Annotated in this window: 56 protein-coding genes (2 of these 56 only partly in view); 29 read left to right on the top strand and 27 right to left on the bottom strand. The window is 62.0% G+C overall.

Going from position 1 to position 55,698, the window contains the following annotated elements; all coding sequences use genetic code 11:
• Positions 1-1,525, top strand: partial view of a hybrid sensor histidine kinase/response regulator gene (locus BCY88_RS37785; protein ID WP_259461652.1) — the 3' portion only. 266 nt of this gene lie to the left of the window's left edge; 1,525 of the gene's 1,791 nt are visible here — the last part of the coding sequence; its start codon lies beyond the left edge, outside the window; its stop codon occupies positions 1,523-1,525.
• Positions 1,526-1,603: 78 nt separating this feature from the next.
• Here BCY88_RS37785 and aspA read toward each other — a convergent pair whose 3' ends face one another.
• The 4 genes from aspA to BCY88_RS37765 form a co-directional block, all read right to left on the bottom strand.
• A complete protein-coding gene (gene aspA / locus BCY88_RS37780; RefSeq protein WP_120349169.1) occupies positions 1,604-3,022 on the bottom strand; it encodes an aspartate ammonia-lyase in 1,419 nt (472 codons plus the stop codon).
• A gap of 94 nt (positions 3,023-3,116) precedes the next feature.
• Positions 3,117-4,586, bottom strand: coding sequence for a cysteate racemase (gene cuyB / locus BCY88_RS37775; protein ID WP_120349168.1), 1,470 nt, complete (start codon positions 4,584-4,586; stop codon positions 3,117-3,119).
• Positions 4,583-5,872, bottom strand: coding sequence for a dicarboxylate/amino acid:cation symporter (locus BCY88_RS37770; RefSeq protein WP_120349167.1), 1,290 nt, complete (start codon positions 5,870-5,872; stop codon positions 4,583-4,585). Before BCY88_RS37770 ends, cuyB begins: the two co-directional genes overlap by 4 nt.
• Positions 5,873-6,049: 177 nt before the next feature.
• Positions 6,050-6,961, bottom strand: a complete 912-nt coding sequence (locus tag BCY88_RS37765; protein WP_120349166.1) for a LysR substrate-binding domain-containing protein — start codon at positions 6,959-6,961, stop codon at positions 6,050-6,052.
• A gap of 189 nt (positions 6,962-7,150) precedes the next feature.
• Between BCY88_RS37765 and BCY88_RS37760 the strand changes: the two genes are divergently transcribed.
• Together BCY88_RS37760 and BCY88_RS37755 are read left to right on the top strand one after the other, a co-directional pair.
• Positions 7,151-7,771: a rhomboid family intramembrane serine protease gene (locus BCY88_RS37760; protein ID WP_120349165.1), complete on the top strand. Its 621-nt coding sequence runs from the start codon at positions 7,151-7,153 to the stop codon at positions 7,769-7,771.
• Between the two features lie 160 nt (positions 7,772-7,931).
• On the top strand, positions 7,932-8,630 hold the full coding sequence (locus BCY88_RS37755; protein WP_120349164.1) for an SDR family NAD(P)-dependent oxidoreductase: 699 nt from the start codon (positions 7,932-7,934) through the stop codon (positions 8,628-8,630).
• A 9-nt stretch (positions 8,631-8,639) separates the two neighbouring features.
• On the opposite strand, the gene BCY88_RS37750 is transcribed toward BCY88_RS37755, so the two are convergent.
• A complete protein-coding gene (locus BCY88_RS37750; RefSeq protein WP_120349163.1) occupies positions 8,640-10,601 on the bottom strand; it encodes a carboxypeptidase-like regulatory domain-containing protein in 1,962 nt (653 codons plus the stop codon).
• A 255-nt stretch (positions 10,602-10,856) separates the two neighbouring features.
• Positions 10,857-11,012 (bottom strand): glycine zipper 2TM domain-containing protein, encoded by a 156-nt coding sequence (locus BCY88_RS37745; RefSeq protein ID WP_259461665.1) that lies wholly within the window; start codon positions 11,010-11,012, stop codon positions 10,857-10,859.
• Positions 11,013-11,276: 264 nt separating this feature from the next.
• Between BCY88_RS37745 and BCY88_RS37740 the strand changes: the two genes are divergently transcribed.
• From BCY88_RS37740 to BCY88_RS37720, 5 genes are all read left to right on the top strand, one after another.
• On the top strand, positions 11,277-11,624 hold the full coding sequence (locus BCY88_RS37740) for a YciI family protein (protein WP_120349161.1): 348 nt from the start codon (positions 11,277-11,279) through the stop codon (positions 11,622-11,624).
• A gap of 179 nt (positions 11,625-11,803) precedes the next feature.
• The gene (locus BCY88_RS37735; RefSeq protein WP_120349269.1) at positions 11,804-12,217 is read left to right on the top strand and encodes a YciI family protein; all 414 of its coding nucleotides are present in this window, start codon (positions 11,804-11,806) and stop codon (positions 12,215-12,217) included.
• Positions 12,218-12,295: 78 nt separating this feature from the next.
• Complete coding sequence (locus BCY88_RS37730) at positions 12,296-12,823, top strand: SRPBCC family protein (protein WP_120349160.1); 528 nt, start codon at positions 12,296-12,298, stop codon at positions 12,821-12,823.
• 64 nt (positions 12,824-12,887) lie between these two features.
• Complete coding sequence (locus BCY88_RS37725; protein ID WP_120349268.1) at positions 12,888-13,295, top strand: VOC family protein; 408 nt, start codon at positions 12,888-12,890, stop codon at positions 13,293-13,295.
• A 4-nt stretch (positions 13,296-13,299) separates the two neighbouring features.
• Entirely contained in the window at positions 13,300-14,577 is a 1,278-nt protein-coding gene (locus tag BCY88_RS37720; RefSeq protein ID WP_120349159.1) for an RNA polymerase sigma factor, read from the top strand.
• A gap of 158 nt (positions 14,578-14,735) precedes the next feature.
• Here the strand turns inward: BCY88_RS37720 and BCY88_RS37710 are convergent, their stop codons facing one another.
• The 5 genes from BCY88_RS37710 to BCY88_RS37690 all read right to left on the bottom strand — a co-directional run bounded on the left by BCY88_RS37710 (position 14,736) and on the right by BCY88_RS37690 (position 18,769).
• Complete coding sequence (locus BCY88_RS37710) at positions 14,736-15,314, bottom strand: DUF4337 domain-containing protein (RefSeq protein ID WP_120349158.1); 579 nt, start codon at positions 15,312-15,314, stop codon at positions 14,736-14,738.
• Positions 15,315-15,497: 183 nt separating this feature from the next.
• Positions 15,498-15,674, bottom strand: a complete 177-nt coding sequence (locus tag BCY88_RS37705; protein WP_120349157.1) for a DUF1427 family protein — start codon at positions 15,672-15,674, stop codon at positions 15,498-15,500.
• Between the two features lie 55 nt (positions 15,675-15,729).
• Positions 15,730-16,695, bottom strand: a complete 966-nt coding sequence (locus BCY88_RS37700) for a quinone oxidoreductase family protein (protein ID WP_120349156.1) — start codon at positions 16,693-16,695, stop codon at positions 15,730-15,732.
• A gap of 169 nt (positions 16,696-16,864) precedes the next feature.
• On the bottom strand, positions 16,865-17,704 hold the full coding sequence (locus BCY88_RS37695) for an AraC family transcriptional regulator (protein ID WP_120349155.1): 840 nt from the start codon (positions 17,702-17,704) through the stop codon (positions 16,865-16,867).
• A 117-nt stretch (positions 17,705-17,821) separates the two neighbouring features.
• Entirely contained in the window at positions 17,822-18,769 is a 948-nt protein-coding gene (locus tag BCY88_RS37690; protein ID WP_120349267.1) for an AEC family transporter, read from the bottom strand.
• A gap of 127 nt (positions 18,770-18,896) precedes the next feature.
• Here BCY88_RS37690 and BCY88_RS37685 point away from each other — a divergent pair, with 127 nt between their 5' ends.
• Together BCY88_RS37685 and BCY88_RS37680 are read left to right on the top strand one after the other, a co-directional pair.
• Positions 18,897-19,763, top strand: coding sequence for a LysR family transcriptional regulator (locus BCY88_RS37685; protein WP_120349154.1), 867 nt, complete (start codon positions 18,897-18,899; stop codon positions 19,761-19,763).
• A 206-nt stretch (positions 19,764-19,969) separates the two neighbouring features.
• On the top strand, positions 19,970-20,506 hold the full coding sequence (locus BCY88_RS37680; RefSeq protein ID WP_120349153.1) for a GNAT family N-acetyltransferase: 537 nt from the start codon (positions 19,970-19,972) through the stop codon (positions 20,504-20,506).
• A gap of 21 nt (positions 20,507-20,527) precedes the next feature.
• Here BCY88_RS37680 and BCY88_RS37675 read toward each other — a convergent pair whose 3' ends face one another.
• Positions 20,528-21,265, bottom strand: coding sequence for a GNAT family N-acetyltransferase (locus BCY88_RS37675; RefSeq protein WP_120349152.1), 738 nt, complete (start codon positions 21,263-21,265; stop codon positions 20,528-20,530).
• Between the two features lie 107 nt (positions 21,266-21,372).
• Between BCY88_RS37675 and pdxR the strand changes: the two genes are divergently transcribed.
• Complete coding sequence (gene pdxR, locus BCY88_RS37670) at positions 21,373-22,932, top strand: MocR-like pyridoxine biosynthesis transcription factor PdxR (RefSeq protein WP_120349151.1); 1,560 nt, start codon at positions 21,373-21,375, stop codon at positions 22,930-22,932.
• 224 nt (positions 22,933-23,156) lie between these two features.
• A complete protein-coding gene (locus tag BCY88_RS37665) occupies positions 23,157-23,489 on the top strand; it encodes a hypothetical protein (RefSeq protein WP_120349266.1) in 333 nt (110 codons plus the stop codon).
• Positions 23,490-23,690: 201 nt separating this feature from the next.
• Here the strand turns inward: BCY88_RS37665 and BCY88_RS37660 are convergent, their stop codons facing one another.
• Positions 23,691-24,497: an aminoglycoside phosphotransferase family protein gene (locus tag BCY88_RS37660; protein WP_120349150.1), complete on the bottom strand. Its 807-nt coding sequence runs from the start codon at positions 24,495-24,497 to the stop codon at positions 23,691-23,693.
• A 6-nt stretch (positions 24,498-24,503) separates the two neighbouring features.
• Positions 24,504-25,160, bottom strand: a complete 657-nt coding sequence (locus tag BCY88_RS37655) for an aspartate/glutamate racemase family protein (RefSeq protein WP_120349149.1) — start codon at positions 25,158-25,160, stop codon at positions 24,504-24,506.
• Positions 25,161-25,348: 188 nt separating this feature from the next.
• Between BCY88_RS37655 and BCY88_RS37650 the strand changes: the two genes are divergently transcribed.
• Positions 25,349-25,933 (top strand): flavin reductase family protein, encoded by a 585-nt coding sequence (locus BCY88_RS37650; protein ID WP_120349148.1) that lies wholly within the window; start codon positions 25,349-25,351, stop codon positions 25,931-25,933.
• Positions 25,934-25,966: 33 nt separating this feature from the next.
• On the opposite strand, the gene BCY88_RS37645 is transcribed toward BCY88_RS37650, so the two are convergent.
• The 3 genes from BCY88_RS37645 to punR form a co-directional block, all read right to left on the bottom strand.
• On the bottom strand, positions 25,967-26,293 hold the full coding sequence (locus BCY88_RS37645; protein ID WP_120349147.1) for a low molecular weight protein tyrosine phosphatase family protein: 327 nt from the start codon (positions 26,291-26,293) through the stop codon (positions 25,967-25,969).
• A gap of 43 nt (positions 26,294-26,336) precedes the next feature.
• Positions 26,337-26,822, bottom strand: a complete 486-nt coding sequence (locus BCY88_RS37640) for a GNAT family N-acetyltransferase (protein ID WP_120349146.1) — start codon at positions 26,820-26,822, stop codon at positions 26,337-26,339.
• 117 nt (positions 26,823-26,939) lie between these two features.
• Entirely contained in the window at positions 26,940-27,842 is a 903-nt protein-coding gene (punR, locus tag BCY88_RS37635; RefSeq protein WP_120349145.1) for a DNA-binding transcriptional activator PunR, read from the bottom strand.
• Between the two features lie 202 nt (positions 27,843-28,044).
• Between punR and BCY88_RS37630 the strand changes: the two genes are divergently transcribed.
• The 6 genes from BCY88_RS37630 to thrS all read left to right on the top strand — a co-directional run bounded on the left by BCY88_RS37630 (position 28,045) and on the right by thrS (position 33,893).
• Positions 28,045-28,485 carry a DMT family transporter gene (locus tag BCY88_RS37630; RefSeq protein WP_120349144.1) on the top strand — a complete coding sequence of 147 codons (441 nt, stop codon included), beginning with the start codon at positions 28,045-28,047 and terminating at the stop codon, positions 28,483-28,485.
• A 201-nt stretch (positions 28,486-28,686) separates the two neighbouring features.
• A complete protein-coding gene (locus BCY88_RS37625; protein ID WP_120349143.1) occupies positions 28,687-29,316 on the top strand; it encodes a phosphoribosyltransferase family protein in 630 nt (209 codons plus the stop codon).
• A gap of 1 nt (position 29,317) precedes the next feature.
• Complete coding sequence (guaA, locus tag BCY88_RS37620) at positions 29,318-30,862, top strand: glutamine-hydrolyzing GMP synthase (RefSeq protein WP_120349142.1); 1,545 nt, start codon at positions 29,318-29,320, stop codon at positions 30,860-30,862.
• 98 nt (positions 30,863-30,960) lie between these two features.
• Positions 30,961-31,452 carry a putative molybdenum carrier protein gene (locus tag BCY88_RS37615; RefSeq protein WP_120349141.1) on the top strand — a complete coding sequence of 164 codons (492 nt, stop codon included), beginning with the start codon at positions 30,961-30,963 and terminating at the stop codon, positions 31,450-31,452.
• Between the two features lie 5 nt (positions 31,453-31,457).
• A complete protein-coding gene (locus BCY88_RS37610) occupies positions 31,458-32,402 on the top strand; it encodes a DMT family transporter (protein ID WP_120349140.1) in 945 nt (314 codons plus the stop codon).
• A gap of 246 nt (positions 32,403-32,648) precedes the next feature.
• Entirely contained in the window at positions 32,649-33,893 is a 1,245-nt protein-coding gene (thrS, locus tag BCY88_RS37605) for a threonine--tRNA ligase (protein WP_120349139.1), read from the top strand.
• Positions 33,894-33,944: 51 nt separating this feature from the next.
• On the opposite strand, the gene BCY88_RS37600 is transcribed toward thrS, so the two are convergent.
• The 3 genes from BCY88_RS37600 to BCY88_RS37590 all read right to left on the bottom strand — a co-directional run bounded on the left by BCY88_RS37600 (position 33,945) and on the right by BCY88_RS37590 (position 37,743).
• Positions 33,945-34,745, bottom strand: a complete 801-nt coding sequence (locus BCY88_RS37600) for an SDR family NAD(P)-dependent oxidoreductase (protein WP_259461651.1) — start codon at positions 34,743-34,745, stop codon at positions 33,945-33,947.
• Between the two features lie 91 nt (positions 34,746-34,836).
• Positions 34,837-36,717: a TRAP transporter large permease gene (locus BCY88_RS37595; RefSeq protein WP_120349138.1), complete on the bottom strand. Its 1,881-nt coding sequence runs from the start codon at positions 36,715-36,717 to the stop codon at positions 34,837-34,839.
• Between the two features lie 6 nt (positions 36,718-36,723).
• A complete protein-coding gene (locus BCY88_RS37590) occupies positions 36,724-37,743 on the bottom strand; it encodes a TRAP transporter substrate-binding protein (protein WP_120349137.1) in 1,020 nt (339 codons plus the stop codon).
• Between the two features lie 399 nt (positions 37,744-38,142).
• Between BCY88_RS37590 and BCY88_RS37585 the strand changes: the two genes are divergently transcribed.
• Positions 38,143-39,309 carry an acetyl-CoA acetyltransferase gene (locus BCY88_RS37585; protein WP_183081548.1) on the top strand — a complete coding sequence of 389 codons (1,167 nt, stop codon included), beginning with the start codon at positions 38,143-38,145 and terminating at the stop codon, positions 39,307-39,309.
• A gap of 67 nt (positions 39,310-39,376) precedes the next feature.
• The gene (locus BCY88_RS37580) at positions 39,377-40,975 is read left to right on the top strand and encodes an acyl-CoA synthetase (RefSeq protein ID WP_120349136.1); all 1,599 of its coding nucleotides are present in this window, start codon (positions 39,377-39,379) and stop codon (positions 40,973-40,975) included.
• 73 nt (positions 40,976-41,048) lie between these two features.
• Here the strand turns inward: BCY88_RS37580 and BCY88_RS37575 are convergent, their stop codons facing one another.
• Complete coding sequence (locus BCY88_RS37575; RefSeq protein ID WP_183081547.1) at positions 41,049-41,843, bottom strand: AraC family transcriptional regulator; 795 nt, start codon at positions 41,841-41,843, stop codon at positions 41,049-41,051.
• Between the two features lie 163 nt (positions 41,844-42,006).
• Here BCY88_RS37575 and BCY88_RS37570 point away from each other — a divergent pair, with 163 nt between their 5' ends.
• A complete protein-coding gene (locus BCY88_RS37570) occupies positions 42,007-42,912 on the top strand; it encodes a DMT family transporter (protein ID WP_120349135.1) in 906 nt (301 codons plus the stop codon).
• 74 nt (positions 42,913-42,986) lie between these two features.
• Here the strand turns inward: BCY88_RS37570 and BCY88_RS37565 are convergent, their stop codons facing one another.
• On the bottom strand, positions 42,987-44,129 hold the full coding sequence (locus BCY88_RS37565; RefSeq protein ID WP_120349134.1) for a sigma-54-dependent Fis family transcriptional regulator: 1,143 nt from the start codon (positions 44,127-44,129) through the stop codon (positions 42,987-42,989).
• A gap of 202 nt (positions 44,130-44,331) precedes the next feature.
• Between BCY88_RS37565 and BCY88_RS37560 the strand changes: the two genes are divergently transcribed.
• The 7 genes from BCY88_RS37560 (at position 44,332) to cyoD (ending at position 50,526) form a co-directional block, all read left to right on the top strand.
• On the top strand, positions 44,332-45,231 hold the full coding sequence (locus tag BCY88_RS37560) for a LysR family transcriptional regulator (protein ID WP_120349133.1): 900 nt from the start codon (positions 44,332-44,334) through the stop codon (positions 45,229-45,231).
• Positions 45,232-45,409: 178 nt separating this feature from the next.
• The gene (locus tag BCY88_RS37555; RefSeq protein ID WP_120349132.1) at positions 45,410-45,943 is read left to right on the top strand and encodes a PCC domain-containing protein; all 534 of its coding nucleotides are present in this window, start codon (positions 45,410-45,412) and stop codon (positions 45,941-45,943) included.
• Positions 45,940-46,386 (top strand): PPC domain-containing DNA-binding protein, encoded by a 447-nt coding sequence (locus BCY88_RS37550; RefSeq protein WP_120349131.1) that lies wholly within the window; start codon positions 45,940-45,942, stop codon positions 46,384-46,386. Before BCY88_RS37555 ends, BCY88_RS37550 begins: the two co-directional genes overlap by 4 nt.
• Positions 46,387-46,681: 295 nt before the next feature.
• Entirely contained in the window at positions 46,682-47,575 is an 894-nt protein-coding gene (gene cyoA, locus BCY88_RS37545) for a ubiquinol oxidase subunit II (protein ID WP_120349130.1), read from the top strand.
• Between the two features lie 3 nt (positions 47,576-47,578).
• Entirely contained in the window at positions 47,579-49,588 is a 2,010-nt protein-coding gene (gene cyoB / locus BCY88_RS37540; protein WP_120349129.1) for a cytochrome o ubiquinol oxidase subunit I, read from the top strand.
• Positions 49,588-50,196: a cytochrome o ubiquinol oxidase subunit III gene (gene cyoC, locus BCY88_RS37535; RefSeq protein ID WP_120349128.1), complete on the top strand. Its 609-nt coding sequence runs from the start codon at positions 49,588-49,590 to the stop codon at positions 50,194-50,196. The genes cyoB and cyoC overlap by 1 nt, the downstream gene beginning before the upstream one ends.
• Complete coding sequence (gene cyoD / locus BCY88_RS37530) at positions 50,197-50,526, top strand: cytochrome o ubiquinol oxidase subunit IV (RefSeq protein ID WP_120349127.1); 330 nt, start codon at positions 50,197-50,199, stop codon at positions 50,524-50,526. It abuts the gene before it with no gap.
• Positions 50,527-50,608: 82 nt separating this feature from the next.
• On the opposite strand, the gene BCY88_RS37525 is transcribed toward cyoD, so the two are convergent.
• The 5 genes from BCY88_RS37525 to BCY88_RS37505 form a co-directional block, all read right to left on the bottom strand.
• On the bottom strand, positions 50,609-51,340 hold the full coding sequence (locus BCY88_RS37525) for a maleate cis-trans isomerase family protein (protein WP_120349126.1): 732 nt from the start codon (positions 51,338-51,340) through the stop codon (positions 50,609-50,611).
• Between the two features lie 37 nt (positions 51,341-51,377).
• On the bottom strand, positions 51,378-52,757 hold the full coding sequence (locus BCY88_RS37520; RefSeq protein WP_404935765.1) for an isoxanthopterin deaminase: 1,380 nt from the start codon (positions 52,755-52,757) through the stop codon (positions 51,378-51,380).
• Between the two features lie 101 nt (positions 52,758-52,858).
• Entirely contained in the window at positions 52,859-54,208 is a 1,350-nt protein-coding gene (locus tag BCY88_RS37515) for a nucleobase:cation symporter-2 family protein (protein ID WP_120349124.1), read from the bottom strand.
• Positions 54,209-54,363: 155 nt separating this feature from the next.
• On the bottom strand, positions 54,364-55,473 hold the full coding sequence (locus BCY88_RS37510; protein ID WP_120349123.1) for a CobW family GTP-binding protein: 1,110 nt from the start codon (positions 55,471-55,473) through the stop codon (positions 54,364-54,366).
• Positions 55,474-55,537: 64 nt separating this feature from the next.
• Positions 55,538-55,698, bottom strand: the final stretch of a protein-coding gene (locus BCY88_RS37505) for a UbiX family flavin prenyltransferase (RefSeq protein WP_120349122.1). It continues 454 nt past the right edge of the window; only the last 161 of its 615 coding nucleotides appear in the window; its start codon lies off the right edge, out of view; the stop codon is at positions 55,538-55,540.

The raw sequence follows: 55,698 nt of genomic DNA, 5'->3' as shown, positions 1-55,698 counted from the left end.
TATCAGTCTCGTCGAAGGGCCTGAAGGCAATCAGGTTTTTCGGTGGTTCGCCGTTGCTGGATTTTGTGCTGCCCTGCGCGGCAAAACCACTAAGTGGGATGAGTGTCCATGCGGCGTCACACTGGAATCGGGTGGCCCGCAACTTTTCATCAATCCGCAGGACCGTTTTTCTTGCCTGCGGTTTCCGGGCGTGAATGTGCCTGAAGGCATTGTCGTTCCGATTCCGGCTGACAACGGAGCGCTAGGTGCAATCTGGGTGATGTCGCATGCGGAGGATTGCAGATTCGATCCCGAGGACGTCAGACTGCTCTCGAATCTCGCCGTTTTTGCGGGCTCCGGCCTGACCATTGTCAACGCGCGCGACAGCGGTGAAGAGAGTGACCGGCGGCACAACGAGTTCATCGCAATGCTCAGTCACGAGCTGCGAAATCCGATGACACCGATCGATGGCGCGATCAGTGCAGCAAAACGGCTTTGTGCGGAAGACGAACGAGCTGTCGAAGTGCTGACTGTCGCGCAACGCCAGATGAGGCATCTGCGCACGCTGGTCGATGACCTGCTCGACGCCGCCCGTCTGAAGCATGGCAAGCTCGCGATCAAGCACAGCGACACCTCACTCAGCGAGATTGTGTTCGATGCCGTGACAGCCATCAGGCATCACATCCTGTCGCGCAGGCATACGCTCAACATCACGGGGCTGGACGAGCCGGTCTACGTGCGCGCCGACCACGTCCGCTTGAGCCAGGTGCTGGGTAACCTCCTTTCGAACGCGGCAAAATATACGCCGGTCGGAGGCACGATCGAGCTCGACGTGCGCGTCGAGGCAAACGGCTCGAGCGAAGAATCGGCCGGCCTGGTTACGATTGAGGTCTCGGACAACGGCATGGGAATCGATAGCGCGGTTCAGCCCCATGTCTTTGATCTGTTCGCGCAGTCCGCCCACGGTCAGGCGCGTTCCGAGGGTGGATTGGGAATCGGGCTCGCCGTGGCGAAGCGGATGGTCGAGTTGCACTGCGGAACCATCTCCCTCAGGAGTGAAGGGGCAGGCAAAGGGACGGTTGTGACGCTCCGCTTACCGATACTCCGGATGGCAGCGGATACAGACGGTGCAGCCCGCAAGGTGCCTGGCGCGACACCCGCGCCCGCGCGTCTGCTGCTGGTCGACGACAATCAGGACGTGCTCCGGGCGCTGAGCACCTTGCTCGAACTCGAGGGTCACGAGGTCACAACGTCGGACAATGGGCGCGATGCTGTACGGCTGATGTCTGAGAAGCATCCTGAGGTTGCAATCGTCGACGTAGGGATGCCGGATATGGACGGCTTCGAGGTGGCGCGAACGGTTCGCCTGAATCGCCGACTCGACGACATGATGCTCGTAGCGCTTACGGGCTATGCGTCCGAATCCGACAAGTCGAGGGCACTGGCGGCCGGCTTCGATTTCCATCTGACCAAGCCGCTTTCGCTCGATAAGCTGCAGTACATCCTGGCGAATCGTGCCAACGGCACGCTGCGGGGCATCGTCTAAGATCGGTGAGCGCCTGGGCGTTTGTGGGTACTCAGGCCCGCGGACCGGAGCGAACCATCCGCCCCGGTCGTCCAACCTTCAATCAGCCGGCGCGATTTTTCTAGGCTGGGTCAGCATCGCGGGCTGCAGGATCTCGTCGAGTTGGGTCTGACTCAGCAGCCCTTTGCTAATCACGATTTCCGCCACGCTTCGACCGGATACGAGCGCCTCCTGTGCAACCTCCGTCGCGTGCGTATACCCAATGTATGGGTTAAGCGCGGTCACGATACCAATCGAGTTTTCGACGATTGACCGCAGCCGGTCCCGATTGGCGGTGATGCCGTCGACGCATCTGGACGCCAGCGTCAAACATCCTGCCCGCAGATGGGCCACGCTCTTGAAGAGACTATGCGCGATGATGGGCTCGAACGCGTTGAGTTGAAGCTGCCCGGCCTCGGCGGCAAAGCTGACGGTCACGTCATTGCCGATGACCTCGAACGCTATCTGATTGACCACTTCAGGAATGACCGGGTTGACCTTGCCCGGCATGATGCTGGAGCCAGCCTGAACCGGTGGCAGGTTGATTTCCCCAAGACCTGCGCGAGGGCCGCTTGAAAGGAGCCGAAGGTCATTGCACGTCTTGGAAAGTTTCACGGCAACACGCTTCAACACACCAGACAACTGCACAAATGACCCGACATCCTGTGTCGCTTCGACCAGGTTGGGTGACGTTGTCAACGCAATACCCGTGACGTTGCTCAGGTGGCGGCATACGAGTGGTGCATACTCGGGATGCGTGTTGATGCCCGTTCCAATGGCCGTTGCGCCCAGGTTGATCTCACAGATCAACTTCGACGCTTCTCTGAGGCGCTCTTCGTCTTCACCGAGCATGACAGCGAACGTGCTGAACTCCTGTCCCAACGTCATGGGAACGGCATCCTGCAGTTGAGTCCGCCCCATCTTCAGGTCGTCCTTGAACTCCTCGGCCTTGCGTTCGAACGACGCCCGGAGCACGGCCATTGCGTCGACCAGTTGCACGATTCCCGCGTACGTCGCGATTTTCAATGCAGTCGGGTAGACATCATTGGTGCTTTGTCCGAGGTTGACGTCCTCGTTGGGATGAAGGATGTGGTACTCGCCGCGTTCGTGCCCGAGGTGCTCGAGCGCAAGATTGGCGATGACCTCGTTCGCGTTCATGTTGGTCGAGGTGCCGGCGCCGCCCTGAATCACGTCAACCACAAAGTGATCGTGGGCGACACCGGAACGGACCTGCTTGCAGGCCTGCACGATCGCCGACATCTTGAGCTCGCTGAGCAGCCCGAGGTCGTAATTCGCTAGCGCAGCCGCTTCTTTAACGTTCGCAAGCGCGTTGATGAGATTCGGATAAACCGAGATCGGAATGCCCGTGATGGGAAAATTCTCGAGCGCGCGCAGCGTGTGGACGCCATAGTAGGCTGCCGCGGGTACGGCGAGGTCGCCGAGAAGGTCGTGTTCGATGCGTTCGATGGCCGTGAGCATAACGATCCTTGATAGGTAAAAAACCTGGACGAAGTGCAACACCCGACGCCTCTGTATACCACGGGCCGGGGGAAAGAATGATTCGATCGATCGCCTATGGGCGCTGCGATTCCGATGCTGCAGTGGCGTATGCGACGCACTGCCGGGCCAGTACCTCTGTAGGGTCCACCAGGCGGACCGATCTGCCATTCGTACCGACGAATTCCGTCTGCGGAAGCAGTAGCGGCAACTCGGTGCAACCCAGGATGACAACTTCCACGCCTTGGGCAATGAGTCCATCAATCGCAGCAGCGATATCGGACTGACACTGCCCGGTCGTGAACCCGGCTTTCACGCCTTCCTTGCCGTAAATTGCATCCATTACGCGCGCCTGCAACGCGGGTCCCGGAACGACCTGCTGCAACCCTTGCGAGGTGAGCGCCTTTTCGTAGACGCCACTTTCGACCGTTCCCGAAGTTGCCAGCACACCGACTGAATGCAGCGAGGGAAAGGTTTCGCGAAGGTAGCCGACGGTGACCGTCAGCATGTTCACGATCGGTATGCTGAGATACGGCTGGATGCGCTCGACAAACGCATGAGCGGTGTTGCATGGGATCGCGATGATGTCCGCGTCGCCGGCCTCGAGCTTCTTGCATGTCGCGTAAAGGGAGATGGTCGGGTCAGGTCCATCGCCAAGCAGGCTTTCCGTGCGGTCCGGAATCTGCGGGTTCTGTTCGACCAGCAACTTGATGTGGTCCTGGTCGCGTTTGGCCGGCGTGTTCCTGACGATCTTGTGGATGAAATCCACGGTTGCCGCGGGCCCAACTCCGCCGACCACGCCGACCTTGAACAGTGTTTCGGGCGAAGAGTACTGACCGGATACGACGTACTGCGCATACGCCAGATTCGAATCGATCAGCGGCACAGGCAATGGCCCCAGCTCCTGCGCGACTAGAGCGATCTCGGTCAGCCCCGGGACGATGAGGTTGACGCCCTGGGCGATGAGGTCCTCACACGCCTCGCGCAAAAGCTCGACGGGCCGGCCATTCAGATTTCCGCTCTTGATGCCCTCCGGCCCATAGACGGCCTGGGTGACGAGGTCGAGGTTGTTTCGCACGGTGGGATAAACAATCTCAAACTCAGGCGCCGGGAAATACTTTTCGAACAATTCTTTTCGGCGTGTGTAGTCGGACGCGAGGATGCCGATTCGACGCACGGCAGGAAACTTCCGCCGGACATGGCTGCGAACAGCCTCGACCATGTCGACGATTTGCAGCGGTGAGTTCGCCTTCAGTTCATCGATAAACGTGTGGCTGAGGAAGCAGGGCAGCACAACCGTCGTGACGCCTTGCTTCTCGAAGCGGCTAATCAGGTCGAAGATATAGAGCTTTCGTTGTGTCGTGGCCTCAGTGCCGGCTCCCGAACTCCCGAAAGGGTGCTGTTCGAATACGACGTCGAAGTGCTCAGCGTCGCTGGTCGCGGGCGTCGATTTGACGAGCTTGAAGAATACGTCCGCGCTGGCCAGCGGCCCCAACCCACCCACCACGCCGAACTTGCGCATGTTCCTTTCCTTCACTTCCTTCATTCCGTCTCACCTTGCAGTTGGACGAAAACAGCGTCGCCGGCATGCTTTACCTGTTTGGCTGAGCGCTTCGCTTCCCACTTCGCGATGACGGCCGTCGCGATGCTGTTGCCGATCACGTTGGTGGCGGTTCGTCCCATGTCGAGGACCTGGTCGATGGCGAGAATGAGCACGACGCCGGATGGCGGCAGATGGAACATCGGCGCGACGGCAGCAACCACGACCACCGAGCCTCGGGCGACGCCTGCCATGCCCTTGCTGCTCACCATGAGCACGAGCAGCATCATGATCTGGGTGCCTAGCGGCATATCGATACCGAAGGCCTGAGCGATGAAGATCGCAGCGAACGCCTGGTACATCATCGAGCCGTCCAGATTGAATGCGTATCCGAGCGGCAAGGTGAAGCCAACCACCTTTTTGTCGACTCCGAACTCTTCGAGCTTTTCAGTCAGACGAGGGTAAGCCGCCTCGCTGCTCGCCGTCGAAAACGCGAGCATGGCAGGTTCACGAATCGCCTTTAACAGCGTCCAGATCTGCTTGCCCAGGAAGCAATAGCCAACGGCGACGAGCAGCGTCCAAAGCAACACCAGGCCGACATAGAAACTGCCGATGAGCTTGCCGTAAGTGGTCAATACATCCAGGCCGTGGACGGTGATGGCCGCAGCGAGCGCGCCGAAGACGCCGATCGGCGCGAGACGCATCACGTAGTCGGTCAGCTTCAGCATGGCAGGCACGAGGGCATCGACGCCTGCGATCAACGGCGCCACGCGCGAGTCGGTCTTGATGACGCTCAGCACGACGCCAAACAGCACCGAGAAGACCAGAATCTGAAGAATGTCATTGCGGGCCATGGCATCCATGATGCTGGTCGGAAACGCATGCGTGACGAAGTCCTTGAAGTTCAAGCCTGCGGTATTCAGACCTGTGGAGACATCGGCGCTGGTCTGCACCATATGGAGCCCGGCCCCCGGTTGAAACAGGTTCGCGAGGACCAGACCGAGGGCGAGCGACAGCAGTGACGCGCACACGAACCACCCCACCGACCTGAAGCCGATGCGGCGCACGTCGCTCGTTCCCGCCATGCCCGCAAGGCCGGAAACCAGCGTTGCGAAAACCAGTGGCGCGATAATCATCTTCACGAGACGAAGAAAAATATCGGTGATGATTGAAAAGTATCCGGCGATGGTTTTCGCTTCAGCGGCATCCGCGACAGACCGGTGGCAGATGTAGCCGACAATGACGCCGAGCACCATGCCGACAAAAATATAGAGTGTGAGGCGATTCTTCATTTGAACCCGTCCTGGGAGGGCGTACGGTGCTCGACTGCACACCGGGCGCATGCTTGGCGAAAACTCGCTGAGTCAGCAGGTTTTTGTGGTTGGACGGATATTAAGGAACATCAAAAAGATGTCGATGCTAGTACTGCATGTGGTTATGCGAGTTTCGCATAACCCGTGAAAACCCTATCAGGAGGGTTGTGAGGCGGCGCGAATATGTCCCCAGAGCGTCTCCAGAAACTCGCTGCGATTTGAGGCGTCACGGTACACGCGCAGTTCGACTTCGAGATGCCATTCGGCGCGCCCAGCGGCGACCAGTTCGCCCGATTCGAGTTCGGTATCGATGGAGCTTTTTGGCAGCCACGCCACGCCTTCCCCTTCCATGACGAGTTTCTTCAGTACCTCCGCCATGTCCGACTCGTAGTGAAGCTGCAGCGCCGGGGCAGCCGTTGCTTTTCCAAGAAGCAACGCGAGGCAGCGGCCAAAATAGCTGGTTTCCGTATAGGAGATGAGCGGCAGCGGACGGTTCGCCGTGCCCGGCAACCGGAACGCGGGCGCCGAGCGTTCATTGGGTCTGCAGACCGGCATGAACGTATCGACGCCTACGGTCAGATGCTGATATCGCGCGGGGTCGAGATGCAGCGGCAACTCAGGATGGTGATACGCAAACATCAGTTCGCAGTTCCCGTTGACGAGCATCAGAATCGAATCGTGCACGTTCGTCGGAATGACCCGGGCGCGCACCTCGCCAAAATGCGCGGTGAGCGCCTTCAGCCATGCGGGCAGAAAGCTCAGCGCGATGGTGTGGCCGGCTGCAATCTGCAGGCCCTTGCCGGCCATCCGTTGCTCGGTGCGGATGATCGCTCGCGTGTCGAAGAGCTTCTCGAGAATATCTTCGGCTGCCTCCTGGAACAGCCGTCCAGCGGGCGTCAGTGTCGGGGGAAAGTTGCTCCGGTCGATGAGGTCGGCGCCCACCCACTGCTCAAGCGACTGGATTCGCCGGCTAAAGCCGGACTGCGTGACGTTCCGGAATTCTGCTGCCCGTGAAAAGCTTTGATATCGTGCAAGCGCGATGAAGTCTTCAATCCACTTGATTTCCATATCGGGTCCTGTGACATGCCGCAGCGCCTGCGAGACCGGGAGATTCTACGCTGGGGCGCCGTCTTGCAGCCCGAGAGCCTGGATTGCCCACGGGCTTCGTCGCGAATGCGGCCAAGGTTTGTTTCGTTCGTATGTGGCTCGCCGACGTAGTTATCGATAACCCACCGACACCACACCCTGGAGAGTCGAATGTCGCAACCCGGCGTTTCAACCGCCTCACCGCGCGCCACAGGTTCTTTCGTCGACCGGATCAAGGATCGGGTCGTGTTGCTCGCCCTCTTTGTCGGCTCGATGTGGGCGACGTTCTTCCTGTCGGTCGCGATGCCGTTCCTGCATCTGAACCGTCATGGCGTTGTTCCGCGCACACTGGGCGGCCTGCAGGGCATCCTGTTCGCCCCCTGGCTGCACGCCGGACTCTGGCACATCACGGCTAACACAGGCGGACTGGTGGTGCTCGGCTGGCTCACCATGTGGCCGCGCATCGCGAACTTCTGGCAGGCGACCGTCGGCGCCATGCTCGGCGCAGGATTGTGTGCGTGGTTACTCGGTGCGCCGTATTCGGTGCACATCGGCGCGAGTGGCGTGGTGTTCGGATACGCCGGATATCTCGTCGCACGTGGCTTCTATACACGCGGCATCCTCTCGATTCTGGTCGCACTATTCGTCGCCAGCAGCTACGGATTGAGCATGCTGTATGGCCTGCTGCCCAACTATCCGGGCGTATCGTGGCAAAGCCATCTCGGTGGTGCGATTGGCGGCATCGTTGCCGCGCGTATGTTCGCCGTGCCGCGGTCGCGGACGGTGCCCTGAACTCCCTTGAAATGCAGCCGATATTTGCCAGGACCGCGTCTTGAGGTGAGCGCTGAAGAATACCGGTCAACCGACTACAATCAGCGAGGTACACAGCGCGAACAGGGACGAGCAGACAACATGCGCCGCTGTGCCAGTTCCTGCTGAATCCGGAGGCATCATGAATCGAACCGAGACGGCTCTGATTGTGGGCGCGGGAAAGGGCTTGAGTGCCTCTCTCGCACGGCTGTTTGCAGCAGAGGGTATGCAGGTCGCGCTCGCAGCCCGCGATACCAGCAAGCTGAAGGACCTTGTCGACGAGACCGGCGCGCTCGCCTTGAGTTGCGACGCAAGTCGGCCGGACGATGTCAAAGTACTCTTTGACAGCGTAGAAGACTCGTTCGGGGTGCCTGACCTCGTGGTCTATAACGCGAGTGGCCGCTATCGCGCCCCGGTCGAAGACATCGAGGCTGAGAAACTCGAGGATGCGCTTAAAGTGACCGCGGTCGGTGGCTTTCTTGTAGCCCAGGCCGCCGCCATTCGAATGCTCGCACAAGGCAGCGGCACCATCCTCCTGACCGGCGCTACTGCAAGTGTGAAAGGGCTACCGGGTTCGACGCCATTTGCGATGGGTAAATTCGCGTTGCGAGGAATGGCCCAATCCATGGCCCGGGAACTTGCCCCGAGAAATATTCACGTTGCCCACTTTGTCATTGACGGTGGTATCGCCAGTAGTCGCGTGCAATCGGACGATGGCAGCGCTGACGACAAATGGCTGGACCCCGACGCCATAGCGAAGGAGTACCTCCATATTCATCGTCAGCATCGCAGCGCGTGGACGTGGGAAGTTGAACTACGCCCCTGGGTAGAAAAGTTTTAGCGCGCCGCTCTAGTTGTTGTACTGCGTCATATCGTAGTACGTGGTCCCATTCTGTCCACCACCCAGTTGCACGAGGCGCGAACCACCGGTCGTCAACGCCGGGAACGGGCAATTCGTGCAAGTCTGCACGCCCGTGGAATTGATCCCCGAGTGGACGGTGGTTTGATACTGGCCGACCGTTGTGTTGTTCGGCGCGCCGGTCGAGAAGCCATAGATTGCCGTGCTGGAACCGGAGCCCGTTCCCGTGTTGGCCTGAATCTGCACGGACGTCACCGGATAGGTGGGATTGGGTCCAGTCACGACGCTCGACCATGTCACGCTCATCGCGTACTGCACGCCGGCTAGCGATCCGCTGGGCGTCAGGAACTGGGTCGCGAAGTCCGGCTGCAGCGTCGGCCACGCGACCGTGCTGCCCGCCGCCGCGTTCAACGGACTGCCCGGATTGATGATCGACGACTGGCCGAGCTGCGCGCCGTTCCTGTCGTAGAACGTGACGGTATAGGTTGCGTAGAGCGGCACGGTGCTCGCGTCGACCGATTGCGCCGAGTAATAGCCGCTCGAGGCCGGCGTGAAGCTCGCGGTCGACGAAAGCGATTGCCATGACCAGCGGTACAGCTCCGTATTGCTGCCCGTCATTGCAGGCGAAACCGGCGCCGCGCTCAAGGGCAGATCCGACAGACCCAGCGAGTCGCCGCCGAGCGCATTGCGCGGCATCAGCCAGACCGGCGCAGTGAGACCCGGTCCGGTGACGGAAGCCGAATAAACCGTCGGATTCAAAGCGGTCGGAATCGCGACCTTCAGACCCGATTCATAACGGTTCACGTCGTTAGGCTTCGAGTCGAGGAAGGTGCGGCGCTGGATTTGCGACATGATCGAAACAGCGAATTGCGACTGGTTGCCGATCAGATCCCAGCCGAGTTGTGTGCCGTTGGAGAGCGCGACGGGCGTGGGCAGCTGTTGCGCGATGGTGTAGAGCACGCCGCCCGAAGTGCCGCTCGCGAGCGTAAACGGCAATTGCACGAGCGCCAGCTGCTTGCCGTTGCGCGTGAAAAAGGCGAGTGTCTTCGGCGAACCGAATACCGCGCCACTGAACCTCGCATCGGTCTGGCCGTGGCCGATGGCCAGGTCGGTCGAACCGTTGTCGAGGAAGGTCGAGTCGATTGCCGGCGAGCATGATGTATTGAGCGTGCCGTTTGCCGCGCAGGCGTTCAGCAACGCAGCAAGCGGCTCCAGATAGTTCGCCGCCACCGCCGGTGCTGCCAGGCTGACCGATTGGGTGGTCTGGTTGTTCAGGGCGACTGTCGTGCCCGGCGCCGCATTCGACACCAGCAACAGGCCGCCGTTGGCCGCCGATACGAGCGAGACCGTGTCGATCACCGCGTCGGCGCCGGTGTGATTCGGCGTGAAAGCCGTGCCGATGGGATCGAAGCCCACCGCCTGGATGCCGTTCTGCGCGAGAATTTTCGCCAGTATCGCGTCGAGTGTGAGGGTGGCGATCTGCACGGACGGCAGCGTCACCTTGGCCAGCGCCGTGGTGGACCCGAGGTCGGCCGGATTGCCCGAAGCCGTCAGCATGGCGGCAATTGCGGTAGTCAGCGTGGTGACGTTGACGATAGCCGGCGCTGTGCCGTTCGGCAGGCTGGCGAGCACGGAGACGAGCGAGGCCTGGGCGCCGGTGGGATCCGTGACCGTAATCAGAAACGGCGCGGTCATTCCCTTCACCGCGATCGTGTATGCGCCCTGGGCGTTGGTGCTTGTGGAGGCCTGCGCGCCGGTCGCATCGGTCAGCGTGACGCTTGCGCCCGCCACGGCGGTGCCTCTCGCGACCGTGCCGTTGACCGTGCCGGCCGTGGCCGCCGGCGTGCCCGACGATGACGTTGAACTGGAACCGCCGCCGCCGCAAGCGCTCAGTTGGAGCAAGGCAAAGGCCACGGCAGTCGCGACGCCGCTACGCACTAACGATCGATGCATGAAATTCCCCGATGCTTCGTATATATGATTCGTTTGTTCTGCCGGCAAACCAGGTATGCCGATGAGTTTGATGGTGTTCTGTGTATGCCGTGCGATGCCGCCGGATTAAATGCGGATTATCTCCTGCAATTAATCGTTAAACGGCGCGTTAAACGGCGCCTTCACGACGGGCTTTAGCGCGTTCGGAGAATACTTCAAAGCGGCGCGCTTGTGTCGCGCGCCGGGGAATCCGCCGTTCAGGTTCAGCGTTTTCAATTACTTGCCCAATTCGTGTCCGATAATCCCGCCGGCCACCGCACCGCCGACCGTGCCGACCGCGCTGTGATCGGTCGCCTCATTACCGATGACGCCGCCTGCCGCCGCGCCGCCAAGGGTGCAGCCGGTCGTGGTTGCCAGTAGCGTCAATACCATTGCGACGATGCCCAGACCAGATAGATTCCGCATGATGTCACCTCGGATGTGTGTGGATACACAAGCGGGCAGCAATTCCCATGCCGCAGCCGTTTTACGAGTGTCCGTAGAGCCGGCGGTGTCACGGCATCCGGGCGGCGAAACGGGTTTGCTGGAGTGATTCGCGCTTGCTAGACTGCCCTTCGCCACCCAACTGTAAGCGCGTTCTTGCCGTCGTACGCCGGTCTGGCGTTCACGTCCGCGGCGCGATCCATCGGAGACACCATGTCCTACCTGCTGCTTATCGTCGAACCCCCGGATCAGCGCGTCGAACGCGGCGAGCAGGCGGGGCGCGAGGTCTATGACCAGATGGTGCGTTTTGCCGCCGACCTCAAGGAGCGCGGCAAGCTGCTTGCCGTCGAATCACTGGTCACCGAGTCAGTGCGTGTGCAGGTGCGCGACGGTCAGCCAAAGCTGCTGGACGGCCCGTTCGCCGAAGCCAAGGAAATGATCGGCGGCTTCTTCCTGCTCGATTGTGAAACCCGTGAAGAAGCGGTGGCGATCGCGCAAGCCTGCCCGGCCGCTTCATGGTGCAGTGTCGAAGTCCGCGAAACCGGCCCCTGTTTCCTTTAAGCAGGCTCGCCCGGGTTCGCTTGGGGTTACCTATTCGCGCTATTTTCTTAGGGATTTCCCTGGATCGGTAACAAATATGTCGATCCGGTCACGCGTCGCTCGTCGTGTGAGTAAGGAGCCAGGAACCGCAAATGGCTCTTCATCTTTACTTACCACACGCCACCCAGGGAGCGATTGCGATGCGATTCATGATCATAGTGAAGGCCACGGCCGTCAGCGAAGCCGGCGGGTCGCCGGATGAAGCCCTGATGACCGCGATGGGCGCCTACCACGAAGAATTGGCCAAGGCCGGCGTGCTACTCGACGCAACCGGGCTGCAACCGAGTTCGAAGGGCTGGCGCATCCGCTACAGCGCAGGCAAGCGCACGGTAATCGACGGTCCGTTCGCGGAAACCAAGGAACTGATCGCCGGCTATACGCTGATTCAGGTTCGTTCCCGCGAAGAAGCCATGGAATGGGCGCGGCGATTCCCGGCGCCGTTCGGCGAACAGGCCGACGGCGAAATCGAAGTGCGGCAACTGTATGAGCTCGAAGACTTCGAGCCGAGCCCGGAACTGGAGCGCTTCAAAAAACTGGACGTGGCCAAACATTGATTGCGGCCCAACATTGATCGCCACGCCGATCCGCGCGCCGCATAAGGCGCCGATCCGGCTACATCGAAAGGATTCATCATGCTCAAAGCCATTTTGATTACCGTCGTCGCGGCGGTGGGTCTACTGCTCATCTACGCGGCGACGCGGCCCGACAACTTTCGCATCGAACGCAGCGTGCGCATCAAGGCGCCGCCTGAACGGGTCTACGGGTTGATCGACGACCTGCATCAGTTCAATCGCTGGAATCCATTCCTGCGCAAAGACCCCGCGACGCAAGGCACTTACAGCGGCACGCAAGGCGGCAAGGGTGCGCGGTATGCATGGCAAAGCGAAAAGATCGGTGTGGGGCAGATGGAGATTGTCGATACGGCGGCGCCGTCGAGCGTGACGATGAACCTCGATTTCATCAAACCGTTCGAGGCGCATAACATCGCCGAATTCGAGCTGAAGCCGGAGGCGGGCGAGACCCAGGTCACCTGGGCGATGCACGGACCCGCCCCCTTTCTGTCGAAGCTGATGCAGGTATTCGTCAGCATGGACCGGATGGTCGGCAAGGATTTCGAAGGCGGCCTGAGCAATCTGAAAACGCTTGCCGAGGCGAGTTGAATGCGCCGGCCCGCAGCACAGGCGGGCACGCGGCAGGATCAACGCAGGATCAATGGATTCCATCATGCATAAGCAGATCTACGTCAATCTCGCGGTCGACGATCTCGAACGGTCGAAAGCGTTTTTCAGCGCGATCGGTTTCACCTTCGATGCGCAATTCACCAACGAGCAGGCTGCGTGTCTGATCCTCGGCGAAAACCTCTACGCCATGCTGCTGGTCAAGGACCTGTTCAAGTCCTTCACGCGCAAGTCGCTTTGCAATCCGAAGGAAAGCACTGAAGCATTGCTGGGCCTGTCATGCGAGAGCCGGGGCGAGGTGGATGCGCTGGTCGCGAAGGCGCTCGCCGCCGGCGGCACGGTGCCGCGCGCGCCGCAGGACTACGGCTTCATGTACGGGCATGGCTTCGAGGATATCGACGGACACATCTGGGAGCTGATCTACATGGACCCGAACGCCAAGGCAGCGGGCTGATCACGTGACGACGCAGGCTACCCATCGTGCCATCGAGGCTGTCTGGCGGATCGAATCCGCCAAGGTCATTGCCCACGTCGCACGGATCGTGCGCGACGTGGGGCTCGCGGAAGAGCTGGCGCAGGACGCGCTGGTGGCGGCGCTCGAACATTGGCCGGACGCGGGCGTGCCCGACAACCCGGGAGCCTGGCTGATGGCAACCGCGAAGAACCGGGCTCTCGACCGCTTGCGTCAGGAAGCGCTGCATGCCCGCAAGCGTGAGGCGTTGGGCCACGATCTCGACGCATTGGAGGCGCACCTGGTGCCGGATTTCGTCGATAGCCTCGATGCCGCGCGCGCCGACGATATCGGCGACGACCTGCTGCGGCTGGTGTTCACCGCGTGCCACCCGGTGTTGTCCACCGACGCCCGCGTTGCGCTGACCTTGCGCCTGCTCGGTGGCCTCACCACGGAAGAAATCGCCCGTGCGTTTCTCGTGCCCGAGCCGACCATCGCGCAGCGCATCGTGCGGGCCAAGCGAACACTGTCCGCAGCCAAGGTGCCGTTCGAAGTGCCGCAAGCGGATGCGCGCGCGCCGCGGCTCGCCTCGGTGCTGCAGGTGATCTATCTGATTTTCAACGAAGGCTATTCGGCTACCGTCGGCGACGACTGGATGCGTCCGGCGTTGTGCGAGGAAGCGCTGCGGCTCGGGCGTGTGTTGAGCGGGCTTGTCCCTGACGAAAGCGAAGTGCACGGTCTCGTCGCGTTGATGGAAATCCAGGCGTCGCGCACTCACGCGCGGACCGACGCCGACGGCAAGCCGGTATTGCTGCTCGACCAGGACCGCAGCCGCTGGGACCCGCTCCTGATCCGCCGGGGATTGGCTGCGCTCGCCACCACCCACGCGTTGGGCGGCGCGAGCGGCCCGTATGCGTTGCAGGCCGCGTTAGCCGCGTGCCATGCGCGAGCCCGCCGTGCCGAAGAGACCGACTGGGTGCAGATCGTCGCGTTGTATGACGCGCTGGCGCAGGTGGCGCCTTCACCGGTGGTCGAGTTGAACCGGGCGGTGGCAGTCGGCATGGCGTTCGGGCCTGCTGCCGGTCTGGAAATTGTCGACGCGCTGGCAGCCGACGCGTCGCTCGCGAACTATCATTGGCTGCCGAGCGTGCGCGGCGATCTGCTGGAGAAGCTCGGCCGCGTGGAAGAGGCGCGCGCCGAATTCGAACGCGCCGCCGCCATGACGCGCAACGCGCGCGAGCGCGAGTTGCTGCTCGAGCGTGCTGCGCGCGGCAGCACGCATTGAATCGCACGCAACTTACCGGATCATGCCGAGCATGGCAGCAAATGTGCCGACGCTCACATGCGGCGGCACGGCGGACGAGAGTACCGAGGCAAAGCGTAGCGTAACCGCTCGTCGCGCGAACTGCATGCTCGGCGCCGGTCGGGCAATCCGGCCAGAAATCAGGCCGAAAAGAACGCCATGACGGCCGTGATCACACCCGCTGCCGCAATACCGAACGACAGATTGCGCAGCCATTTCTTGCGGGTCAGCAACGTGATCGCGCACAGGGCGATCGCCACCTGAATCAAAGTCGTGGCCTGCGCCCAGCGATGATGGCCGTGCAGCAGCGCTTCGCTTTTAGCGTCGTTGTCCACGACCTCTTTCTCGATCGCTTCGGCCTTCGCGCGGATCGGCTCTTTCTGCTGCTTGTACTTGTCGACGTCGGCGAGGAACTTGGCGTGGGCGTCGGTATTGCCTGGCGACAGCGCTGCGCCGAGTTCAGCGAGATTCTCTTTCTCGCCCTTGGCCTGGTAGTAGTTCCATTGATTCGATGCTTCGGTCTTTTTAATGGCGGCTTCGTTCTTGTAGTACAGCGCCAGATTTTCGCTGTTGCCGCTCTGGTAGGCGCACAGCGCGCCGATCGTCGCGAGGATCGCCGTCATGACGGCCATGCGGCTGGCAAAGGGGTCCTCGTCGTGGTGACCGGCGTGTTCAACCGCATGGTCGTGCGGACCATGCACTTCATATTCTTCAGACATCTGATTCTCCGAGCGAGGCTTTTCTTGTGATCTCCGGGCGTCGCGCATGGCGGTGGCCCATGCGCGGTCGACGCTGCAAGCGCTGCCCGCCGGCCCGGCGGGCTCAATCTTAGCGTGTGGCGCGCGGTGATGGAAAAGCTATCGGCACGAAGGGACGTGCATGAGGGATGCAGAAGCGAGGCGTCAATGAATACCGGCGGCCAGCCATGTCCGTACGAGCGGGATGACATGCTCGCCGGCCAGCATGCCGAGCAGTCCGACTAGCGCGATCGTCGGCGGCGCGGGCGATTTCACCTGCATGACGCTGTAGATCAAACCGACCACGACGCCGGCAATAAGCGAGATCAAATACGCTTTCATGTGTGATAAACCCATCTGAAATGCGGGCTGCCACGCCCGCCGGTCGCTTCGGCAATTACATCGTGATAACGATCCGGCCACGGGCGCCGGCGGCCACTGCCTCATAGGCTTCGCGGGCCCGTTCGAGCGGGAATTCCTGTGCGATGGCCGGCGCCTGCAGCTTGCCGCTTTCGAAGCCTTCCACCAGTGCGGTCATCAACGGCGCCGATTCGGCGACACCCAGCTTGGCGCTGTCCACGCCGAGTAGTTGCGTTTCGTTGTGATAGAAGTCGATCAGGTCGAACTCCACGCGGCGTTGACCCGTGGCGCTGATTTCCAGCACCCGGCCGCGGCGCCTGACGAGACTCAATGCGGTCTGAAACGCGACGCCGCCCACCGTGTCGTACACCACGTCCGCGCCGGCGCCGCCTGTTAGTGCTTTCAGGCGCGCGACCGCGTTTTCGTCGAGCGGAACATACTCGTCGAGCAGTTGGGCTGCGGGCGTACCGGCGGAAAGCGGATGACGATCGACTCCGATCACGCGCGCGCCTCGCGCTTTCGCGATTTGCACCACCGCGCCGCCGACAGCGCCACCCGCCCCGATCACGGCAATCGTCTCGCCCGCTTGCAGGTGGGCGTACTCGACCGTGCCGAGCCACGCGACCACGAAGCTCACGCCGATCGCGGAGGCCTGCGCATGGCTGAGCGTGGTGGGCTTGCGCGACAAGGCGGTGAGCGGAATCTTGATGAACCCGGCGTGCGTGCCGTCGCGTGTGAAGCCGATGTCGCCGCCCGTGCCCCAGACTTCGGCGCCGAGCCATGCTTGCGGGCCGTCCACCACGACGCCGCTGAAGTCGCGGCCGGGCGTGCGCGGCAGGACGGTGTGTTCGAAGTGGCCGGACACGTTCTTGACGTCGCTCGGATTCACCGAGGCCGCCTTGATTTGCACGACCGCGCTGTCCGCGTCGGCTTGGGGCGTCGGCAGATCGACGGTTTCGAGCACCTCGGGGTTGCCAAAAGTCTTGAACTGAATCGCTTTCATCGCTTGTCACTCCTGTCGGATTTTGCGCCGCATCGTGCAGCGGATGAGCGTAGTCTAGATGGCAGATACAAAAGCATTGAGACAAAGACTTTCGAATTTCGGACAAAACGTGCGGTGGGCCGGTGTGCAGACCACGCTGGGTGCTCTTCTGGTTGCTGGCGCGAAGGGTCTACCCGCCCGTGGACAGCTTGCCGTGTGCCGGCTCGATCGGCGCTTCGGAAGCCGTTTCGCTAAGCGTGCCGCCCGGGTCGAAGCCCGTCGGCGACGCACCCAACTCGCGGCGGAACATATCGCTGAAGCTGCTCGGCTGGAAGCCCAGCGAGCGCGCGATGCTGTTGACGGGGCGTCCCTCGGCGAGCCCCGATACGGCCACCGCCAGTTGCACCTGACGTCGCCATTCGGCAAAGCCAACCCCCAACTCACGCGTGAAGAGGCGCGCCAGCGTGCGCACGCTGGCGCCGACCGATGCCGCATGCTGTTCGAAGCTGATCGAGATCGAAGGGTTGTCGATCACCGCGCGGCACAGTGCGTCGAGCCGCCGGTCCGACGCGTCGGGCAGGGCGATGCGCAGTGACGAGCGGGGCGCGTGCTCCAACTCCAGCATCGCGAGACGATAGGCGGCTTCGAGGTAGGTATCGTCGCGCGCATGGGTGAGCTCGTACTCCGCGATCGACGTGATGAGTTCGCGCAGCAGGCCGTTGATCTCGAATACGTCGCTGCGATGACTCAGATGGCCGACATTGCGCTCGTGGAGATAGATATTGCGCATCTCCACCTCGCTCATCATATGGATGGAATGGACGGTGCCGGCCGGCAGCCAGACCGCGCGCTGCGGCGGCACCACCAGCGCCTCGCGGCCGACCTCCACCCACATCACGCCGGAGACCGCGTACAGCACCTGCGCCCACGTGTGCGAATGCGGATCGATGCGCAGCCCACGCGGATAGTGACGCGCAAGGGAGCGGGCGTCGGCGTCGTCGTGAAGTTCGGGTGGGCGGGCTTTGGGCACGGCGGTTCGCTTCGCTGTTCACGGTTCGCTCTTCGCGCATGAAGAGCGCGGACCCTGGGTGGCCCGTGTGCGAAGCATAGCGCGAGGCGCGCGACGGTGGATATTCCGCGGTTCAGCCTACGTACGATGCCCCATCAGCAACAGCAGCAAGGACAAGGTCGCCACCGATCCCACCGTCGACAGCAAAATCGTGCGCGAGGTAATGTGCGCTTCGCGGCGGTAGAACTCGGCCAGCATGAATGGGCCGGTGCCGGTGGGCAGCGCGGCCAGCACGACGGCCATCTCGACCAGCGCGGATGAAAGTCCGAACACGCGTGCCGCGAGCCACCAGGTCAGTGCCGGCTGCCCCAGCAGCTTGACACCGGTCAGCAGCAGCGAGATGCCACGCGCTCCGGTTTCGGACGACGGACGTTTTTCCGCGAGGAACAAGCCGAGGCTGACCAGCGCGCAGGGACTGGCGGCGCCGCTCAGCAGCTTCAGAAAGGTCTCCGCGCTTTGCGGCAGCGCGACGTGAGTGCTTGCCAACAGCACGCCCGCAATCGGCGACACGATCAACGGATTGCGCGCGAGCGAGCCCAGCACTTTCAGGCCCAGCTTGTGTGGCGCGCGTTCAGTCTGCAAGCCGACCTCGATCAGCACGATGGCAAGCGCGAAAAGCACACACGCGACAAGGATCGTGGCGATCGTGGTCGGCGTCAGGCTGGCGGAGCCAAACGCAATCATGCCGAGCGGAAAGCCGATGTAACCGGTGTTCGGATACGAGGCCGCAATCGCATCGACGCTCGCGTCGGCCAGGTGCTGCCCGCTGAGCATACGCAGGGCGAGAATCGGCAGAAACGCGCCGATACAGCCGATCGAAAATGCCGCGACGAAGGCCGGTTGGTAGAGCTGCTGCCACGTGGCATGCGCCATCGTGTCGAACAGCAGCGCGGGCAGCGCCAGCCAGACGACGAAACGGTTGAGTTCGGACGCGCTGTTCGGTCCGAGCAGGCCACGCCGGCGGCATGCAAAGCCCGCGAAAATCAGGCCGAATACGGGAAGCAGAATCTCGAGAGTGGCGAACATCGATGCAAAGGAGAGCATGGGCGCATGGCGCAATGCGCCAGCCTAGTGACTTGCGTTGATACAATCCAATACTGTTTTTTGCCTCCAGCAATACCTTTTCTGCATCGTCATCCAGCCCGAGGGCGTCGTGATCGATATCAAGCCGTTACGCTATTTCGTGACGCTCGCCGAGACGCGCCACTTCGGCCGCGCGGCTGCGCGCCTGAATCTGTCGCAGCCGCCGTTGAGCCGGCAACTGGCGGCACTGGAGGCGAGCCTGGGTGTGACGCTGCTCGAACGCAGTCCGCGCAGTGTCACGTTGACCGCGGCGGGCGAGCGCTTTTACGCGGATGCGAAGGCGATTCTTGCGTCGGTGGAGCAAGCCGTCAGCAATGCCCGGGCGGCGGCGCATGGCGACGCGGGCAAGCTCGCCATCGGTTTCACCATGTGCGCCGCGTACAACGTGGTGCCGGGCTACGCGCGCGCGTTCGGCGCTGCGTTTCCCGAGGTCGCCTTGAATCTGCGCGAGGTCGTGTCGAACGATCTGGCCGCGCAAGTGCTGTCCGGTCAGATCGACGCGGCGATCATGTTTCCCGGTGTGCCCGACAAGGGCATCGTGACGCGCACGATCCTGCGCGAGCCCTTGTGTGTGGCGTTGTCGCGCAGTCATCCGCGGGCCCGCGCGCGGCGTCTCGCGATCGCGCAACTGGCAGGCGAGTCATTTGTGCTGGCGTCCGAGGAAGTCGCGCCGAGCTTGCGCGCAACCATCCTCGAGCATTGCCGCTCCGGTGGCTTCGAACCGGATATCCGCTTCGAAGTGCAGTTGCAGCAGACCGTGCTGAGTCTCGTCGACGAAGGAGTGGGCGTGGCGCTGGTGCCGGCGTCGATGCGCAAGGCGCAACTCGCGGGTGTGGTGTTCCGTCCGTTGGTCGATGCGCCGCTGATCGAGCAGGTGCTGGCGTGGTCGCCGGCTAATCGCAACCCGTGTCTGGCGCGGTTTCTTGAGCTGGTGTGAGGGGCGGCGTGGCTGCTCACGCGTATGCCCTGAAGCTGAGGCGAAGCCTCTTCGCATGCCGGCGATTGCGGTGCGGGGCGAGCATCGCCACGACACGCTGCTCCGGATTTTCGCCACGAACCCGGCGCGCAAAAAATCTGCGATCATGCCAGGCACTCTGCAACGCCTCTTAACCCTAAAGCGTCCATACCAACCACAGCCCGCCCATGTCCAGCCGCCCCACGCTCCTCACCACCGACCGTCTGATCATGCGCCCGCATACGCGCGACGATTTCCTCGAGAGCTATGCGATGTGGTCCGATTCCGAAGTGATCCGCTACATCGGCGGCAAGCCGTTCACGCGCGAAGAGGTCTGGGCGCGGTTGCTGCGCTACGCCGGGCATTGGGCGATGATGGGATACGGCTACTGGGTGGTGCGGGAAAAGGATAGCGGCCGGTTCCTGGGGGAAGTCGGTTTTGCCGACTACCACCGCGATATCGAGCCTTCATTGATGAACACGCCGGAGATCGGTTGGGCACTCGACCCCGCCGTGCACAACCGCGGCTACGCGACCGAAGCAGTGAACGCCGCACTCGCCTGGGCCGATACGCAGTGGCCCGAGGGGGAGACCGTCTGCATCATCGCGCCGGAAAACCAGCCGTCGCTGCGTGTCGCGCATAAGTGCGGTTATCGCGAGCAGCATCACACGACGTATAAAGGCAAGCCAACCATCGTGCTGCGGCGAATGGCAGGCGTTGCCTGAAATCAGCTTCCGTATTCCCGATTAACCGGCTTTGCCTGCCGCCGCCCGTTGCCGTGCGATCAGATCCGCCAGCTGTTCAAGCTGCTTGCCCTGTGCATCGAAGTTGCCGGCATCGAGCCAGCTTACGTAGCCCGGGCGCAGCACAGGCCATTCGCTGTCGATGATCGAAAACCACGCGGTATCGCGATTGCGCTCGTGATACACGATGGCCTGGCGGAAGATCCCTTCGAACGTAAAGCCATAGCGCAGTGCCGCCGCGCGCGACGGTCCATTGAGCGAATCGCACTTCCATTCGAAGCGGCGATAGCCGAGGTCCTCGAACACATGGCGCAATACCAGGAACATGGCGTCGGTGGCAATGCGTGTGCGCTTCAGGCGCGGCGAATAGGTGACGTGCCCGACTTCGATCACGCCGTTCGCGCGGTCGATGCGCATTAGCGCGAGCGTGCCGACTGCCCGGCCAGTCGCCAGATCGATCACCGCATAGTGCAGCGGATCAGGCGACGCGGCCATGCGCGTCAGATGCTCGCGATAGGCGGCCAGGCTCTCGAACGGTCCAACCGCCAGATAGGTCCAGTCGCGGGCGTCGGCCGCCGAGCTGTAGGCCTCGTACAGATCCGCCGCATGGCGCTCCACATTCACCGGTTCGATCCGGCAGTACTGGCCTGTCAGCGGCTCGCGGCCGGGCGCCTGAGCGCCTTTCCAGTCCGGCACGGGGACGCCGATGGGCTGCTCAAAAGCGTTAAGTCTGGATTCCATGTCTGTTCTCCTGGGGATAGGGATCGTCGTTGCTTATGGAGAACGATACGGCAAACGTGGTATGTTAAAAAGATCCAGCGGAACAGCATTTGATAGGTCCAGACAAGATGATCGAGATCATTGGCCCACTCACCAATCCTGCCGCGAAGACCGCCGGGGGCGCCTTAGCCGGGGGCGCCGCAGCCGGTGCCGAAAAGTCCGTGCCGCTGCAAAAGCAACTGATCGAGCGTTTGCAGCAGGCAATCCTCGCCGGGCGTTTGCCGGCGGGGTCGCTGCTGCCGTCGTCGCGCTTGCTGGCGGCGGAGATGGGCGTGTCGCGCAATACCGTGGTGATCGCGTACGAGCATCTGGCTGCGGTCGGCTATGTGGTGGCCGACAAAAAAGGCACGCGCGTGAGTCCGCTTTCCAGTCCGGCAGCCCGCGGTGAACCGCAAACCCTGCCGCCTGCGCCGGATGTCGCCTACGCGGCGCGCGTCGCGCAGTTCGCGGCGACCCGTACCCATGCGGACAACACCTTGCCGATGACGCCCGGCACCCCCGCGCTGGACCATTTTCCATTGGCCGCCTGGCGGCGCGCGCTGGAGCGGTCGATGGAGCGCGCGTTGCCGCTCGCGCTCGGCTACGGCGACCCGGCGGGCGAGCCGGCGCTGCGCGACGCGATCGCCGCGCATTTGCGGATGGCGCGTGGCGTGCGCTGCCAGGGCTCGCAGGTGGTCATCACCGAAGGCGCGCAGGAAGCGCTGAACCTGTGCGTGCGGCTGTTCACCAATTCGGGCGACGTCGCGTGGGTGGAGGATCCGGGCTATCGCGGCGCCAAGGCGGCGTTCAATCTCGGCGATCTCAGCATGCTGCCGATGCCGGTCGACTCCGAAGGCATCGCGGTGCCGCCCGAGGCGTGGCGTACGCATCCGCCCAAGCTGATCTACACGTCGCCCGCCCATCAGTATCCGACCGGCGCGGTGTTGTCGGTGGCGCGCCGGCTGGAGTTGATCGCGCAGGCGCGCCGCTGCGGCGCCTGGCTGATCGAGGACGATTACGACGGCGAATTCCGCCACACCGGCGAGCCGATCGCCAGCATGCAGGGGCTGGTCGAGGACGCGCCGGTTTTGTACGTCGGCTCGTTTAGCAAAACGATGTTTCCGGCGCTGCGGATCGGTTTCGTGGTGCTGCCGCGCATCATTGCCGCGCACACCGCGGTGGCGTTGCAGGAGATGCTGCGTGGCGGGCATCGGCTGGAGCAACTGGCGCTGGCGCATTTCATCGACAGCGGCGAATTCGGGCGGCATCTGGGCCGCATGCGGCGCTTGTATCGGGAGCGCCAGCAGGCGCTGCGCGATGCGCTCACCGAACATTTCGCGCCATCGCAGATTCTGGGCGGCAATTGCGGTATGCATCTGACGCTGCGCCTGCCGCCGTCTATTTCCGATCGGACCCTTGCCGAACGCGCGCTTGCTCAACGGCTCAATCCGCGCGCGCTGTCGGGTTTTGCGCTGCAACAGCGCGACGAGGCGAATGGTCTGGTGATTGGCTATGGCAGCACGCCTGCCGGACAACTGCCGCCCGCCGTGCGCGTGCTGGCCGGGCTGGCGCGTGAGGTGGCGGGCGAGTCGGGCGGCAAGGCAGCAGGCAAGGCAAGCAGTAAGGCAACGCGCGCACGCGTCGTGTAAGTTTTTACGTCTGTCCGTGCGGCCCATGTCGCGCTATCGTGTCGCTTATGCGCGGTGATTCTGACGTGCGCGACGTCGACGAATCGCCCGCAGGTCATGCCCAGCGCACCGCCTTGCAATATCGCGTGACACGTGCCGCTCGCGGACCGAGCCGCTGCCGGGCGCGGGCATGAAGCATGCCTTTGTTGTGCTTATCTATGACGATCTATCTGACCGGAGACGACATGAAGGAAATCGAACCGACCGCTTGGTTTGAGCTCGCTGCCCATACCCCCGTCCGCGAAGGCTGGTACGAGGTGCAGTTGACGAGCGGGGACACTGCATTTGCGAAATACGGCGACGGCGTGTGGACCGAAAAACCGCTGCTGGTGTTTACGCACTGGCGCGGCCTCTCCGCCGACCCGTCGAAAGCTGTGGACGGCGAGGCAGAATCGATCGGCGCCGAGGCCACTGCGGCTCAGGGCGTGCGCGCCGCATGGAACGCGTTTTTCCCAGGACTCGGCGAAGACCAGCACAAACCGTTGGACGCCATGCCAAACGGCAAGGCGCCGCATTGATTGACGAAATACCCGGGCGGCGGCTGACCGGCTGCCGCCTGACGATATTGGCAACGCCAACGCCAACGCCAACGCCAACGCCAACGCCAACGCCAACGCCAACGCCAACGCCAACGCCAACGCCAACGCCAACGCCAACGCGTTAGCGGCCGCCTTCGGGATAACGGCTTCTTCTCAGCCCGCGGCGCTTGCTTCTGTCGCTTACTTCTGCTCCAGCGCTTCAGCCGCCATTCGGCCGATCTCCATATCAATGTCCGGCGTCTCGCCCGTTTCGAGAATCCACGCCGCGGATAGACCCGACCACGCGAGAATCCATTGCAGCAGGCGGCGTCTGTCGAGCCCGCCGATTTGCGCCACGCGTTCGACGCGACGCTCAAACCTTCCCGGCACTAGCGCCGACGCCATGTCCGGATTGCAGAAGATGTTGGCGTAGTCGAAACCGCGTTCACCGTACAGACCTTTCGGGTCGATCGCCAGCCAGCCGCGCGCGCCGAAATCGAGCACGTTGCCGTGGTGAATGTCGCCGTGCAACACGACCGGGTCTTGTGGCGTGGCGAGCAGCGCATGTGCGGCGTTCGCGCTCCCGGCCAGCCAGCCGCCGTATTGCTCCGCGGCGGGCCAGAGACTCTGGAACCAGCGCGGCAAGCCGATCAGTTCGGGTAGCGGTTTGTGTCGCGGCGCGTGGAGTCGTGCAGCGGCGGCGCAGAGGATCTCGATGGCGTGATCGTCCGCCTCGCTGCCGCCCGTGCGGACCTGATCCACTAACGACCGATCGCTGACGGCGCGCTCCAGCAGCAGGGCGTCGGCATCATGCGCGAGCACACGGGCCGCACCGTCGCCGTCCCACCAGACCATCAACTGCGCGCCGAATTTCTCTTCGGGTTCCTGTGCAACTTTCAGCATCGCGGCGACGCCGTGCTGCCGCACTGGCAGCAGACGGCTGCTATGCGTGCGAATCGGCTCGCCGTCCGGCAGCAAGTTCCATTTGACGATGTACTCGGCGAACATCGTGCCTCAGGCGGCGAGCGAGGCTGCGTGGACCGCGGCGGCAAGCGCAATGGCAGGCGTGGTCAGCGGTTTTGTCCCGGCCTTGACCAGCAAGGCCGCGCCTGCCATCGATGTTTGTGCAAACGCCACCACGTCCGCGCCGCTTTCGTACGCGGCATCCGTAGCGGCGGCGATCATGGACAGATAGCCCGCCTGATCGTCTGCTCTGAAACGGTCCCACGCGCCGTCAATCAACTGAACCTTAACCTCCGCGGCGGTACGCGCGGCGGCTTGAGCGAACAGGCTGGTGGTCGGGTCGAGTGTGGTGGACACGGTACATAGCACGACAACCTTGCCGCCGCCCGCTACCGCGTGTTGAGCCAACGCCGCGTCGGCCCGCAGAACAGGCACCGGAGCGGCCCGCGCGCCGAGGGCGTCGTCCACTGAGGGGCTGAGCGTCGAACAGTTGAGCAACACGGCGTCTGCGTTGTCCGTTAGCGTGAGGAGCACCTCGCGGGTTTGCGCTGCGATCTCGTCGGTCAAGCCGCCGGCTCGCTCAGCGGCAGCGAGCAGGTCCGCACGGACCACATGCGTCAACTCGAGCGACTCGAATCCGGCGGCGCGGGCGGCTGCGTCGAATATGGCGATATTGCTGTCAGCGGTATGCAAGCAGACGATACGCACGGTCTTTCCATCGGTGGGTGGCGGTTTTGCATTCTCGCCTGAATCGCCTGGAAATGGCACCCGCGTGTGGAAGTCACGCTGATCTCCTGGCGCGGCGGCTTGCCCGAATGTCGCTCGTAGGGCTATTCCATCCGCTTTGCGCGTCGCCGCTACAATTTGCCTGATCCATTTGATGCGGAATAGCACCTATGAAAGTCACCCGGGAACCCGTCGCATTGTCGCGCGCCACGCAGTTACTGAATCATGGCCCCGTCACGATCATTACCAGCGCGCACGGCGGCCGCTCGAACGTGATGGCGGCATCGTGGGCAATGCCGCTCGACTTCACCCCGCCGAAAGTCGTGGTGGTGGTGGACAGCCGCACGCTCACGCGGCAACTGATCGAAGCGAGCGGCGTGTTCGGGCTGCAATTGCCGAGCCGTGGATTTGCCGCGCAGACGCTGGCGGTGGGCACCAACGCGGGCACTGAACTCGACAAGTTCTCGGCCTTCGATCTCGAGACTTTCCCGGCACAGGAAATCGACGTGCCGATGCTGGCCGGCTGCATCACGTGGATGGAATGCAAGGTGATTCCGGACGATAGCCAGCGGCACGATCTGATCATCGGCGAAGTGGTCGCGGCGTACGCGGACAGCCGCGTGTATTCGAACAATCGCTGGCATTTCGGCGACGATCCCAATCTGCGCACATGCCATTACGTGGCGGGCGGCACATTCTTCGCCACGGGCGATGCGTTTGAAGTCGAGCCGGCTGCAAGCGGGGCGGCAGACTAGCCGACTCGCGGCGGCGCGGCCATGCTCCGCGCGCTACTTCCGCCGCAGAAACTTGCCCGCCTTTTGCTCCAGCAGCGAGACGAGCTCGGGCTGCATGAACGTGTAGTTGTCGGGGATATCGAGGCAAATCACTTTCTTGCCGTTCAGACACGCGCGGAATTTTGCCGACAGCCTTGCGCGATGTGCTTTCTCCATCACGAAGACAATGTCGGCCCAACGAACCTGCTCGGGTGAGAGCGGAACGTCGGCATCCGCGGCCAGACCGGCCGAATCGGTTTCGACGTTCGGCCAGCTGGCGAACACCTGCTCGGCGGTCGGGCTGCGCAGGCGGTTCTTGCTGCAGATAAACAAGGCACGCATTACTCGCTACCTGACGGTATGCGTGGCCGGAGGCAAGCGTGTCTCACCTATTGCCATCGGCAAATGCCGTGAGCGCATCGCCCGCCAGCCGGTAGCGAACCCATTCGCTTTGCGCGCTCGCGCCGATCGATTCATAGAAGCCGATTGCCGGTTCGTTCCAGTCCAGCACGCTCCATTCGAAGCGGCCGCAGCCGCTCTCGCATGCAATCTGGGCCAGGTGGCGCAGCATCTGCTTGCCGGCACCGCTGCCGCGCGCTGCCGGCGATATATAGAGGTCTTCCAGGTAAAGCCCCTGTTTGCCGAGCCACGTCGAGTAAGAGAAGAAGTAGACGCTAAAGCCGATCGGCTCGCCGTTCATTTCGCAGATTAACGCCTTCGCTGTGGACGTTGCGGAGAACAGGCTTGCTTCGATGTCTTTAACAGTTGCGACAACTTCGTGCTCCGCTTTTTCATACACCGCGAGTTCGGTGATAAAGCGGAGAATCAAGGCGGCGTCGGATGCGTGGGCGGGGCGGATATGGATGGTCAAGATGAAGGGCTCGGTCGGTCTGAAGTGTGAATCGCAGGGGCCACCAGGCACGGCAGCCACGCTTCTGCCCGCTATAGTACGTGGGACTGAAGATTCAGGGTAGTGACACCGGCGTGCTCACGATATCCATTCGCGATGGAGTTTCTCGCTGTCGCCCAGATAGTCGAGCACCCAGTCCAGCACCGGCGGCGTTTTTCCGCCATACCAGGCGACGCAACAGGGCGCGGGTGCCTTCGGATGCTCGACCGTTTTTTCCACCAGTGCGCCGGACTCGATATAGGGTCGCGCAAGATGCACCGGCATGTAGCCGATTCCCAAACCTTCGGTGAAGCAATTGATCGCGCGCAGCCAGTCAGGCACTACGAGTCTGCGTTGATTCGGCAGCAGCCAGGTGGTGCGTTTCGGAATATCTCGCGAGGTGTCCTCAAGACAGATCGACGGAAACGCGGCCAGCACATCGTTGCTCAAGGGCGTCGTGACTGTGGCGAGCGGATGGTTCCGGCTCACCAGAAACGCCCATTCAATCGAACCCATGTCCCTGAACTGAAAATCTCCGCCGACCGGCACCGCCGTGGTCGCGCCAATCGCGATGTCGCTGCGGCCGGTGACGAGCGCTTCCCATACGCCGTTGAACACTTCGATCCTCACGATGAGTTCTACGTTGTCGAAGTGCCGGTAGAAGTCCGCCATCAACGCGCTGATGCGGTCGGCGCACACGATGTTGTCGAGCGCAATAGAGAGGCTCGGCTGCCAGCCGTTGGCCACGCGCAGCGTCTCGCGTTTGATTTCGTCCATCTTCTTAAGCATGCCGCGCGCTTCGTCGACGAAATGATGGCCAGCCTCGGTCAAGACGACGGTTCGGTGCAGGCGGCGAAACAGCTCGACGCCAAGCTCCTCCTCGATATTCCGGACCGCGTAGCTCACCGCCGACGGCACCCGATGCAATGCCTTCGCCGCGGCGGTAAAGCTGCCGGTTCTGGCAATCAGGTCGACCAGTTGCAGCGATTCTATCGACAGCACAAGCGTGCTCCTCACTGTGAAACGATTTAACGGCAGAAGTGAAAATATAGCGTTTCAGGTTTTAACGGGACAAGTAGATACTGTGCCGGGTTCGCTTATACGACAGGCATACGGGCCTGGCAATCGATAAATCGCGCGTCATCTGCGGAAGAATAAAAATTCCGTCCTGTCAACTTATGCTGATGATTCGAGTGTGAATATTATGTCTGGCAATGTGATTGGATTAACTGCGGTTGCTGTACTGGGCGGGTGTGCCGTGGCATTACAGGGCCAGTTTATGGGCGTGATGGAAAAAAGCGTCGGCACCACCGGTGGTATTTTCATTAACTACATGAGCGGTGCCGTGCTGGCGATCGTGCTGCTCTTCACACTTCGCGATGGCAGCACGCGAGCGTGGATGGCCGTGCCCTGGTACGCGCTAACCGCCGGCGCGCTCGGACTCGTGATCGCCGGATCGATCGGCTATACCGCTTCGCGGCTCGGTCTGACCACGGCATTCACGATCATTGTGGGCACGCAGTTCATCGTGTCGCTATTGCTCGACCAGTTTGGCTGGCTTGGCGCGACCGCGCGCCCAGCGGACCTTACGCGACTGACCGGCGTGGGCGCGATCATTTTCGGCGTCTGGCTCACTTCGAAGTAGCGGCTCAGCAGACAAGCGAGCGCATCGCCCGCTCGCCGAAACCGCGTCTTGCAACGGACGCAGTTGCCAACCCGATCTTTCATGAACACCTGGACGTGCCGCGCGGCGCATTGCCGGGGCACGCGCGCGGCGTCGTGCCGGGCATTGCGAATGCATGACAGGTTACGACGACTTCAACTCTAAAAGAAAGCAGGAGGCCAAATGTCCCCTAGCGATGTGGCTATTGATCTGATTCTCAACACGGAAAATGTCATTGCGTATCGTGCCGAGCGTTATATCGAAGTAAAACCCGGCCGACGTTCACCCATTCACATTAACTTCAAGAATATGCTGCCGCATAAGCCAGTCAGGGAAACGCTGGCCAATCTGTTATCCGAGCAGATGGCGAAGGACGGCATTGATTATGTATGTGGACTGGAGAGCGGCGGCAGTTATTTTGCGTCGCGTTGTTCGGACAATCTGGCCGCCCCGCTGTCGCTTTATCGGAAGGACGAAAAACGGCATGCGGAAGGTGGCCGGCTGGTGGGCAGCGATCCCAAACACGGCAGCAAGATCGCGATTGTCGACGACACGCTGGTGTCAGGGCGGACGGTCGAGCCGGTGGTCGACTACCTGCGGCAGTTCGCGAGCGAGATTCATTTGTACACGATCCTGAGTTACGGCCTCGACGCGCTCATCAAGCACCGTTTGCGGGTGACGAAGATCACGTCAATTGCGCAGATTGGCTGCCTTGTGCGCGCCGCTGTCGAGAACGGCAAATTCGGCCTTCAGGATGCCGAAGAGATCGAACGATTCATTGAAAAACAGGCAAAGGAAAGCGGAGTAAATTGATATGAGCCAGGACATGATTGTTGTACTCGATTTCGGTAGCCAGTACACGCATTTGATCAAGGTTGCGTTCGACTCGATCGGCGTGCCCACGGAAATCGTGCCTGCGGATCTGAAGTATCGCGACTACGTTCGCGACGGCGGGCGGCAGTTGAAGGGTGTGGTGTTTTCGGGTGGCGCGTCTTCGGTGAAGCTGAACGAGATTGCCTTCGACCGTGATTGGCTCGAAACCGGTTTGCCGGTGCTGGGGCTCTGTTATGGGCACCAGTTGCTGGCGAGTCTGTACGGTGGCAGCGTCGGCAAGGAGCAGTCGGAGTTCGGCGACACCAAAGTGGATGTGCTCGAAACGGGTGAGCTGTTCGCGGGTGTGGAGCAACGGCAGATTACCGTGTGGATGAGTCACAACGATTCGGTGTTGTCCGTACCTGACGCGTTCCGCGTTATTGCGCGCAGCGCGAGCGGCGCGATTGCGGCGCTCGAAGATCCCAAGCGGCGTTTGTACAGCTTGCAGTTCCATCCCGAGGTGTCGCACACCGAATCCGGTACGGCGATGCTGAGCAACTTTGCATTGCGCATCTGTGGCGCGCAGCCCGCGCAAAAGTGGACGCCGCAGGCGTTCGTCGAGCAGAGGATTCCGGAGATCAGGGCTTTCGTCAAGGATCGCCGCATCATTGTGGGTTTGTCGGGCGGCGTCGATTCGTATGTGATGACGAAGCTGATCCGGCGCAGCGTCGATAAGGACCAACTGGTTGCGATTTATGTCGATAGCGGCTTGATGCCCACTCAGACTGAATTCGAAGTCGAACGATTCTGCGCCGACAACGATATCCATCTGCAGATCATTCGCGAGGCCGATCGATTCTTCGGGGACCTGACCGGCGTAACCGAGTCGTTCCAGAAGTGCAAAGTGATCGGGAAGGCGTTTATCGATGCATTTGAAGTGGTGGCCAAACAGCAGCGCGCCGAAGTGTTCGCGCAAGGCACGATCTGGTCGGACGTCGTGGAGAGCGGTGTCACAAAGTTCTCTTCGCAGATCAAGCCGCACCACAATGTCGGCGGGCTGCCGGAGCGGCTGAACTTCGACATGCTGGAGCCGCTTCGTTATCTGTTCAAGGATCAGGTGCGCAAGATCGGCGCGTACTTCGACCTGCCCGACTATGTCGTGCATAAGAAGGTGTTTCCGGGTCCGGGCTTTGCCATTCGCGTGCAGGGCGAAGTGACGCGTGAGCGGGTCGCGTTGGTCCGGCAGTCCACTGAAATTGTCGAGGATGTGATCAACAATTCGCCCGTGTCGCGCGACGTGTGGATGGCGTTCAGCATTCTCGTCGATGTGCCGAGCCTCGGCGTGAAGGGCGACAAACATGTGAAGAACGAACAGGCCATTGTGATTCGCGCGGTGGAGTCGACCAACTCGATGACCGCGAATTTCTCGCGCAAGGTATTCCCCTACCTGGCCGAAATATCAAAGAAGATTACCGACCAGATGGAGATTGGCCGGGTCGTCTACGACATCACGGACAAACCGCCCGCAACGATCGAGTGGCAATAAGAACGACGCGCCGAACGGGCGCGCAATAAAGACCGGGCGCCTCGCCGGATTGGGCGGGGCGTCGTTAGAGAGCGTCAGAAGGAGAAGGGGGAGCAATCATGGTGAGCCTGTTGAATCGGATCGTTTCCGGCGGACAAACCGGCGTCGACCGCGGCGCGCTGGACGCTGCATTGGAGATGCAATTTCCCTGCGGTGGATGGTGCCCAGCGGGAAGACTGGCGGAGGACGGACCGATACCGGACCGGTATCCGTTGACCGAACTTCCGAATGCAGGCTATGAAGAGCGGACACTGCAGAATCTGCTCGATACCGACGGCACCGTGGTGATTCACTTCGGCAGTTTGAGCGGCGGTACGCTCGAAACCTGCGAATGGTGCGTGGCGCGCGGCAAGCCGGTGAAGATCATCGACGCTGCTACAACGCTGCAAGCTGCCGCGGCGGAAGAAATCGGACGGTTCGTCGAACGATATAACATCGAAACGCTGAACGTGGCGGGGCCGCGGGCCAGCAAGGCACCTCAGGCCCAGCAATACGCCCGCGAGGCTGTCACGTTGATGCTGGAGCGCTACGTTATGCCGTTTCTGAAGTGACAGGTATGAGTGGCGACGGCAAGCGCGGTGTTGTGTACGCAGGCTTCGGCGTGCTGATTCTGAGCGTGGACACCTTGCTGGTCCGCCTTGTCGGTCCGGTCGATCCGTTTCAGATCGTGTTCTGGCGCGGCGCACTCATGTTCGCCGCCAGCGTGGCGGCGTGCAGCTGTTTTGCACGTGGAAGAACCCTGCTGGCGAGCTCCATCAAGCAAGGCCTGTTCTGGATGGCGTCGCTTTGCTATGGAACGGCCTCGCTATTTTTTGTGTATGCGCTGCGTCTTACCGATGCGGCAAGCGTGCTGTTCATCATTTCCGCCGCGCCGCTGTTTGCGGCGCTGCTGTCTCGTATCGTGTTGAACGAACAGACGCCCGCGCCGACCTGGCTGGCGATGCTGGTCGCACTCGGTGGCGTCGGCCTGGTTCAGCATGGCAGCATCAGCGAGCTGCAGACGTCGGGCAATGCAATGGCGGTGGCGAGTGCATTGGCGATGAGTGCCGCCTTTGTCGTGTCGCGCAAAAGCGAGGCGAATATGACGCTGGCGCCAGCCGCGGGTGGCCTGCTGAGCGCATGCGCGGTTTTACCATTACTCGATCGCGTGGCCTTTGCAGAAGCATCGCAATGGCACTGGATGGGCATTGAGGCAGCCGTGGTGGTGCCGATCGCGTTCGGCCTGATCGGTCTGAGCACGCGCTTTCTTGCGGCACCCCAGCTTAGCCTGCTGCTATTGCTCGAAACCTTGCTCGGGCCGGTATGGATCTGGCTGGTCCTGGACGAACGACCTTCGGCGTTCGGTCTGATCGGCGGCGCCGTTGTTCTGCTCGCGCTGGCATTTAACCTCTTCATGTTGGCTTCGCGCTCGGGGCCAGCGCCACAAGACCGCCGTGCCGCTCAGGATTCGTCGCAGGGTGCGGCGGTTCAGGTTGGCGGCGCTCGCCAGGATTGCGATTGACGTACCCTGACAAAATCGTTTACTGTCGATCCATGGACTTCCACTCGATTCCCTTCGCTGCCGTCACCACCACGACGACCACCTTCACAGGCGGGTCGTCCGGAGGTTGTGCACGCTAGAAGCAGGAAGCTGTGGCAGACCACCGAAGGCCCCGCCGGAAACGGACGGGGCCTTTGGCGTTTCTGGACCTCCGTTTGCGGCATCGATCCGCAGTATGTGCAATTTCAAGCCAAATGGAGCGTCACCGTGAACGACATCGATCATCGCGTACTGGGCAACAAACTCGACCTCTTCCATCAGCAGGAAGAAGGCGCCGGCATGGTTTTCTGGCACCCACGCGGCTGGGAGCTTTACCGCGTGCTGGAAGACTACATTCGCGCCCGCATGCGGCGCGCGGGCTTTCGCGAGATCCGTACGCCGCAATTGCTGGCGCGCTCGCTATGGGAGAAAAGCGGCCATTGGGAGAAGTTCGACGCGGCGATGTATTCGTTTTCCGAGGCGGAGCGTGGCCCTGTGGAACACGGCGATGCGGAACAAGGACGGGCGTTGTGCCTGAAACCGATGAGTTGCCCGTGCCATGTGCAGGTGTTCAACCAGCGCGTGCGGTCGTATCGCGAGTTGCCGGTTCGTTACAGCGAATTCGGCGCCTGTCATCGTGACGAACCGTCGGGCTCGCTTGAAGGGCTCAAACGTACGCGTGCATTCGTGCAGGACGATGCGCATGTGTTCTGCACGGAGGCGCATATCGAAGCCGAAGTCGGCCGCTTCTGTTCGCTTTTGCGTGCGGTCTATGCGGACCTCGGTTTCCCAGGCTTCAAAGTCGCGCTTGCCACGCGGCCGGCGATGCGCGCGGGCGACGATCAAACGTGGGATCGTGCGGAGGAGGCGCTGGCCAATGCCGCGCGTGCCGCGGGGCTTGAATTCGATGTACTCGAAGGAGAGGGCGCATTTTACGGCCCGAAACTGGAGTTTCATCTGACGGACAGCCGTGAGCGCAGCTGGCAATGCGGCACGATCCAGCTCGATTTCGTGCTGCCCGAGCGGCTCGACGCGGAGTTCGTCAACGAGCGTAACGAGCGCGAGCGGCCGGTGATGATTCATCACGCGGTGCTCGGCAGCATGGAGCGTTTCATCGCGATGCTGCTCGAACATCACGAAGGATGGCTGCCGGCGTGGCTTGCGCCGGAACAGGTTGTGGTCGCGACGATTAGCGATGCAAACGCGGCTTACGCGCAAGAAGTGATGCAGGCGCTCGAAGACGCCGGCATCCGGGCGCTGCTCGACGGCCGGCCTGAGCGGCTCGAAAAGAAGATCGTGGATGCCCGTGAAAAGCAGGTGCCGATTTTCGTCGCGGTGGGCTCGCGCGATGAGCGTGAACGGACGATCAGCATTCGCCTGCGCGACGGGCAACAATCGACGCTTGCGCTCGCGGCAGGCGTCGAACATTTGCGATTGGCCGCGCTACCGCCTCCGTTGCGATCCACGCTATGACGGATAGTCCATCACCGGTTGGCGAGAGCTTGCCGCTGGTGATGGCGCCCCTTAGATCTCCAATACCCCCGCCGCCATGAAGCCGCCATCCACCGGCACGGTCTGGCCGTTCACATACGACGCTTGCTCGGAGCACAGGAACTGGACTACGGCGGCGATTTCCGCGGGGACGCCGTAGCGCTTCGCCGGCACCGCGCGCGTGTAGTTGTCGCGTGCGACCTGCGAATGCAGATCGAGCGTCATCGGCGTGTCGATCGGTCCTGGCGCGACGCCGTTGGTCGTAATGCCGTATTCGGCGAGCTCGATCGCCATCTGTCGAGTGAGTCCAACCACCGCGGCCTTCGACGTGCCGTAGGCGGTGCGGCCCGAACTTGCCCGCAAGCCGCTGACCGAGGCGATATTCACGATCCGCCCCCAGCCGGTCTTGCGCATCAGCCGCGCGGCATGCTGGCCGCACAGCATGGGCCCGGTGACGTTCACGTCGAAGACTTTGCGCCAATGCTCGACCGGGTAGTCGAGAAAAGGAAATGTCTTCGCGATGCCGGCATTGTTCACCAGAATGTCGCAGCGGCCGAACTGGCTCTCGATGGTGTCGAACGCGGCGTCGATCGATGCGGGCACCGACACGTCAAGCTGCACGGCATATGCCTCGTGACCGGCGGCACATAGCGAACCGGCGAGATCGTTCGCGGTATGCGCGTTGATGTCGCCGATGAAGACGATATGCCCAGCTTCAGCAAGCTGCTGCGAGATGGCCGCGCCGATGCCCGCACCGCCGCCGGTGACAAGCGCGACGCGCGGATGAGTGAGGGCAGACGGGGTACGGCGGGAAGTTTCAGTATTCAGATTCACAGCGAACTCTCGAATGATCGGAAACAGCGGAAAGAAATCGGCTTAAACAAGCTTTGAAAAAAGACTTCGAAGCACGCGCATCAATGCGCATTCACGTCAGGAATCCAATCGACAGCCACGGCACGAAGGCGACCACCAGCAGCGCGATGAACAGCGCGCCGAGATAACCCCATACGCGGCTCACAACCCGATCCGGCGACACTTTGCCGATCGCGCACGCTGCATAGAAACCCACGCCCATTGGCGGTGCGAACAGGCCGAGGCCCATCGACAGGATCACGACCATCGCGTAGTGCACGTCATGAATGCCGAGCGCTCGCGCCACTGGAAACAGAAGCGGGCCGAACAGCACGATCGCGGGAATCCCTTCGAGCACGCTGCCGAACACCACGAACAACACGATCGACACGCACAGAAACGCGCGCGGACCGCCCGGTATCTGTTCCATCGCCGCCACCAGCGAGGCGGAGAAGCCCGATTGCGTGAGCGCCCATGCCATCGCGGTGGCCAGACCGATGATCAGCAGAATGGCGCCCGACAAACTGGCGGTGTCGAGCAGCAGGGAATAGAAGCGGCGCCATTCGATCCGGCGTCCGCACAGATGCAACAGCACGCCAGCGATCAGCGTGTACGCGATACCAATGGTCGACACCTCGGTGGCCGTGGCCGCGCCTTCGATCACCACCACGCGAATCAGCATCGGCAGCGCGAGCGCGGGCAGGGCGATCACGAAGGTGCGCAAAATGGTGCGTAACGGCGCGCGCGTGCTGTTGCTCGCCGGTTCGTGCCGCGCACGCCGCCAGCAGACGAAGCCGATCGCGATCGTCGCGACCACGGCCGGCATGATCCCGCCAACGAACAGCGCGGTGATCGACACGCCGCACACCGCGCCGATCGTGATCAGCACGAGGCTCGGTGGAATCGTTTCGGTCATCGCGCCGGTTGAGGACAGCAGTGCGACCAGTTCCTCGGGTTTCGCGCCGCGCCGCTGCATTTCCGGGAACAGCGCCGGTGCAATGGCCGCCATGTCGGCCGCTTTCGCGCCGGAGATACCGGACACCAGAAACATCGCACCGAGCAGCACGTATTGCAGACCGCCGCGCACGTGGCCGAGCAACGCGGCCATGAAGTCGATCAGGCAACGCGCGAGCCCGCTCAATTCAAGCAACGCGCCGAGCAGCACGAAGAGCGGCACCGACAGCAGCACCAGGTTCGCCATCCCCTCATCCATGCGGCTCACAACAATGCCGAGCGGCGCATGCGTCATCAGCACCAGATAGGCAAGCGTCGCGGTGCCGAAGCTGAATGCGATCGGCACGCCGCCCGCCACGCACAAGCCCACCAGCACGACGAAGAACACGATCAGGTTCAGGTTGCCGAGCGCGAGCAAATAAGGTTGCGCGATCCACAACGCGGCGGCGATCGCCCCCGCGGTGAGCAAGGCGCCCGCGAACTGTGCGGGACTCACTTCACGCGCGATACGGGCGAGCGCCGCCATCAGCATCAACGCCGCGCCGACCGGCAACGCGGCGCAGCGCCAGCCGTCCGGCAACTGCAGGGCGGGCGTGCTGACCGGCATCTGCAGGTTCATGTGCTCGATGGCCGGCGTGATGATCAGCGCGACGAAGGTGCAGACCGTGAGCGCGCTGACCGCTTCGAGCCAGCCGCGCCACTTCTCCGGCAAACGCGTGACGATCGCGGTGAGGCGCATATGCGTGCCGCGATGCAAGGCGAGCACCGCGCCGAGCATGGCCAGCCAGCTGAACAGGATCGACGCGAGTTCGTCGGACCAGATCAGCGGCTGGTTCAGCCCATAACGAAAGATCACGCCGCATAGCAGAATCACCGTCTCGGCGACCACGAGGCAGGCCGCCACCGCGCCTACGCCGTGCATCACCCAATCGACGGCCGTCGTCAGGCCGCGCGCGAGCCAGCCGTCGTTTTCCAGTTTCTTCGTCAAGGTCAGATGCATGGCGCGTCAGGCGAGCTTGCCGGTGTATTTTTCGAGGGCGGTCCACGCGTCGTCGCCGAACTTCTTGTGCCAGTCGGCGTAGAACCCTGTTGAAGTCAACTGGCTGCGGAACGCATTGATGTCGACGTCGTTGAACTGCAGGCCCTTCGCTTTCAGCTCGGGCATCAGTGAGGCGTTCAACTTTGCGACGTCCGCGCGTTCCTGCATGGCCGCATCGTTGACGGCGTTCTGCACGATGCTCTGCAGGTCTTTCGGCAGACGTGCGAACGATTGCTTGTTCGCGAGGAACCAGAAGCCATCCCACATGTGATTGGTCATCGAGCAATACTTCTGCACCTCGTAAAGCTTGGCTGCGGTGATGGTGGCGAGCGGATTCTCCTGACCTTCCACAACCCGCGTTTGCAGCGACGAATACACCTCGGAGAAATTGATGCTGGCCGGCGACGCACCGAGTGCCTGGAACATCGAGGTCCAGATCGGACTCATCGGCACGCGCAGCTTGATACCTTTCAGGTCGCCCGGCAGGTGGATGGGTTTGGTGCTGGTGGTGGTTTGGCGGTAGCCGTTGTCCCAGATCTTGTCGAACGCGAACACCGAAGTTTTCGCAATCTCCTGGCGCACGCGCGCACCGAGTGCGCCGTCGAGCGCGGCCCACACCTGGTCGTAGTCCTTGAACGCGAAGCCGACGCCGGTGATCTGCGCGGCCGGCACGAGGGTGCCCAGAATCAGCGGCGACAGCGTGAAGTAGTCGATCGCGCCCGAGCGGACCTGCGAGAGCATGTCGGTATCGCTGCCCAGCTGGTTGTTCGAATACACCTGAAAATCGACCCGCCCTTTGCTTTCCGACGCAATGCGCGCCGCGGCTTCCTTCGCGCGGATGTTCATCGGATGGGTGGCGGGCAGGTTGTTCGCGTACTTGAGGGTGAATTCGGCGGCGTGCGCGGAGCGGCCGTGCAGACCGGCGAACGACGCCGCGGCGGCAAGAGAAGCGCATTTGAGAAAGTCGCGCCGGGTGGTAACGCTCATCGTCTGTCTCCTGGGTTTTATGTTTGCCGCTTCGAGGGCTGGCGGATAGCTCAAAGCAAATTGGATGCCATTCGACGGGAGCCTGATGGGTATTAGCGTCAAGGCGGTAAGGGCGGGTTATTGCCAGGCTGCGGACGCCGTGCAGGTGTCGAGCGAATGCGACACCTGTCGCATGCTTTGTGTCGCACGTGGGCGGGGCGTGGAGCGGCGGGTTCGAGCGTGGGGTGAGCGCGGGATTAGCCGCCGTTGCCTGGCTTGCCACGCATTGGCGGGGCATTTCGCGTCACGCGTGCTGTTGCCGGCTGGATCGTGGTCGTGATCGAGGGGGCGGCCTGGCCTGGCTTTTGCATTAAGAGCCGTCTAAAGAGCCTTCATTCCCAAGCCAAGGAGTTGTTCGCAATGCAACCGACCATCATCGGATGGAGCCATATCCCGTTCGGCAAACTCGACGCGCTGGACATCGAGCGCATGATCGCCGACACCGCGCTCGGCGCGCTCGACCATGCCGGCGTCGAAGCCGGTCAGATCGATTCGATTCACGTGGGCACGTTTAACGGCGGGTTTGTCTACCAGGACTTTCCGTCGGCGCTCGTCTTCAACGCGATTCCCGAAATGCGCTTCACCTCGACCGTGCGCTGCGAAAACGCGTGCTCGACCGGCTCGGCCGCGGTGTACTCCGCGCTCGATGCGGTGCGCTCGGGACGTTCCGCGTGCGCGCTGGTGATCGGCTACGAAAAGATGACGAGCCTGCCGACCGCCGAAGTTGGCAAGGTCCTGCAGAAGTGCTCGTATGCGAGCGAGGAGGCGGACGTACCCGGCGGATTCGCGGGCATCTTCGGTCAGCTCGCGCAAACGTATTTCGATCGCTATGGCGATCAGTCGGACGCGCTGGCGGCGATTGCCGCGAAGAATCATCACAACGGCGTGTCGAATCCGTATGCGCACATGCGGCGCGATTTCGGCTATGACTTTTGCCGCACGCCGTCGGAGAAAAACCCGTTCGTCGCCGGGCCGCTGAAGCGTACCGACTGCTCGATGATCTCGGACGGCGCGGCTGCCTTGATCATTGCGTCACCGGACATCGCGCGGCGTGCACGTCACGCGGTCGAGTTTCGCGCGACGGTGCAGGTGAGCGACTACCTGCCGTTGTCGCGGCGCGATCCGATCGCGTTCGAAGGCGCGCGGCGCGCGTGGCAGCAAGGCCTGGCGCAAGCCGGCATGACGCTCGACGATCTCTCGCTGGTCGAAACGCACGATTGCTTCACGATCGCCGAGCTGATCGAGTACGAAGCAATGGGTCTCGCCGAGCCGGGGCAAGGCGCGCGCGTGATTCTTGACGGCGTCACCACGAAAGAAGGGCGTTTGCCGGTCAATGCATCGGGCGGACTGAAGGCAAAGGGGCATCCGGTCGGCGCGACCGGCGTATCGATGCACGTGATGGCGGCGATGCAGGTCAGCGGCCAGGCCGGTGCGATGCAGATTCCAAATGCGCGCACGGCCGGCGTTTTCAACATGGGCGGCGCGGCCGTGACCAATTATCTGAGCATTCTCGAAGCACGCCGCTGAAAGGCATCCCATCACCCGGACTCACCATGCGTGTCTCTTCCCTTCTCTTTCTTCAAAGCACTGGCTTATGCTGACCACCGTCATGAACCTCGGGAATCTGCTGACCGACGCAGCCCGGCGTCACGCCGATCAACCCGGCTTCATTCACGCCGAACGCAGCGTGAGCTGGCACGACATCAATGCGCGCGTCGACGCGGTCGCGCACGGTTTGAGCCGGCTCGGCATCGGCAAGGGCGACAAGATTCTCGTGCATTCTCGCAACAACCTGGCGCTTTTCGAAAGCGCGTGGGTCGCGTTCAAACTCGGTGCCGTGTGGGTGCCGACCAACTGCCGGATTACCGCGGCGGAAGCGGCATATCTCGGCGAGTCGAGCGGTGCGGCGGCCATGATCTACGAAGCCGGTTTCGACGCCCACGTCGATGCGGTGCGCGCGGTATCGCCCGCCCTGCAGCATGTGATCGCGATCGGCACGCCGCGGGTGGGCGAACTCGCCTACGAGACGCTCGCGCAACAGATGGACGCACCGCCGTTCGCCGCGGTGGACGTGGACCGCGACGACCCACTGTGGTTTTTCTATACGTCCGGCACCACCGGGCGCCCGAAAGCGGGTGTGCTAACGCATGGGCAGATGGCGTTTGTACTGACCAACCACATTGCCGATCTGATGCCCGGCTTGACGCACGAATCGCGCTCGCTGGTGGTGGCGCCGCTATCGCACGGCGCGGGCATTCACGCGATGGTCAACGTCGCGCGCGCGGCGGCGAGCGTCCTGCCGGCCTCGGAGAAGCTCGACGCAGAAGAAGCGTGGGCGCTGGTGCAGGAACATCGTATCGATAACATGTTCACCGTTCCGACTATCGTCAAGATGCTGACGGAGCACGAATCGGTGGACCGTTACGATCACAGTTCGCTGAAATACATGATCTATGCCGGCGCTCCGATGTATCGCGAGGACCAGAAGCATGCGCTGCGCAAGCTGGGCAAGGTGCTGGTGCAGTACTACGGGCTGGGCGAAGTGACCGGCAACATTACCGTGCTGCCGCCTTCGCTGCATACCGCCGACGACCAGGCCACCAACAGCCGCGTCGGCACCTGTGGCTACGCGCGAACCGGCATTGAAATCGGCATCCTCGACCACGAGGGCCATCGCCTCGCGGCGGGTGCGAGCGGCGAAATCTGCGTGCGCGGCCCGGCGGTATTCGTCGGCTATTACAACAATGCAGAAGCGAACGAAAAGGCCTTCCGCCACGGCTGGTTCCATACCGGCGATCTGGGGCATCTCGACGAACAGGGCTTCCTGTACATCACCGGACGTTCGTCGGACATGTACATCTCCGGCGGTTCGAACGTTTATCCGCGCGAAGTCGAAGAAGCGATTCTCACGCACAAGGCCGTCCAGGAGGTCGCGGTGGTCGGCATGCCGGATCCCAAGTGGGGGGAAGTCGGCGTTGCGGTAGTGGTGCGGCGCGAAGGCTGGGCGCTCGAGGAGGACGCCTTGCTGACGCATCTCGAACCGCATCTCGCGCGCTACAAATGGCCTAAACGTTGCGTGTTCTGGGAGGCGTTGCCCAAGTCCGCCTACGGCAAGATCGTCAAGAAAGATATCAAGGCCTTGCTGGCTGCGCCGCAAGAAGCGGTGACGGCGGAGGGGATGGCGGCCCGTTGACGTGTTCTTGAGCTTGCCGGCGCGCCATCTGCGGTCTACCGTCTGCTGGTGTCGCGCCGGGCGGCAACAAGAGCTACGCGTAAAACGCTGACGGCACCACGCCGAAATGCCGTTTGAACATCGCCGCGAAAGCGCTTTGGCTCGTGTAGCCATGGTCCAGCGCGACCGCGATGATCTTCTCGCCATGCGCGAGGCGCTTGAGCGCCAGCAGAAGCCGCGCCTGCTGACGCCAGCGACCGAACGTCAGGCCGGTCTCGCGCTGAAACCAGCGGTGAAACGTCTTCTCGGAGACATCGAGCGTGCTGGCCCATGCACCGATGGTGCGATTGTCGTCGGGGGCGGCGAACAGGCTGTTGCATACCTCGCGCAAGCGCTGATCGATTGGCCACGGCAAATAGAGCGGCAGCGACGGCACCGCATTCAACTCCGCCAGCAGCAGGCGCATCAAATGATCGTCGCGCGAGCCGTCGGTGTAGTCCGGCGGCACGTCGATCGCCGCGAGTATCAGCTCGCGCAACAGCGGATGGACTTCGACCACGCAACTGCGAGTGGGCAAATGCGCGGTCGCGCCGGGTTCGACGAACACCGTGCGCATTTTCACATCGCCACTCATCTGCACCGAATGATCGACCTCGGGTTCGAGCCATACGCCACGCGTGGGCGGCACGACCCACGAGCCGGTTGCCGATTCGATCAGCATCACGCCTTCGATCGCATAGAGCAATTGCGCGCGCCGATGACGGTGCGGCGCAATCACGGTGCCGTGCGGATACCACGCGGCCATGGCCGACACCGGCATGGGCGTGCTCTCGAACGGCACATGCGCGCCGGGTGCGGTGGGCGTTTCAGTGTGGTGTGCCGCGGGCATTGGAGTTCGCGCGTTCATTCGTGGTGTTGCCCTTTATCGGATGGTTGACCGTTTCGCGACAGATAAAGACCTTTTGGCGTGAGACGGACCTTGCGTGCGAGCGCAAGAATGCATGTCACTTCGGAGCCCCCGATTCCTTGTCGACAATCAGCCAGAGCGTGATATGAAGAAATCGTATTTCCTGTTTCCCTTTGTGGCAATCCTGCTGTGGGCCGGTAATGTCATCGTGTCGAAGCTGTCCGCCCATACCATCGACCCGTCGGCGATCACGTTCTACCGTCTGTTGCTCGCGGTCGCGCTGATGAGCCTGTTCACACTGAAGCCCGCCTGGCGCAATCGGGCGGCGATCGTGCCGCAACTCCCGAAGCTCGCCGTACTCGGTTTTCTCGCGATGGCCTTGTTCCAGAGTCTCTCGTATGAAGCGGCCAAGACCACCACGGCGACCAACATGTCGATCATCACGGCGCTCGTGCCGCTGATGACGATGGTCGCCAGCACGCTGCTGCTCGGCGAAGCGCCAACCACGGGTATGGTGGGTGGCGGGATTCTGTCGCTGGCCGGCGTGGTGTATCTGATCACGCAAGGCAATCCGGCAATGCTGCTTGCCAATGGCGCACATCTCGGCGATCTGCTGATGATTTTCGCCGCGCTTGCGTATGCGCTGTACGGCGTGTTGCTCAAGCGCTGGCACGTGGGGTTGCCGTCGTGGCAATCCACCTACCTGCAGGCGCTGTTCGCGTTGCTGTTCATGCTGCCGATGCTGCTGCGCCTGCCGGCCGCCGAAGCTGTGCCGACGCGCGCGAGCGTGCCGCTGATCCTGTATGCCGGCGTGCTGGCCTCGGTGGTGCTGCCGTTTCTCTGGATGCAGGGCGTCAAGCATCTCGGCCCGAATCGGTGCGCGCTATTCATGAACGTGCTGCCGATCGCCACCGCGTTGATCGCCATTGCGATGCTCGGCGAAACCTTGCATATGTATCACGTGCTCGGCGGCGGTACCGCGCTCGTCGGCGTGATCGTTGCGCAAATGTTCAAACGGCCTGCGGCGGAAGCGGCCACGGCGCGGGAATGAACCATCGCGATAGGGTTCGACGGCGCGCGTGTTCCGGCGGACGCGTCGCCGCCTCGCCGTGTCGAGGCATCCACTCAGCCGTGATCCGCCATCAGCATGTCGCTGCCCAGGTCACGCACGTGCGGAATGCGAAACTGCCTGAGCTTGCGATAGAGCGACGCGCGGCAAATACCGAGTTCGCGCGACGCGGCTGAGATATTCCAGCGACTGGCGGACAGCGCGCGCAGAATGTTGTCGCGCTCGCTGGGCGGCGCGACGGGCAGGCGTGACGCGTCTGCGAACCGCGCACTATGCGAGGTGGCGTGCCCGCCGCTCTCCCGTGAGGCGGCGAACGGTTGCGGCGTTGCCTGAAACGCGGCGTGATACGTCGAGCGCAGACCGATATGGCTGCTCACGCCTTTACCGGGTTGCACATTGGCCGGCAGGTCGCCCGCGCGAATCAGGTCGCCGCTCTTCACCGCGCAGGCATACTGAAGTGCGGCACGCATCTGCCGCAGATTGCCCGGCCATTTGCAGTGCAACAGAATTTCGCGTGCTTCGCTGTCGACGTTGCGCTCGAGCGTCATGCCCGGTGCTTCACGTTCGAGGATCGATTGCAGCAGCCATGCGCGGTCGTGCCGTTCGCGCACCGGCGGCAGATGCACGATGCCCACCGCGATCCGGTAATAGAGATCTTCGCGGAACGTCCCTGCTTCGACGTGCGATTCGATATTCTGATGCGTCGCACAGATCAGCTGGAGGTCGACCGCGATCGGTTGGGCTGAGCCGATCGGTGTCACTTCGCGCTCAGACAGCGCGCGCAGCAGGCGAGTTTGCTGCGCTGCGGGCATATCGCCGATTTCATCGAGGAACAGTGTGCCGCGATGCGCAAGCACGACCTTGCCCTTCATGCCGGTCGACAGTGCGCCGGAGAACGCGCCACGTGTATAGCCGAATAGTTCGCTCTCGATCAGATTCTCAGGGATCGAGCCGCAATTCACCGAGACCATCGCTGCCTGCCGGCGGTTGCTGTAGCCGTGCAGCGCACGCGCGAGATATTCCTTGCCGGTGCCGGTTTCACCGAGAATCAGAATGGGAAGCTGCCGGTCGATGAGCAGGCGGGCACGCGCCAGCGTGGCCAGCATCGTAGGATCGTCGCCGCATAGTTGGCCAAGTGGCAGCCCCGATGAGCGAGATGAGTCTGCACGGGCGCGGTCCAACGGGTCGTGGGCGGTCATGGCATCTCTCTTTATGTATCTGATTGGCAGGATCGGCCCGGCTTGTGGCCCGGCGGATCGGAAAAACTGCCAGCGGTTTGTCTCCGAAACCAAGCATAGTGCGATTCATTAATAGTCTCCAATACATTATGATGCGACGACTGATACCGGTAAGGTATAAGTCGAATTCCTTTTGCGGACTTTGGGCGGACTTGGGGCTGGCATGGAGCTGAGGCAAATACGTTATTTCGTCGTACTTGCGGAGACCTTGCACTTCGGCCGGGCGGCGGCACTGCTCAATATCTCGCAGCCGCCGCTGTCGCGGCAGATTGCCTTGCTGGAGGCGGAACTGGGCGTCGTGCTGCTGGATCGCACGCGCCGCAGCGTGCGGCTCTCGGCAGCGGGGCATCGCTTCTATCGCGACGCCAAGACGGTGATGGCGACCGTCGACCAGGCGCGCGGCCATGCGCGTGCCGCCAACCTCGGCGAGGAGGGCACGCTGATGGCGGGCTTCATGTTCGCGGCCGCGTACAGCATCGTGCCGGCGCTGACGCGGGCGTACGCATCGGCCTTTCCGCGCGTCGAGCTGAAGCTCAGCGAAAGCATTCCCACCTTGCTGGTGGCCGAGATTCGCGCCGGCAAGGCCGATGTCGGCATCATGTATCCGTCGGACTCCGCAGTCGAACTGGAGACCCGCACGATTTTCAGCGAGCAGTTGGTCGCCGCCTTGCCCGAAGGACACCGGCTTGCGACACGGGCGGCGATTTCCATTGCCGAGTTGCGCGACGAATGGTTCATCATCTCTCCGCATGCAGCTTCGCCGTTCATCTACAACACGATCGTCGAACATTGCCGGCGTTCGGGGTTTACGCCACGTATCCGCCTCGAAACCAATTTCCAGCAGACCATCGTGAACCTCGTCGCGCAGCAACTCGGCGTTGCGCTCGTGCATAGCTCGATGCGCAGCACGCACGCGGACAACGTCAGGTTCGTGCCGTTGCAGCATGCGCCTTATGTCGACGTGGCGCTGGTGTGGAGTCCCGATACCTTGAATCCGTGCGTGGCACGGTTTGTCGATATCGCCGCGCAACTGGGCTTGGTCGGTACGCGATCAGGCAGCTAGCGCGCAGCCCGGCTGCATGACATACGCACGACACCTGTAGCAGCGCGCGCGACAGATGTTGCGCACCGGCCGGCAGGTTCATCCGCGCTGAGGCCTGCCGGGCCGTGTGCGTTGCGCATCGCGTTCCAATGGCATTGAAGTTGCTAAGAACGGGTGTCGTAATTTACCTGACCCTTCCATGACGTCAAAGACAGAAGCTTTCCGCCATCCAGGCGCAGCCGCTCACCCGCGGGTGCTGGCCACGGTAGTGCGGGAACCGCGCGAACTGCGCGTTGAAATACCCAGCGGATGCAACGCCGGCACGGTGCTGCGCGACTTGATGTTGCAGCACGGTTTCTGTGGCGCGACTGGCCGGATCTGTAGCGGCTCGGCGCGCGCGCTGCAGTACCACGTCGTCATCAAGGCCGCGCAAGGCGAGCGGCCTTACATCTACGGCACCCCTAACATGGAGAACCACGAAGTCGCGTTGCTTCACGGCGCGGTAACGATCGGTAAGGACCGTGCGGGCAGCGTCGCGCTGCATTGCCACGGTGCGTTCGTGGGCGGTGACGGGCGGCTGCACGGCGGCCACGTGATTCTCGATCGCCTGGAGGTGGGCCGCGAGCCGCTGGTGTTGCGGCTCTGCGCGTTTGCACACGGTGGCTTCACGCAATACGTCGACGAGGAAACCCGCTACACCTTGTTCGGACCGACGATGGAGGATGCCGCATGACTTCGCTATCCAACTCGTCGGAGGTCAAACTCGAAGCCGGCAGTTACGGACGCACGCTGATCGCACGGTTGAAGCCGAATGAAGACATCGTCGAATCGCTTGAGCGGCTGTGCGCGCAGTACGGCATCGGCCGCGCGGTGGTGCGCAGCGCGGTCGGCAGTCTGATTGACGGCCATCTGGCCAGTGGCACGGGCGCCGGGGCGATCACGCAGGTCGTCGAAGGACCGGGCGTCGAGATCGTGGGGCTGTTCGGCGAAGTTGCGTGTGCCGTGCCGGGTCGTGACGATACAGGCACGACGGAGCTTACGGCGATTCTGTCCGGCACGGACAGCCAGGTGTTTGCCGGGCGCGTGGTGCGCGGCACGAATCTGTCGTTCATCACTGTGGAGGTGACGCTCCAGGAGTGGCTAGCGAACGCGGAAGATCCGGCAGGAACCGTTTGAAGAAAAAATAAAACAATTCGTATGGCGAAGCAAAGCTTGCTCTCTGTGATCTGACAGAAATTTCCAATTCAAATGTGTCGAGACTGAACCTGGCAACGCCCCATAGGAAGTCAATTTTGGGGCGTTGACAATTCTTTTCCAAAAAACACGATTTCTGTGCGGTTCTCTTACCTGGGATCAACTTTCACTCCCTCCGTCTTTCGTAGAATCCTGCGGCATGCGCATTCTGGGTGCGTGTCCCATGTTGCAATGGGCGCAGCGAATTTAGCCGAAAGTTCTATGAGAGCCGGACAAGATGAAGAAAAAGGGAGCCCATAGCCGGGCGTCGATACCTATTGCGGCCGTGCTGAGCGCGTGCCTTTCCGGATGCGGAAACCTCGATGTACTTGACCCGAAGGGCAGCATTGGTGTCGCCGAAAAATCGCTGATTGGCACGGCAACATTCACGATGTTAATTGTCGTGGTCCCGGTCATTCTGATGACGCTGTGGTTCGCGTGGCGCTATCGCGCGAGCAACCGCCATGCCACGTACGCGCCGAAATGGGCGCATTCAACGGCGATCGAAGTGGTCATCTGGACTGTACCGTCCATCATCATTCTCTGCCTTGGCATTCTGACGTGGAGGACCACGCACGAGCTCGATCCCTACAAGCCCATTGAGTCGGCGGTGAAACCGATCAATGTCGAAGTAGTGGCGCTCGACTGGAAATGGCTCTTCATTTATCCGGATCTCGGTATCGCATCGGTCAATCAACTGGCTTTCCCGGTGGGTACGCCCGTCAATTTCATGATCACGTCCGACTCGGTCATGAACTCGTTCTTCATTCCGCGACTGGGCAGCCAGATCTATGCCATGGCGGGCATGCAAACGCAGCTGCACCTCATCGCGGACGAGGCCGGTGATTTTGCGGGCGTATCGGCTAATTACAGCGGCCGGGGCTTCTCCGACATGAAGTTCCGTGCGCTCGCCGTCAACCCGGAGCAGTTCAACGCGTGGGTGGAAAAGGTGAAGGCGTCGTCAGACCGGCTCGACATGAACGAATACAGCATGGTGGCGCAGCCGGGCGAGAAGGCGCCGGTGCGCTATTTCTCCTCGGTCGATCCGAAGCTGTTTAACAACATCATTGCGAAGTACAACAACGGCCACGTTCTTGATCTGCGGAACAGCAATTGCAGTACGAAGGGGTAACACATGTTCGGAAAACTGACACTTTCGGCGATTCCGTTCGATCAGCCCATCATCATGGGCGCGGGCGCCCTGATGGCGATCATTGTCCTCGCCACGTTCGGTGCATTGACGTGGTTCGGCAAGTGGAAATGGCTTTGGAGCGAATGGCTTACCAGCGTCGATCACAAGAAGATCGGTGTGATGTATATCGTGGTCGCGGTCCTGATGCTGCTGCGCGGTTTTGCCGACGCGGTGATGATGCGTTTGCAACTCGCGCTTGCCTTTGATTCGCCGGGTTATCTGCCGCCGCATCACTACGACCAGATCTTTACGGCGCACGGCGTCATCATGATCTTCTTCATGGCGATGGCGCTGATGGTCGGCCTCTTCAATCTGATCGTGCCGCTGCAGATCGGGGCGCGCGACGTGGCGTTCCCGTTCCTGAACTCGCTCAGTTTCTGGATGACCGCGATTAGCGCCATCCTGATGAACCTGTCGCTCGTGATTGGTGAGTTTGCGCAGGTGGGCTGGCTCGCGTATCCGCCGCTTTCGGAACTTCAGTTCAGTCCGGGTGTGGGGGTGGACTATTACATCTGGAGTCTGCAGTTATCGGGCGTGGGCACGCTGATTACCGCGATCAACTTCTTCGTCACCATCATCCGGATGCGTGCGCCCGGCATGTCGCTGATGAAGATGCCGGTGTTTACCTGGACTGCGCTGTGTTCGAACGTGTTGATCATGGCAACGTTCCCGATTCTCACCGTTGCGCTCGCGCTGCTCGGTCTGGACCGCTACCTCGGCATGCACTTCTTCACGAATGACGGCGGCGGCAACGCCATGATGTATCTGAACCTGATCTGGGCCTGGGGGCACCCCGAGGTCTATATTCTGGTTCTGCCGGCGTTTGGTATCTATTCGGAAGTGATCGCCACCTTCGCGAGGAAACCGCTGTTCGGCTACAAGACCATGGTCTACGCCACTTGCGTGATCACGGTGCTGGCATTCCTCGTCTGGCTGCATCACTTCTTCACGATGGGCTCGGGTGCGGACGTCAACGCGTTCTTCGGCATTATGACCATGGTCATTGCCATTCCGACCGGCGTGAAGATATTCAACTGGCTGTTCACGATCTATCGCGGGCGCCTCGAATTCACCACCCCGGTGCTGTGGACGATCGGTTTCATGATCACCTTCACGATCGGCGGCATGACTGGTGTGATGATGGCGATTCCCGGTGCCGACTTCGTCCTGCACAACAGTCTGTTCCTGATTGCCCACTTCCATAACGCCATTATCGGCGGGGTGGTGTTCGGCTACCTGGCCGGTGTTCACTACTGGTTCCCGAAGGTGTTCGGCATCAAGCTGAACGAGAAACTCGGCAAGGCCGCATTCTGGTTCTGGTTCGTCGGCTTCTATGTGTCGTTCATGCCGCTCTATGTGCTTGGCTTCATGGGCATGACACGCCGTCTGAATCACTACGACAACCCGGCCTGGCATCCGCTGCTGATTGTCGCGGCGTGTGGCGTGGTGTTGATCGCGCTCGGCGTGGTCTGCCAGGTGCTGCAGGTGGTGGTGAGCGTGCGCAATCGCAAGCTGCCGGCGTACCGCGATGTCACGGGCGATCCGTGGGACGGCCGCACGCTCGAATGGGCCACATCGTCGCCTCCGCCGGTCTACAACTTTGCCACGATCCCGGTGGTGCATGAACTCGACGCGTTCACCCACATGAAGGAAACGGGACGAGGCCTTGGCAAGGATGTCGTGTACAGCGAGATTCATATGCCGTCGAATACCAGCGCTGGGTTCTTTATCGGCATCTTCAGCCTGTTGCTGGGCTTCGCGGGGGTCTGGCATATCACATGGCTCGCGGTGGCAGCGCTCGTCGCGATCATGGCGACGGTGATCGGGCGCAGCTTCGGCGACAACGAGGGTTATTACATTTCGGCGGAGACAGTCCGGAAGACGGAAGAGAAGGGCGGCAAGGCAAGCGAAACGAAGCGTCACGAGCGGCTTGCCGCTGCGGAGGTCAACTGATGTTGCAGAAAACCAATTTTGCCGCGCTGGGCGAGCTGGAAAGCGAACACGCGCCGTCCCATTCGGTATTCGGGTTCTGGCTGTATCTGATGACCGACTGCGTGCTGTTCGCGTCGCTATTCGCGGTGTTTGCCGTGATGGCGCATCAGTTCGCGGGCGGCCCGACAGGCAAGGATCTGTTCGATATTCCGGGCGTCGCGCTGGAAACCGCCGTGCTGCTGCTTAGCAGTATCACCTACGGCTTCGCGATGCTCGGCGCACACAAACGCAAGTCCGGCGTCGTGCTCGGGTGGCTGGCAGTTACGTTTGTGCTGGGTCTGGCGTTTCTCTGGTTCGAAGTACAGGAGTTTTCGCACCTGATCGCTGAAGGCGCGGGTCCTGGTCGCAGCGCGTTCTTTTCATCGTTTTTCACCCTTGTCGGCACACACGGCTTGCATGTCACCGTGGGTCTCATCTGGATGGCCGTGCTTGCTGTACAGATTGTCCTCAAGCCGGAGATGTCCGAGCGCGAGATTACGCGCCTCACTTGCCTAAGTCTCTTCTGGCACTTTCTGGACATTGTGTGGATCTGCGTGTTTTCGTTTGTCTATCTTGGGAGCGTGCTCTAAATGGCTCATACGCAATCACTTCATGAAGAAGGGCACGGAAGTCTCTCGGGCTATATCATCGGATTCGTACTGGCTGTGGTGTTGACTGCGGCGTCGTTCGGGTTGGTGATGAATGGCATGCTCGAGCCGCGTTCCGCAATGATTGTGCTGGCCGTGCTTGCGCTTGCGCAGATCGTCGTTCATCTGGTGTTCTTCCTGCATCTGAACACGTCGTCCGGTCAACGGTGGAATGTGATGGCGCTGTGCTATACCGCGGTCGCCGCGATCATTCTGATTGGCGGCACGGTGTGGGTGATGCACAACGTAAGCATGAACATGATGTCACGCTAACTCGCACTGGCACATGCGGGATTGAGGGTTGGGGTGGCGCGCGAAACCCGGTAGGCCGTCGCGGTGCCCTGACCCTGCAGCGTTACACGACGTCGGTAAACAACCGGCCCCAACTGGCGAGTGGCGCCGTATCCACCTCCAGCATCCTCAACGCCTTCCAAACCACCGTGGCCACCGTGTCGTAAGCGGGAATATCGGTAGCCATCTCAAACGCACGCACCAGATGCGCCGCGTGCAGATTCGTGCAGAAGGTCGTCACCGCATCGGGTCTTGCAAATGCCGCCTCACGCATCATGATTGCCAACTGTGCATCCGGCACTTCAGCGAAACTGAAATTGTCCTGCAAGCCGAGGTGGCGTTCCGAGACACATTCGATCCCGAGCTTCTCGTAGTTGCGCACAATCCGTTGCTGAACCTCATCGAGATACGGCGACACCAGACCCAGCCGCCGGACACTGGTTTTGGCGAGGATTTCGTTGAGCGCCAACACCGAGGTCGTCGCGGGAATGCCGGTCGCTTCGGTGATGTGGCGGCACAACGCCTGATCGCGCTCGAAGCCGAGCCAGCCGGCCGACGTGCCGCTCCAGCCGATCACATCCACACGCGCATCCGCCAGCTGATCCGCCGCGGCCAGAATCCGGCTCGCGTCGAACTGACCGAGCGCATGCTCCGATAGCGCGATCTCCGTGACCGTGAAGCGCGCGAAGTGTGCGCTGACGTGCGGCAGTTCGCTGAGCATCGCTGCGGTCAAAGGCTCTAAAACCGTGTTCGACGAAGGCGTGAGAATGCCGAGCCGGATTCTTTCGTGTCGCATTGCGGCGTGTTCCTATGGTCCTGCGTGCGTGCGTGGCTTAGTCGGCGAGTAGTTGCTTCACGCCCTCGGCCGCTTCATGGCGAAGCCGTTCGAGATCGAGGCCCGGAATTACGCCGTTATCCACCACGACGCGACCGTTCACGACATTGTAGCGAACCCGCGCGGGTTCACCCGCCGTCACCGGCGCCACGGCTACATCATGGAAACCGTTAAAGCGCAGATCGCTGACGTCGTAAAGCACGAAGTCCGCCGCCTTGCCCACTTCAAGCGTGCCGACCGCATCCAGGCCGAGCACACCCGCGCCGCCCGCGCTGCCCCAATGAATCGTCTCTTCGACGGTGGTCGCCGACGCACCCTGCGCCGCGCGATGCACTAGCCAGGCGAAGTGCGCTTCGTTGGTCATGCTGCCGGATTCGTTCGAGGCGACGCCGTCTACGGCGAGCGACATCGGCACGCCCGCCGCCGCCATTTGCGGGGCCGGTGCAATGCCGCTGCCAAGGCGCGCATTGCTCACCGGACAGTGCGCGCAGCCGCTGCCGGTTTCGGCAAGCATGGCGATCTCGCTTGCTTGCAGATGCACAAGATGGGCGAACCAGACGTCCGGCCCGAGCCATTCGTGATCGGCGACGAACTCGACCGGCAGTTTGTTGAAGCGCTCCTTGCAGAAGTCGACGTAGCGGGTGGTTTCGGAAAGATGCGTGTGCAACCTGAGACCCATGCGCCGCGCCGCGCGCGCGACTTCGGGCAGCAATTCCGGCGGCAGTGAAAATGTGGGCGTGGTCGGCGCAACAACGACGCGACGCATCGAAGCCGCACCCGCATCGTGATAGCGCGACTTCAGACGCTCGATATCCGCCAGCATCTGATCGAGCGTTTCCGGCTTGAGCGCGACTTTGGAAAACCCAGGATGATCGCCCGCCGCCTGCAACGCGCCGCCGCGGCACAGCACGAAGCGCATGCCGAACGAGGCCGCTTCGTCGAAGAGCAGATCGCCGGTTTCCGTTGTGCCGTCCGCGTGATACAGGTAGTGGTGATCGGCGCAGGTCGTCACGCCGGACAACAACAACTCGGCCAAACCTAAGCGCGCGGCGACTCGCGCCAGATCCGGCGTGAAGCGCGCAAGCCGCGGATACGGTACAGCCGCCAGCCATTCCTGCAAATCGGCGTTGATGCCGGACGGCACCGCCTTCAGCAGGTTCTGGAACAGATGGTGGTGGGTATTCACCCAACCCGGATAGACGACGCATGAGCGCGCATCGATCACGCGTTCATCGGCGCGCGGCTCCAGATTCGGCGCAATGGTCTCGATACGGCCGTTGCGAACCCGCAGATCGACCTGGCCTAAGCGCGCCGCGCCGCCGCTCAAGCCACTCATCACCGCGGCGGGGTTCTTGATCAGCAACGCTTCAGTTTGCATGCTCACGATTCAATGTCCTCTCAGATACTTCGAAGCGGCCGCCGTTGCACAGAGGCTCGACGGCCGCGCTCGTCCTGCGGCCTCGATCGCTTATCCGCTCACTAGGATTCGCGCACCAGATTGCTATGTGTCTCGACGACTTTTTCTTCTTCGTGCGCGCCGTTCAACACCGCGTTCAGCACGACCGACACCAGACACGCCAGCACCACTCCGCTATGCAAAAAGGGTTGTGTCCAGTCGGGCATGTGCTTGAAGACTTGCGGCGCCATCACCGGAATCAGTGCGGTGGCGATCGTGAAGCCGACAATCAGCACGTTGTAGCGATTGCCCTCGAAGTCCACCTTCGCGAGCGTTTGCACACCGGCAGCCACCACCACGCCGAACATCGCGATACCGGCGCCACCGAGCGCGGCTGCGGGCGTCGACGCGACCACCGCGCCGATCTTCGGCACCAGCGCCACCACGCACATCAGCACGCCGCTGATCGCCACCACCCAGCGGCTGCGCACGCCGGTCAAGATCACGAGGCCGACGTTCTCCATGAAAGCGATGAAGGGGAACGCCGCGAACATGCCGGCAATCGCGCTCGCCAGACCATTCGCACGCATGCCGCGCACTACGTCTTCCTCGCTCACGTCCTTGTCGACGATGTCACCGATGGCGACGAACAGTCCCATCGATTCGACCATCTGCACCACCATCACGACGATCATCGTCAGCACCGGCACCACCGAAAACACGGGCGTGCCGAAGTGAAACGGCATGGGCAGCGTGAACCACGGCGCGGCGCTCACGCTCGTGAAGTTACCCATGCCGAGCGCACACGCCAGAATGCCGCCCGCGATCAAGCCGATCAGCACCGAGAGATTGCGCAGGAACGGGCCGGCAAAGCGGTTGATCCCGAGAATCACTATGGCGACGAACAGCGTGACGCTCAGGAAGGGCAACGCGCCGAACTGCTGCTGCGCAGCCTCCCCGCCACCGGCCCATTGGTACGCCACGGGGAACAGCTGCAAACCGATCACGGTCACGATGCAGCCGGTCACCACGGGTGGGAAGAATCTTCGTAAGCGTCCCACGAGGGGCGCGGCGAACATCGTGAAGAGACCTGCGCCAATCACCGCGCCGCACACACCGGCGAAGCCGACACCCGGACTCAGGCCGATTGCGATAACCGGCCCGACGCTGCTGAAGGCGACGCCTTGCAGAATCGGCAGGCGCACGCCGAACTTCCAGACGCCGACGGTCTGCAGGATCGTCGAGATGCCCGAGCAGAACAGGGCGGTGCTGATGAGGACGGTGGTATCGGCGGGCGACATCTTCAGTGCCGACGCGACGATCAACGGAACAGCAATCGCGCCGATGTAAGCCACTAGCATGTGCTGCAATCCGAGCGTGATCATCTGACGCTTCGGCAGAATCCGATCGACGGGATGTATGGCGGTGTTCATGACGTGTCTCCTTTGTCACGCAAAGCTGTCGGCTGAAGTGGGTCCCATGCAAATCACTCACTCCAGTCGCAGCACAGCGATTTTCGGTTTCTGGCCAGAACGCGCCGCACGGCCTTGCCGTGCAGCATCACTTCGCGCGCCGGCCGAATCTCCCGTCAGGCCGTAATTGGCACGGCAAGACAGGCATGGAAGCGGTCGGTCAGCGCGGCGCGATCGAGATCGCGTCCGATGAATACAATGCGGCATGAGCGTGGTTCAGCGCCCCACACCTGCGCCGCGCGAAGTTCGATCACGTTGTGCACGCCTTGCAGCACATAGCGGTGCGACTGGCCTTGCAAAGCGAGAATGCCTTTCATACGGAACAGGTTGGTGGCGTCGGACCTGCGCAGTTCGGTGAGCCAGACTTGCAGGGCGTCGAGATCGATGTCGGCATCGACTTCGATGCCGACCGAGGACACGCTCTCGTCGTGCTGGTGGTCGTCGTGATCGTCGTCATGATGGGCGTGTTCATGATCGTGGTGTGCTGCGTGCTCGTCATGCTCGTTGTGGTGATGCGTGTGGCCGTGCTCTTCTTCCTGCAAGCCATCCGTCTCCACGAGAATCTGCGAGAACTCATTTGCACCGACACCGAGAATCCTGTCGAGATCGATCTGGGCGTAGCTCGATTCGACGATCTCCGCCGTGGCGTTCAAGCCGCGAATGCGCTGCGTCAGCGAGGCAACATCTGCCACGCTCACCAGATCGACCTTATTGATCACGATACGGTCCGCGCAGACGATCTGATCGACCGCCTGGTTATCGCTGCCGTCGAGCACCAGATCGTCCAGATGCGCGGCGATGTGCTTGGCGTCCACCATTGTGACGACCGCGTCCAACGTTACCTGCTTCGCGATCGGATCGTCGAGGAAGAAAGTCTGCGCAACGGGATACGGATCGGCAAGCCCACTCGTTTCGACGATGATGTGATCGAGCCGGTCCGGCCGTTCCACCAGCATGCGCACGATCCGCACCAGGTCTTCGCGCACTGCGCCGACGCAGCAGACGCAGCCATTGGTCATTTCGTAGATCTCTTCGGTCGATTCGAGTACGAGACCACCGTCGATGCCGATCTCGCCGAACTCGTTTTCGATTACCGCGATTTTGCGGCCGTGCTTCTCACGAAGAATGTAGTTGAGCAGCGTTGTTTTGCCGGCGCCGAGAAAGCCGGTCAGCACCGTGACGGGGATTTTCTCGATTTCGTTGTGGGTGGTGTGAATGTGATTCATGACTCATCTCCGTTTCTTCGGTCGTGCTGCGGTTCGTGCGGTTCTACTCGTGCGTCTTTACTTGTCAGGCGATATGCGGTGCGTGTGTTTGCGTTTCCACTTCGGTTGATATGTCCTGCTCCCGCCAGCGTTTGACGGTGCCCGCTTCGAGACCGAACAGATCGAGTACACGGCCAAGCGTGTGATCGATCATCTGGTCGAGTGAAACCGGGCGCGCGTAAAACG

The organism is Paraburkholderia fungorum (assembly GCF_003610895.1).
GTDB lineage: Bacteria > Pseudomonadota > Gammaproteobacteria > Burkholderiales > Burkholderiaceae > Paraburkholderia > Paraburkholderia fungorum_B.
Note: the sequence above shows the minus strand (reverse complement) of the source record. Positions and strands in the feature narration are given on the sequence as shown.

Excerpts from the sequence above, each read along its gene's own strand:
- aspA (WP_120349169.1), bottom strand. The coding sequence starts at position 3,022 with ATGCTCACGGCCATCGAACGCATCGAACACGACCTTCTCGGCGACCTC.
- BCY88_RS37665 (WP_120349266.1), top strand. The coding sequence starts at position 23,157 with ATGAAGGAAATCGAACCGACCGCTTGGTTTGAGCTCGCTGCCCATACC.
- cyoD (WP_120349127.1), top strand. The coding sequence starts at position 50,197 with ATGGCTCATACGCAATCACTTCATGAAGAAGGGCACGGAAGTCTCTCG.
- cuyB (WP_120349168.1), bottom strand. The coding sequence starts at position 4,586 with ATGAAGGAAGTGAAGGAAAGGAACATGCGCAAGTTCGGCGTGGTGGGT.
- guaA (WP_120349142.1), top strand. The coding sequence starts at position 29,318 with ATGAGCCAGGACATGATTGTTGTACTCGATTTCGGTAGCCAGTACACG.
- BCY88_RS37710 (WP_120349158.1), bottom strand. The coding sequence starts at position 15,314 with ATGTCTGAAGAATATGAAGTGCATGGTCCGCACGACCATGCGGTTGAA.
- BCY88_RS37650 (WP_120349148.1), top strand. The coding sequence starts at position 25,349 with ATGAAAGTCACCCGGGAACCCGTCGCATTGTCGCGCGCCACGCAGTTA.
- BCY88_RS37570 (WP_120349135.1), top strand. The coding sequence starts at position 42,007 with ATGAAGAAATCGTATTTCCTGTTTCCCTTTGTGGCAATCCTGCTGTGG.
- BCY88_RS37700 (WP_120349156.1), bottom strand. The coding sequence starts at position 16,695 with ATGAAAGCGATTCAGTTCAAGACTTTTGGCAACCCCGAGGTGCTCGAA.
- BCY88_RS37760 (WP_120349165.1), top strand. The coding sequence starts at position 7,151 with ATGTCGCAACCCGGCGTTTCAACCGCCTCACCGCGCGCCACAGGTTCT.
- cyoA (WP_120349130.1), top strand. The coding sequence starts at position 46,682 with ATGAAGAAAAAGGGAGCCCATAGCCGGGCGTCGATACCTATTGCGGCC.
- BCY88_RS37730 (WP_120349160.1), top strand. The coding sequence starts at position 12,296 with ATGCTCAAAGCCATTTTGATTACCGTCGTCGCGGCGGTGGGTCTACTG.
- BCY88_RS37525 (WP_120349126.1), bottom strand. The coding sequence starts at position 51,340 with ATGCGACACGAAAGAATCCGGCTCGGCATTCTCACGCCTTCGTCGAAC.
- BCY88_RS37580 (WP_120349136.1), top strand. The coding sequence starts at position 39,377 with ATGCTGACCACCGTCATGAACCTCGGGAATCTGCTGACCGACGCAGCC.
- BCY88_RS37755 (WP_120349164.1), top strand. The coding sequence starts at position 7,932 with ATGAATCGAACCGAGACGGCTCTGATTGTGGGCGCGGGAAAGGGCTTG.
- BCY88_RS37515 (WP_120349124.1), bottom strand. The coding sequence starts at position 54,208 with ATGAACACCGCCATACATCCCGTCGATCGGATTCTGCCGAAGCGTCAG.
- BCY88_RS37575 (WP_183081547.1), bottom strand. The coding sequence starts at position 41,843 with ATGCCCGCGGCACACCACACTGAAACGCCCACCGCACCCGGCGCGCAT.
- BCY88_RS37610 (WP_120349140.1), top strand. The coding sequence starts at position 31,458 with ATGAGTGGCGACGGCAAGCGCGGTGTTGTGTACGCAGGCTTCGGCGTG.
- BCY88_RS37565 (WP_120349134.1), bottom strand. The coding sequence starts at position 44,129 with ATGACCGCCCACGACCCGTTGGACCGCGCCCGTGCAGACTCATCTCGC.
- BCY88_RS37765 (WP_120349166.1), bottom strand. The coding sequence starts at position 6,961 with ATGGAAATCAAGTGGATTGAAGACTTCATCGCGCTTGCACGATATCAA.
- BCY88_RS37595 (WP_120349138.1), bottom strand. The coding sequence starts at position 36,717 with ATGCATCTGACCTTGACGAAGAAACTGGAAAACGACGGCTGGCTCGCG.
- BCY88_RS37590 (WP_120349137.1), bottom strand. The coding sequence starts at position 37,743 with ATGAGCGTTACCACCCGGCGCGACTTTCTCAAATGCGCTTCTCTTGCC.
- BCY88_RS37675 (WP_120349152.1), bottom strand. The coding sequence starts at position 21,265 with ATGGAATCCAGACTTAACGCTTTTGAGCAGCCCATCGGCGTCCCCGTG.
- BCY88_RS37745 (WP_259461665.1), bottom strand. The coding sequence starts at position 11,012 with ATGGTATTGACGCTACTGGCAACCACGACCGGCTGCACCCTTGGCGGC.
- BCY88_RS37725 (WP_120349268.1), top strand. The coding sequence starts at position 12,888 with ATGCATAAGCAGATCTACGTCAATCTCGCGGTCGACGATCTCGAACGG.
- BCY88_RS37660 (WP_120349150.1), bottom strand. The coding sequence starts at position 24,497 with ATGTTCGCCGAGTACATCGTCAAATGGAACTTGCTGCCGGACGGCGAG.
- BCY88_RS37750 (WP_120349163.1), bottom strand. The coding sequence starts at position 10,601 with ATGCATCGATCGTTAGTGCGTAGCGGCGTCGCGACTGCCGTGGCCTTT.
- BCY88_RS37625 (WP_120349143.1), top strand. The coding sequence starts at position 28,687 with ATGTCCCCTAGCGATGTGGCTATTGATCTGATTCTCAACACGGAAAAT.
- BCY88_RS37740 (WP_120349161.1), top strand. The coding sequence starts at position 11,277 with ATGTCCTACCTGCTGCTTATCGTCGAACCCCCGGATCAGCGCGTCGAA.
- pdxR (WP_120349151.1), top strand. The coding sequence starts at position 21,373 with ATGATCGAGATCATTGGCCCACTCACCAATCCTGCCGCGAAGACCGCC.
- BCY88_RS37770 (WP_120349167.1), bottom strand. The coding sequence starts at position 5,872 with ATGAAGAATCGCCTCACACTCTATATTTTTGTCGGCATGGTGCTCGGC.
- BCY88_RS37520 (WP_404935765.1), bottom strand. The coding sequence starts at position 52,757 with ATGCAAACTGAAGCGTTGCTGATCAAGAACCCCGCCGCGGTGATGAGT.
- BCY88_RS37680 (WP_120349153.1), top strand. The coding sequence starts at position 19,970 with ATGTCCAGCCGCCCCACGCTCCTCACCACCGACCGTCTGATCATGCGC.
- BCY88_RS37585 (WP_183081548.1), top strand. The coding sequence starts at position 38,143 with ATGCAACCGACCATCATCGGATGGAGCCATATCCCGTTCGGCAAACTC.
- BCY88_RS37645 (WP_120349147.1), bottom strand. The coding sequence starts at position 26,293 with ATGCGTGCCTTGTTTATCTGCAGCAAGAACCGCCTGCGCAGCCCGACC.
- BCY88_RS37705 (WP_120349157.1), bottom strand. The coding sequence starts at position 15,674 with ATGAAAGCGTATTTGATCTCGCTTATTGCCGGCGTCGTGGTCGGTTTG.
- BCY88_RS37560 (WP_120349133.1), top strand. The coding sequence starts at position 44,332 with ATGGAGCTGAGGCAAATACGTTATTTCGTCGTACTTGCGGAGACCTTG.
- BCY88_RS37630 (WP_120349144.1), top strand. The coding sequence starts at position 28,045 with ATGTCTGGCAATGTGATTGGATTAACTGCGGTTGCTGTACTGGGCGGG.
- BCY88_RS37550 (WP_120349131.1), top strand. The coding sequence starts at position 45,940 with ATGACTTCGCTATCCAACTCGTCGGAGGTCAAACTCGAAGCCGGCAGT.
- BCY88_RS37735 (WP_120349269.1), top strand. The coding sequence starts at position 11,804 with ATGCGATTCATGATCATAGTGAAGGCCACGGCCGTCAGCGAAGCCGGC.
- BCY88_RS37615 (WP_120349141.1), top strand. The coding sequence starts at position 30,961 with ATGGTGAGCCTGTTGAATCGGATCGTTTCCGGCGGACAAACCGGCGTC.
- cyoB (WP_120349129.1), top strand. The coding sequence starts at position 47,579 with ATGTTCGGAAAACTGACACTTTCGGCGATTCCGTTCGATCAGCCCATC.
- BCY88_RS37510 (WP_120349123.1), bottom strand. The coding sequence starts at position 55,473 with ATGAATCACATTCACACCACCCACAACGAAATCGAGAAAATCCCCGTC.
- BCY88_RS37555 (WP_120349132.1), top strand. The coding sequence starts at position 45,410 with ATGACGTCAAAGACAGAAGCTTTCCGCCATCCAGGCGCAGCCGCTCAC.
- cyoC (WP_120349128.1), top strand. The coding sequence starts at position 49,588 with ATGTTGCAGAAAACCAATTTTGCCGCGCTGGGCGAGCTGGAAAGCGAA.
- BCY88_RS37690 (WP_120349267.1), bottom strand. The coding sequence starts at position 18,769 with ATGTTCGCCACTCTCGAGATTCTGCTTCCCGTATTCGGCCTGATTTTC.